Source organism: Leptospira ellinghausenii (assembly GCF_003114815.1).
GTDB classification, from domain to species: domain Bacteria; phylum Spirochaetota; class Leptospiria; order Leptospirales; family Leptospiraceae; genus Leptospira_A; species Leptospira_A ellinghausenii.
In genome coordinates, this window is sequence record NZ_BFAZ01000009.1 from 1,038,087 (window position 1) to 1,095,757 (window position 57,671).

General features: G+C 36.7%; 58 protein-coding genes (2 of these 58 cut by a window edge). 28 read left to right on the plus strand and 30 right to left on the minus strand.

The features are described 5' to 3' along the window. Together galK and DI076_RS13395 are read left to right on the plus strand one after the other, a co-directional pair. Nucleotides 1–1,050, plus strand: partial view of a galactokinase gene (gene galK, locus DI076_RS13390; RefSeq protein ID WP_108960302.1) — the 3' portion only. The gene continues 120 nt to the left of window position 1, outside the view; 1,050 of the gene's 1,170 nt are visible here — the last part of the coding sequence; its start codon lies off the left edge, out of view; the stop codon is at nt 1,048–1,050. Continuing rightward, nucleotides 1,047–1,439 (plus strand): STAS domain-containing protein, encoded by a 393-nt coding sequence (locus DI076_RS13395; protein WP_108960303.1) that lies wholly within the window; start codon nt 1,047–1,049, stop codon nt 1,437–1,439. The genes galK and DI076_RS13395 overlap by 4 nt, the downstream gene beginning before the upstream one ends. On the opposite strand, the gene mtnP is transcribed toward DI076_RS13395, so the two are convergent. Next, nucleotides 1,436–2,299 (minus strand): S-methyl-5'-thioadenosine phosphorylase, encoded by an 864-nt coding sequence (mtnP, locus tag DI076_RS13400; protein ID WP_108960304.1) that lies wholly within the window; start codon nt 2,297–2,299, stop codon nt 1,436–1,438. The two genes, DI076_RS13395 and mtnP, sit on opposite strands and share 4 nt — an antisense overlap. Nucleotides 2,300–2,391: 92 nt before the next feature. Between mtnP and DI076_RS13405 the strand changes: the two genes are divergently transcribed. The 3 genes from DI076_RS13405 to DI076_RS13415 are packed head-to-tail and all read left to right on the plus strand — an operon-like array spanning nt 2,392 to nt 5,913. Then, on the plus strand, nt 2,392–3,825 hold the full coding sequence (locus DI076_RS13405) for a DUF4139 domain-containing protein (protein ID WP_108960305.1): 1,434 nt from the start codon (nt 2,392–2,394) through the stop codon (nt 3,823–3,825). A gap of 2 nt (nt 3,826–3,827) precedes the next feature. After that, a complete protein-coding gene (locus DI076_RS13410; RefSeq protein WP_108960306.1) occupies nt 3,828–5,414 on the plus strand; it encodes a phytoene desaturase family protein in 1,587 nt (528 codons plus the stop codon). Nucleotides 5,415–5,451: 37 nt separating this feature from the next. Then, entirely contained in the window at nt 5,452–5,913 is a 462-nt protein-coding gene (locus tag DI076_RS13415) for a MarR family winged helix-turn-helix transcriptional regulator (protein ID WP_100716170.1), read from the plus strand. Nucleotide 5,914: 1 nt separating this feature from the next. Here DI076_RS13415 and DI076_RS13420 read toward each other — a convergent pair whose 3' ends face one another. Beyond that, nucleotides 5,915–7,183 (minus strand): formylglycine-generating enzyme family protein, encoded by a 1,269-nt coding sequence (locus tag DI076_RS13420; RefSeq protein WP_108960307.1) that lies wholly within the window; start codon nt 7,181–7,183, stop codon nt 5,915–5,917. A gap of 94 nt (nt 7,184–7,277) precedes the next feature. Between DI076_RS13420 and DI076_RS13425 the strand changes: the two genes are divergently transcribed. Beyond that, on the plus strand, nt 7,278–7,889 hold the full coding sequence (locus tag DI076_RS13425; protein ID WP_108960968.1) for a hypothetical protein: 612 nt from the start codon (nt 7,278–7,280) through the stop codon (nt 7,887–7,889). Nucleotides 7,890–7,892: 3 nt separating this feature from the next. On the opposite strand, the gene DI076_RS13430 is transcribed toward DI076_RS13425, so the two are convergent. Beyond that, on the minus strand, nt 7,893–8,549 hold the full coding sequence (locus tag DI076_RS13430) for a DUF8780 domain-containing protein (RefSeq protein ID WP_108960308.1): 657 nt from the start codon (nt 8,547–8,549) through the stop codon (nt 7,893–7,895). Between the two features lie 144 nt (nt 8,550–8,693). On the opposite strand from DI076_RS13430, the gene DI076_RS13435 reads away from it, so the two are divergent. After that, nucleotides 8,694–9,977 carry a homoserine dehydrogenase gene (locus DI076_RS13435; protein ID WP_108960309.1) on the plus strand — a complete coding sequence of 428 codons (1,284 nt, stop codon included), beginning with the start codon at nt 8,694–8,696 and terminating at the stop codon, nt 9,975–9,977. A 4-nt stretch (nt 9,978–9,981) separates the two neighbouring features. Next, nucleotides 9,982–10,353 (plus strand): STAS domain-containing protein, encoded by a 372-nt coding sequence (locus DI076_RS13440; RefSeq protein WP_108960310.1) that lies wholly within the window; start codon nt 9,982–9,984, stop codon nt 10,351–10,353. Here DI076_RS13440 and hflX read toward each other — a convergent pair. Beyond that, entirely contained in the window at nt 10,340–11,896 is a 1,557-nt protein-coding gene (gene hflX, locus DI076_RS13445) for a GTPase HflX (RefSeq protein WP_108960311.1), read from the minus strand. The genes DI076_RS13440 and hflX overlap by 14 nt on opposite strands. Before the next feature lie 143 nt (nt 11,897–12,039). Here hflX and DI076_RS13450 point away from each other — a divergent pair, with 143 nt between their 5' ends. Beyond that, complete coding sequence (locus DI076_RS13450) at nt 12,040–13,914, plus strand: HEAT repeat domain-containing protein (protein WP_108960312.1); 1,875 nt, start codon at nt 12,040–12,042, stop codon at nt 13,912–13,914. On the opposite strand, the gene DI076_RS13455 is transcribed toward DI076_RS13450, so the two are convergent. Genes DI076_RS13455 through DI076_RS13470 form a run of 4 tightly spaced genes read right to left on the minus strand, consistent with a single transcriptional unit; the run spans nt 13,901 to nt 17,983 of the window. After that, nucleotides 13,901–14,302 carry a response regulator gene (locus tag DI076_RS13455; protein ID WP_108960313.1) on the minus strand — a complete coding sequence of 134 codons (402 nt, stop codon included), beginning with the start codon at nt 14,300–14,302 and terminating at the stop codon, nt 13,901–13,903. The genes DI076_RS13450 and DI076_RS13455 overlap by 14 nt on opposite strands. Further along, the gene (locus tag DI076_RS13460; RefSeq protein ID WP_108960314.1) at nt 14,299–16,194 is read right to left on the minus strand and encodes an ABC transporter ATP-binding protein; all 1,896 of its coding nucleotides are present in this window, start codon (nt 16,192–16,194) and stop codon (nt 14,299–14,301) included. Before DI076_RS13460 ends, DI076_RS13455 begins: the two co-directional genes overlap by 4 nt. Then, the gene (locus DI076_RS13465) at nt 16,191–16,760 is read right to left on the minus strand and encodes an anthranilate synthase component II (RefSeq protein ID WP_108960315.1); all 570 of its coding nucleotides are present in this window, start codon (nt 16,758–16,760) and stop codon (nt 16,191–16,193) included. Before DI076_RS13465 ends, DI076_RS13460 begins: the two co-directional genes overlap by 4 nt. Before the next feature lie 56 nt (nt 16,761–16,816). After that, a complete protein-coding gene (locus DI076_RS13470) occupies nt 16,817–17,983 on the minus strand; it encodes an acyl-CoA dehydrogenase family protein (protein ID WP_108960316.1) in 1,167 nt (388 codons plus the stop codon). A gap of 123 nt (nt 17,984–18,106) precedes the next feature. On the opposite strand from DI076_RS13470, the gene DI076_RS13475 reads away from it, so the two are divergent. Then, on the plus strand, nt 18,107–18,850 hold the full coding sequence (locus DI076_RS13475) for a YebC/PmpR family DNA-binding transcriptional regulator (protein WP_108960317.1): 744 nt from the start codon (nt 18,107–18,109) through the stop codon (nt 18,848–18,850). An 85-nt stretch (nt 18,851–18,935) separates the two neighbouring features. On the opposite strand, the gene DI076_RS13480 is transcribed toward DI076_RS13475, so the two are convergent. Further along, nucleotides 18,936–19,181, minus strand: coding sequence for a GlsB/YeaQ/YmgE family stress response membrane protein (locus tag DI076_RS13480; protein WP_108960318.1), 246 nt, complete (start codon nt 19,179–19,181; stop codon nt 18,936–18,938). A gap of 88 nt (nt 19,182–19,269) precedes the next feature. Between DI076_RS13480 and DI076_RS13485 the strand changes: the two genes are divergently transcribed. The 4 genes from DI076_RS13485 to DI076_RS13500 all read left to right on the plus strand — a co-directional run bounded on the left by DI076_RS13485 (nt 19,270) and on the right by DI076_RS13500 (nt 24,502). Further along, nucleotides 19,270–20,619 (plus strand): EAL domain-containing protein, encoded by a 1,350-nt coding sequence (locus DI076_RS13485; RefSeq protein ID WP_108960319.1) that lies wholly within the window; start codon nt 19,270–19,272, stop codon nt 20,617–20,619. Nucleotides 20,620–20,626: 7 nt separating this feature from the next. Next, nucleotides 20,627–21,625: a response regulator gene (locus DI076_RS13490; protein ID WP_245918429.1), complete on the plus strand. Its 999-nt coding sequence runs from the start codon at nt 20,627–20,629 to the stop codon at nt 21,623–21,625. 36 nt (nt 21,626–21,661) lie between these two features. Beyond that, on the plus strand, nt 21,662–22,444 hold the full coding sequence (locus DI076_RS13495; protein ID WP_108960320.1) for an enoyl-CoA hydratase/isomerase family protein: 783 nt from the start codon (nt 21,662–21,664) through the stop codon (nt 22,442–22,444). A 93-nt stretch (nt 22,445–22,537) separates the two neighbouring features. Further along, the gene (locus DI076_RS13500) at nt 22,538–24,502 is read left to right on the plus strand and encodes a M23 family metallopeptidase (RefSeq protein ID WP_108960321.1); all 1,965 of its coding nucleotides are present in this window, start codon (nt 22,538–22,540) and stop codon (nt 24,500–24,502) included. On the opposite strand, the gene DI076_RS13505 is transcribed toward DI076_RS13500, so the two are convergent. Then, nucleotides 24,489–25,256, minus strand: coding sequence for a glucose 1-dehydrogenase (locus DI076_RS13505; RefSeq protein ID WP_108960322.1), 768 nt, complete (start codon nt 25,254–25,256; stop codon nt 24,489–24,491). The genes DI076_RS13500 and DI076_RS13505 overlap by 14 nt on opposite strands. A 108-nt stretch (nt 25,257–25,364) precedes the next feature. On the opposite strand from DI076_RS13505, the gene purB reads away from it, so the two are divergent. Then, nucleotides 25,365–26,669 carry an adenylosuccinate lyase gene (gene purB / locus DI076_RS13510; RefSeq protein WP_108960323.1) on the plus strand — a complete coding sequence of 435 codons (1,305 nt, stop codon included), beginning with the start codon at nt 25,365–25,367 and terminating at the stop codon, nt 26,667–26,669. Between the two features lie 6 nt (nt 26,670–26,675). Here the strand turns inward: purB and DI076_RS13515 are convergent, their stop codons facing one another. Beyond that, nucleotides 26,676–27,344 (minus strand): alpha/beta hydrolase, encoded by a 669-nt coding sequence (locus tag DI076_RS13515; RefSeq protein WP_245918430.1) that lies wholly within the window; start codon nt 27,342–27,344, stop codon nt 26,676–26,678. 14 nt (nt 27,345–27,358) lie between these two features. After that, nucleotides 27,359–28,180 carry a 4,5-DOPA-extradiol-dioxygenase gene (ygiD, locus tag DI076_RS13520; protein ID WP_108960325.1) on the minus strand — a complete coding sequence of 274 codons (822 nt, stop codon included), beginning with the start codon at nt 28,178–28,180 and terminating at the stop codon, nt 27,359–27,361. A 233-nt stretch (nt 28,181–28,413) separates the two neighbouring features. On the opposite strand from ygiD, the gene DI076_RS13525 reads away from it, so the two are divergent. Beyond that, nucleotides 28,414–28,815 carry an ester cyclase gene (locus tag DI076_RS13525; RefSeq protein ID WP_108960326.1) on the plus strand — a complete coding sequence of 134 codons (402 nt, stop codon included), beginning with the start codon at nt 28,414–28,416 and terminating at the stop codon, nt 28,813–28,815. An 86-nt stretch (nt 28,816–28,901) separates the two neighbouring features. After that, the gene (locus DI076_RS13530) at nt 28,902–29,396 is read left to right on the plus strand and encodes a VOC family protein (protein ID WP_108960327.1); all 495 of its coding nucleotides are present in this window, start codon (nt 28,902–28,904) and stop codon (nt 29,394–29,396) included. A 44-nt stretch (nt 29,397–29,440) separates the two neighbouring features. On the opposite strand, the gene DI076_RS13535 is transcribed toward DI076_RS13530, so the two are convergent. Then, entirely contained in the window at nt 29,441–30,463 is a 1,023-nt protein-coding gene (locus tag DI076_RS13535; protein ID WP_245918431.1) for a hypothetical protein, read from the minus strand. Between the two features lie 67 nt (nt 30,464–30,530). Beyond that, nucleotides 30,531–31,883, minus strand: a complete 1,353-nt coding sequence (add, locus tag DI076_RS13540) for an adenosine deaminase (RefSeq protein WP_108960328.1) — start codon at nt 31,881–31,883, stop codon at nt 30,531–30,533. A 156-nt stretch (nt 31,884–32,039) separates the two neighbouring features. Between add and DI076_RS13545 the strand changes: the two genes are divergently transcribed. Next, nucleotides 32,040–33,233, plus strand: a complete 1,194-nt coding sequence (locus tag DI076_RS13545; RefSeq protein ID WP_108960329.1) for a DegT/DnrJ/EryC1/StrS family aminotransferase — start codon at nt 32,040–32,042, stop codon at nt 33,231–33,233. 2 nt (nt 33,234–33,235) lie between these two features. Here the strand turns inward: DI076_RS13545 and DI076_RS13550 are convergent, their stop codons facing one another. From DI076_RS13550 to DI076_RS13560, 3 genes are all read right to left on the minus strand, one after another. Beyond that, nucleotides 33,236–33,883, minus strand: a complete 648-nt coding sequence (locus tag DI076_RS13550) for a hypothetical protein (RefSeq protein ID WP_245918432.1) — start codon at nt 33,881–33,883, stop codon at nt 33,236–33,238. A gap of 139 nt (nt 33,884–34,022) precedes the next feature. Continuing rightward, nucleotides 34,023–35,420 (minus strand): NHL repeat-containing protein, encoded by a 1,398-nt coding sequence (locus tag DI076_RS13555; protein ID WP_108960331.1) that lies wholly within the window; start codon nt 35,418–35,420, stop codon nt 34,023–34,025. Next, a complete protein-coding gene (locus DI076_RS13560) occupies nt 35,417–36,346 on the minus strand; it encodes a site-2 protease family protein (RefSeq protein ID WP_108960332.1) in 930 nt (309 codons plus the stop codon). Before DI076_RS13560 ends, DI076_RS13555 begins: the two co-directional genes overlap by 4 nt. Nucleotides 36,347–36,531: 185 nt before the next feature. Here DI076_RS13560 and cysE point away from each other — a divergent pair, with 185 nt between their 5' ends. Further along, entirely contained in the window at nt 36,532–37,248 is a 717-nt protein-coding gene (gene cysE / locus DI076_RS13565; protein ID WP_108960333.1) for a serine O-acetyltransferase, read from the plus strand. Here the strand turns inward: cysE and DI076_RS13570 are convergent. Continuing rightward, on the minus strand, nt 37,245–37,982 hold the full coding sequence (locus tag DI076_RS13570) for an SHOCT domain-containing protein (protein WP_108960972.1): 738 nt from the start codon (nt 37,980–37,982) through the stop codon (nt 37,245–37,247). The two genes, cysE and DI076_RS13570, sit on opposite strands and share 4 nt — an antisense overlap. 31 nt (nt 37,983–38,013) lie before the next feature. On the opposite strand from DI076_RS13570, the gene DI076_RS13575 reads away from it, so the two are divergent. After that, nucleotides 38,014–38,583: a peroxiredoxin family protein gene (locus DI076_RS13575; protein ID WP_245918433.1), complete on the plus strand. Its 570-nt coding sequence runs from the start codon at nt 38,014–38,016 to the stop codon at nt 38,581–38,583. Further along, on the plus strand, nt 38,558–39,781 hold the full coding sequence (locus DI076_RS13580; protein WP_108960334.1) for an LIC10025 family lipoprotein: 1,224 nt from the start codon (nt 38,558–38,560) through the stop codon (nt 39,779–39,781). Before DI076_RS13575 ends, DI076_RS13580 begins: the two co-directional genes overlap by 26 nt. Before the next feature lie 40 nt (nt 39,782–39,821). Here the strand turns inward: DI076_RS13580 and DI076_RS13585 are convergent, their stop codons facing one another. From DI076_RS13585 to DI076_RS13610, 6 genes are all read right to left on the minus strand, one after another. Further along, nucleotides 39,822–40,430 (minus strand): anthranilate synthase component II, encoded by a 609-nt coding sequence (locus DI076_RS13585; RefSeq protein WP_108960335.1) that lies wholly within the window; start codon nt 40,428–40,430, stop codon nt 39,822–39,824. Between the two features lie 9 nt (nt 40,431–40,439). Beyond that, a complete protein-coding gene (locus DI076_RS13590; protein WP_108960336.1) occupies nt 40,440–41,849 on the minus strand; it encodes an anthranilate synthase component I family protein in 1,410 nt (469 codons plus the stop codon). A gap of 113 nt (nt 41,850–41,962) precedes the next feature. Further along, nucleotides 41,963–42,535 (minus strand): superoxide dismutase, encoded by a 573-nt coding sequence (locus tag DI076_RS13595; protein WP_108960337.1) that lies wholly within the window; start codon nt 42,533–42,535, stop codon nt 41,963–41,965. Nucleotides 42,536–42,641: 106 nt separating this feature from the next. Then, on the minus strand, nt 42,642–43,484 hold the full coding sequence (locus DI076_RS13600; protein ID WP_100716144.1) for an inositol monophosphatase family protein: 843 nt from the start codon (nt 43,482–43,484) through the stop codon (nt 42,642–42,644). A 9-nt stretch (nt 43,485–43,493) separates the two neighbouring features. Continuing rightward, on the minus strand, nt 43,494–44,387 hold the full coding sequence (locus DI076_RS13605; RefSeq protein WP_108960338.1) for an LIC_10030 family protein: 894 nt from the start codon (nt 44,385–44,387) through the stop codon (nt 43,494–43,496). A gap of 21 nt (nt 44,388–44,408) precedes the next feature. Next, nucleotides 44,409–46,391, minus strand: coding sequence for a beta-galactosidase (locus DI076_RS13610; protein ID WP_108960339.1), 1,983 nt, complete (start codon nt 46,389–46,391; stop codon nt 44,409–44,411). Nucleotides 46,392–46,466: 75 nt separating this feature from the next. On the opposite strand from DI076_RS13610, the gene hslO reads away from it, so the two are divergent. Genes hslO through DI076_RS13630 form a run of 4 tightly spaced genes read left to right on the plus strand, consistent with a single transcriptional unit; the run spans nt 46,467 to nt 50,671 of the window. Continuing rightward, nucleotides 46,467–47,321, plus strand: a complete 855-nt coding sequence (hslO, locus tag DI076_RS13615; RefSeq protein ID WP_108960340.1) for an Hsp33 family molecular chaperone HslO — start codon at nt 46,467–46,469, stop codon at nt 47,319–47,321. Then, nucleotides 47,318–47,776 (plus strand): tRNA (adenosine(37)-N6)-threonylcarbamoyltransferase complex ATPase subunit type 1 TsaE, encoded by a 459-nt coding sequence (gene tsaE, locus DI076_RS13620; RefSeq protein ID WP_108960341.1) that lies wholly within the window; start codon nt 47,318–47,320, stop codon nt 47,774–47,776. Before hslO ends, tsaE begins: the two co-directional genes overlap by 4 nt. Beyond that, a complete protein-coding gene (gene tsaB, locus DI076_RS13625) occupies nt 47,773–48,474 on the plus strand; it encodes a tRNA (adenosine(37)-N6)-threonylcarbamoyltransferase complex dimerization subunit type 1 TsaB (protein WP_108960342.1) in 702 nt (233 codons plus the stop codon). The genes tsaE and tsaB overlap by 4 nt, the downstream gene beginning before the upstream one ends. Before the next feature lie 4 nt (nt 48,475–48,478). Next, a complete protein-coding gene (locus tag DI076_RS13630; protein ID WP_108960343.1) occupies nt 48,479–50,671 on the plus strand; it encodes a ribonuclease R family protein in 2,193 nt (730 codons plus the stop codon). Nucleotides 50,672–50,690: 19 nt separating this feature from the next. Here DI076_RS13630 and DI076_RS13635 read toward each other — a convergent pair whose 3' ends face one another. Beyond that, nucleotides 50,691–52,397 carry an alkaline phosphatase family protein gene (locus DI076_RS13635; protein WP_108960344.1) on the minus strand — a complete coding sequence of 569 codons (1,707 nt, stop codon included), beginning with the start codon at nt 52,395–52,397 and terminating at the stop codon, nt 50,691–50,693. 52 nt (nt 52,398–52,449) lie between these two features. On the opposite strand from DI076_RS13635, the gene DI076_RS13640 reads away from it, so the two are divergent. Further along, nucleotides 52,450–53,454 (plus strand): CapA family protein, encoded by a 1,005-nt coding sequence (locus DI076_RS13640; RefSeq protein ID WP_108960345.1) that lies wholly within the window; start codon nt 52,450–52,452, stop codon nt 53,452–53,454. On the opposite strand, the gene DI076_RS13645 is transcribed toward DI076_RS13640, so the two are convergent. Genes DI076_RS13645 through DI076_RS13655 form a run of 3 tightly spaced genes read right to left on the minus strand, consistent with a single transcriptional unit; the run spans nt 53,446 to nt 55,066 of the window. Then, nucleotides 53,446–54,078, minus strand: coding sequence for an L-threonylcarbamoyladenylate synthase (locus DI076_RS13645; protein WP_108960346.1), 633 nt, complete (start codon nt 54,076–54,078; stop codon nt 53,446–53,448). The genes DI076_RS13640 and DI076_RS13645 overlap by 9 nt on opposite strands. A gap of 11 nt (nt 54,079–54,089) precedes the next feature. After that, nucleotides 54,090–54,827: an SDR family NAD(P)-dependent oxidoreductase gene (locus DI076_RS13650; RefSeq protein ID WP_108960347.1), complete on the minus strand. Its 738-nt coding sequence runs from the start codon at nt 54,825–54,827 to the stop codon at nt 54,090–54,092. Further along, a complete protein-coding gene (locus DI076_RS13655; RefSeq protein ID WP_108960348.1) occupies nt 54,824–55,066 on the minus strand; it encodes a hypothetical protein in 243 nt (80 codons plus the stop codon). Before DI076_RS13655 ends, DI076_RS13650 begins: the two co-directional genes overlap by 4 nt. Nucleotides 55,067–55,105: 39 nt before the next feature. Here DI076_RS13655 and DI076_RS13660 point away from each other — a divergent pair, with 39 nt between their 5' ends. Continuing rightward, nucleotides 55,106–55,681 carry a Maf family protein gene (locus DI076_RS13660; RefSeq protein WP_108960349.1) on the plus strand — a complete coding sequence of 192 codons (576 nt, stop codon included), beginning with the start codon at nt 55,106–55,108 and terminating at the stop codon, nt 55,679–55,681. Here the strand turns inward: DI076_RS13660 and DI076_RS13665 are convergent. Further along, on the minus strand, nt 55,665–55,895 hold the full coding sequence (locus DI076_RS13665) for a hypothetical protein (RefSeq protein ID WP_100725605.1): 231 nt from the start codon (nt 55,893–55,895) through the stop codon (nt 55,665–55,667). The two genes, DI076_RS13660 and DI076_RS13665, sit on opposite strands and share 17 nt — an antisense overlap. 51 nt (nt 55,896–55,946) lie before the next feature. Between DI076_RS13665 and holA the strand changes: the two genes are divergently transcribed. Continuing rightward, nucleotides 55,947–57,056, plus strand: a complete 1,110-nt coding sequence (gene holA, locus DI076_RS13670) for a DNA polymerase III subunit delta (RefSeq protein WP_108960350.1) — start codon at nt 55,947–55,949, stop codon at nt 57,054–57,056. Here holA and DI076_RS13675 read toward each other — a convergent pair. After that, nucleotides 57,035–57,671: the 3' portion of a helix-turn-helix domain-containing protein gene (locus DI076_RS13675; RefSeq protein WP_108960351.1), read on the minus strand. It continues 251 nt past the right edge of the window; the window shows 637 of its 888 coding nt (coding positions 252–888); the start codon falls outside the window, past its right edge; it ends in the stop codon at nt 57,035–57,037. The genes holA and DI076_RS13675 overlap by 22 nt on opposite strands.

Genomic DNA, 57,671 nt, shown 5'->3' on the forward strand with positions numbered 1-57,671 from the left:
GATTACCTAGGTGGAATCGTTCTACCAGCAGCCATTGATTTTTCGGTCCAAGTATTTTTACGTCCAAATGAATCGAACCAGTTTCAATTTCATTCTATCACTTATAATGAAACGATTACCATCAAAAGACCTTTTTTATCCAATCAGAATGCACCATGGACTGATTATATTACAGGAGTGATTGTTGAGTTGGAAGCCGAAGGACATTCCATTCCAGGTTTTGATTTATTGGTTGATGGAAATATCCCGCAAGGGTCGGGACTTTCATCTTCAGCTGCTTTAGAAGTGGTAACAGGTTTTGCGATTTCAGAATCCTTTGGATTGGGAATCAAAAGAGAAAAAATCGCAATCATCGGACAAAAAGCTGAAAACAATTTTGTAGGCACCAAGTGCGGTATCATGGACCAATTCATCATTGCCGTGGGAAAACAAAATGATTGTATTTCCTTAAACACTGATAATCTAAATTATTCTTATCATCATTTTGAATTAGGTGAACATGAATTTTATCTGATCAATTCCAATGTAAAACATAACTTAAAAGACAGTGCATACAACCGAAGACGGTTAGAATGTGAATCGGCTTTGCAAAAAATTCAAACAAAGTTCCCAAATTTTAAACAATTGTATGATGTTACCTTAACAGATTCGGAATTAAAAAATTGTGACCTTACTCCAGATGAACTCAAACGAACAAGTCATGTCATTTCAGAACGAGAAAGAACAAATCAAGTCATCCAAGGATTGGAATCGAACCAATTTTTATCGGTGGGATCTGCGTTGTATGAAGCACACGAATCCTTATCTAAAAATTTTGAAGTCTCTTGTGAAGAAACTGACTTCATTGTATCCCAACTTAAAAATTTAGGAGTCATGGGCGCAAGGATGATTGGTGGAGGATTTGGCGGATGCGTACTCGTACTAGACAAAAAGGAACGTTTTGCCAAAATAAACGAAGAAATGAAAAAAAGTTATCAACAAAAATTTAACCTTGCGTTAGACTTCTACAAGTTTCAAATCTCGGATGGAGTGAAGGAAATTTCCATATGATTGATAATTGGGATGATTATACCGTAGAAAGTGGTGATTTCAAAATGGAAGTCCTACAACAAAAATTTGTCCCACTCCCAGACTCTGCCGTTTATTTTGAGTTATCTGGAGAAATAAATTTATACAATTCCCAAGTCATGAAAGAAAATCTAGAAATTCTCATTTCAAAAGGAATCAATCATATCTTTTTGAATTTTGAACTAGTTAGTTATATTGATAGTTCTGGCTTAGGTGTTTGTTTAGGAATTCATTCAAGACTCGTAAAACAAAAAGGATACATTCGCATCGTATCGCCATCTGAAAAGGTTCGGTATGTTTTAGAACTTACTAAATTAAAAAGCCTGCTCCAAATTTTTCCCACATTGGAGCAAGCTGTTGCACAAGTTTAGAAGTAACTTGGAAACAAAAATTTTAATTTTTTAATCTGTTCCGGATTTCGTTTTTCTGGAGCAGTAACCAAAGAAAACTTTGTACTTCCCACCAAGCTAGTATCATCCGACTTACCTAAATGGTCGATCAAAGTAGATAATAATTTTTTTGCAGTTTCCGCGTTGGTACTAAGATTCGCAAGAACCATTTCCAATGTTACATGTGCTTCATCTTCTTTCCAACAATCATAGTCAGTAGACATACAAACCATTTGGTAAAGTATCTCTGCTTCTCTCGCTAATTTTGCTTCAGGTAATACCGTCATGTTAATGATGTCAGCACCCCAAGATCGATACATATGAGATTCTGCACGAGTTGAAAATAAAGGTCCTTCCATACAGATTAATGTTTTGTTTGTATGAATTGGAAGATTAATCTGTTTTGCTGCTTCTTCTACTTTTTTTGCAAGCCCAGATGAAAACGGATCAGCAAAAGGAGCATGGGCGACCATACCATTTTCAAAAAAAGTTGCATGCCTTGCTTTTGTTCTGTCTATGATCTGGGAAGGGATTACAAAATCTCTTGGAGCGATTTCCTGTCTCAAACTCCCTACTGAACTAAATGCAATAATTTCCTCGACACCTAACTGTTTTAATGCGGCAATGTTTGCGCGCGCGGGAACTTCACTTGGATTTAAAAAATGACCTTTCCCATGTCTTGGTAAAAAGGCAATTTCCTTTCCTTTAAAACGACCTATTGTAATTGTATCTGAAGGTTTTCCCCACGGTGTATCAGGATGAATTTCCTTAAGAATTTCCATTCCATCGATTGAATAGAGTCCTGTTCCACCAATTACCCCGATTTTTACTACATTTGTCATATGAATCCTCTTAAAGTGCAGTTTTCCCCTAACGATTTTAGTTGCATTCGTTTTTTAAGTTTTCAGACTGTAGAATGCTCATGGGAGAGTACATGAAATCCAAAATCGTAACCATCACAAGTCTTACATTTCTATTATTTACCACAACCACCATCACCTCTGACAGTGCCTTTGATTTATCAACTGAATCTGATCGTAAGTCGGTGAGTGTAACCATTTATAATGGTGGGATCGGACTGGTAAGAGAAACAAGAGTTCTCAATCTTTCAAAAGGAATCAAAACATTACGATTCGAAGATGTGCCTTCCCAAATCATTCCACAAACTGTGAGAGTGAAAGGCGAAGATCCAAAAAAACTGACTGTCTTCGAACAAAACTATGAATATGATTTAATTTCCCCAGAAAGACTCATGGACAAATACATTGGAAAAGAGGTGACTCTTTACCAAGATGGAAAAGAAAAAACTACTTCTGTGAAGGCCAAACTCATTGCCAATAATGGGAGTCCGGTTTACCAAATCGGCAATGAAGTCTCTTTGGGATACAATGGCCGTGTCACTGTTCCAACCATTCCAGAAAACTTATTCGCTAAACCAACGTTAGTCTGGAAACTAAAAAATGAATCCGAAAAAGAACAATCAGTAGAAGTTTCCTATCAAACCAATGGACTTGGTTGGTCAGCGGACTACATTCTTGTTTTAGACAAAGAAGAAAATGAATGTGGACTTAATTCTTGGGTCACTCTCAATAATAACTCTGGTGCTGAATTTAAAAATGCAGTACTCCAACTAGTGGCAGGCAAAGTTAATTTAATTTCGAATAGACCAGCCTACACACCACAACCACGTTATGTAAAAAAAACAATGGCAAAAGAATATGATGAAATGGCTGATTCTGCTCCTGAATTTAACCAAGAAAATCTTTCTGAATACTATCTCTACACTCTAGACCAACCTACAACAATAGGATACAACCAAACCAAACAGGTTCAACTTTTCCAATCAGAAGGAATTGAAATCAAAAAGTATTTTGTTTTCGAAAATCTTCCTATGTATGAAGGAAATGAAAAAAATTTCAATAATGCAACGATTAAGTACATTTTTAAAAATGCTAAAAAAAATAACTTAGGAAGACCACTCCCACAAGGAACCATTCGTGTTTTTAAAGCTGATTCCAAAGGAAGACAACAATTACTTGGAGAAGACACAATTGACCATACACCTGAAAACGAAGATGTAAAAATCAAAACTGGCCAAGCATTTGATGTTGTTGCGAACGGAAAACGTCTTTCCTATGAAGTGTTCAAACTTTCTAGAGGGGATAAATCTTCTTATTCGGTTGAAATTCGAAATAGAAAAAAAGAAGCGATTGAAATTCGATTTTATGCAAGTTTATGGGGAGATTGGACCATTTCAAAATCTTCTCACAAATTCATAAAAGAATCCTCTACAAAATCCTATTCTGATGTACCACTCAAAGCAGGTGAAACAGTGACTTTGGATTATACTGTTGAGACAAAATACTAATCATGGAAACTAAATTCGATGTCATCATCATTGGATCTGGAATCGGCGGGTTAACCGCTGCTTCCATTTTGTCACAGGTCGCAAATAAAAAAGTTTTAGTCCTCGAACGTCATTTTAAGTTAGGTGGTTTTACGCATACCTTCAAACGATTAGGGAAGTTCGAATGGGATGTGGGAATCCATTACATTGGTGATTTGGCGGAAGGTTCTATGTTAAGAACCCTTTTTGACTCAGTCACAAAACGTGGAGTCCAATGGAAAAAAATGGAAGAACCTTTTGAGGTCTTTGACTACCCAAACTTCAGTTTTCCCGTGTACGGTGAAAAAGAAAGGTTTCGGAATGATCTCAAATCCAAATTCCCCAAAGAAGAAAAGGCAATCGACCAATACTTCAAGGATGTAGAAACCTTTACACAATGGTTTGGTAGGCACTTCACTCTCAAGGCTTTACCTGCTTTTTTTGAAAAGGCAGCCAAGTTACTTGGTTTGGATCATATCAAAACTCCTTACATCACAACGAAAGAATACATGGACTCTCATTTCCAAGATGAGAACCTGAGATCTCTACTCTGTTCCCAGTGGGGTGATTATGGCCTTCCCCCCAAAGATTCTTCTTTTGCCATCCATTCTATGATAGTGGCTCATTACTTCAATGGAGGATATTTTCCGATCGGTGGATCTTCCAAAATTGTAGATTCGATTGAACCCATTGTCGAAAAAAACGGTGGTGCGATGAAAATCCTCCACACTGTAAAAGAAATCATTTTGGATGGTGACAAAGCAATTGGAGTGAAGGTGGATGTACAAAAAGGTAAAACCATCACCGAACAAAGTTTTTTTGCTGATGAAATCATTTCGGATGCAGGTGCTTATACCACTTACAAAAAACTTTTACCAAAACAATATTCCGAGGCATTTGTATCACCTTTAGAATCTTTGAGTACCCAAGGTACTACATCCATTACGCTCTATATTGGTTTTAAGGAATCTCCGACAAAACTCGGATTTCATGGAGAGAACCATTGGATCTTTCCAACTGTGGATCATGACGAAAGTTATGCGAAACGAAATAATTTAATTCATGGAAAACCACCGATGATGTATTTATCATTTCCTTCGTTAAAAAATCCAGAAGCAGAGGGCCACACAGCCGAAGCGATTAGTTTTGCTGATTATACAAACTTCGCAAAATGGAAAGGAGAACCCTGGAAAAAACGAGGAGAAGACTACAACGAATTAAAGGGTACCATTACAGAAGGTATGTTGGCGTTTTTGGAAGAACGGTTTCCTGGTTTCCGGGACTTGATAGAATTTACGGAACTATCCACTCCCATCACAACGGAATACTTTACGGGCCACAAAGAAGGTTCCATTTATGGACTTTCCTGTACACCAGAACGCTTTCGCCAAGAATGGTTAGGAGTAAGGACAACTGTCAAAAACCTTTACTTAACAGGTGCAGATGCTTGTTCGCCAGGAGTGGCGGGTGCCCTTATGGGTGGTGTAGCAGCTTCGTCTGTAGTACTTGGTCTATCGGGCACTCTAAGGCTCATGAAGGAACTTTTCCAAAAGAGCCAAGAAACCGATTGACAATTGGTTTAAGATTTGATAGTTTGATATTAAACCAATGGGAACAAAATTCAAAGGCTCTAAAAAGGAAGTACAAGCACTCGATGCGTTTATCAAATTAAAACGTGCGTCCGAATCCTTGTCTTCCAGACTCATATCTGAATTCACCAAATGGAATATATCGGAAAGCCAATTTGGAGTTTTAGAGACTTTGTACCATTTAGGTCCCCTTTGCCAAAAAGACTTGGGGGATAAAATCCTGAAAAGTACGGGTAACATCACTCTTGTCATCGATAACTTAGAAAAAAGAAATTTGGTGGAACGAGTCCGTGGAGTGGAGGACAGAAGGTTTATTTCTGTCCACTTAACTGGTGAAGGAAAAAAACTAATCGAACAAATTTTCCCTGACCACGTAAAACGGATCACTACCGAATTTGCAGTGCTTTCTCCAGAAGAACAAGACGTCCTTGGTAAAATCTGCAAAAAACTCGGTAAAAAAAACGAGACTTGTCCAAAATAGTTTAGTCGCGATAATCCATCACCAATCGAAATCCTGCTCGCCTATCTTCGCTTAGGTTAGGAATCCCACCATAGGATCTTGCACTTGCCGTCGCATTTTTGGCAGAATCTGAGTAAGATCCACCTCTTACAACTTTGTAAATTTTTCCAAACGAAAAGTTTTTAATATGATGGCCTGGGTACAGTTGGTAATCACTCGATGTCCACTCTGCCGCATTCCCACACATTCCAAGTGCCCCGTAAGGACTTGCCCCTTCTGTAGAAAGTTCGTATACAGATTGAGTTTTTCCAATTTTTGATTCTCTCGTATTACAATACAAAGTATCATATTCATCACCAAATGGATATTTGGTGGCAGTGATTTGGTAACCTAACGTTTCATCCCGGTTTGTGTATTCTACAACCCCAGGTCCGCGTGCAGCCTTCTCCCATTCCCATTCTGTTGGGATTCGTTTTCCTGCCCATGCCGCATACCTTTCCACCTCACGGTAGGTGAGGTGAACTACAGGATGATCTCCTTCTCCCTCAGGATACCTTCCGGAAATCCAGTGTGGAGGTGATTTGGTATTCGTTTGTTTTAAGAAGAAATCGTATTCAGCATTAGTAACTTCATACTTATCAATATAAAAAGAGGGAATCTCTTTCAAACTAGAAGCTTTTGGTTCTAAAAAGTAAGGGTTAAAACTATCAGAGGAAGGGTCTGTCCCTTGTCCGTATAAAAACAAACCTCTGGAAACCAAAACCATTTCCTTACGATCTTTCGGATGAAAAACAGTTTTTCGAGGTGAGGTATACCTTCCTTTAAAAAAAGCATCTGGTTCTGTAAAAAAATCTTCTTCCACATAACTTGCGATATAAGCATCGGTTGTGATTTCTTTCATTTTTGATTTAAGATCTGGTTTATAATCACCAACTAACACAACTTCGATAAATTGATTGTTTTTACTGATATTTTTTTCTTCCCAAATGGTATCTCTTACAATGAGCAAACCTTGTTTGATTTGTGTGAGTTTTTGGTAGACTGGGAACTCTTTGGTTTCCGCAAAAAGTGCTTTTAATTCTGAAACTGAATACTTTGAAATCTTTTGGTTTCGATAAATGCGTACTTTGATCCAAAGTCTATTTTTATAAACGCCGGTCACTTCACCTTTCCAAAGTTGGACTTTCTTTTTTGTCGTTGCGAATGGTGATTCTTCCGACGTTTCCTCTTCTGAAACAAGGGGTGTGAAGAAAAACCCCAATACGAATAGAATCATTAGTAATTTTTTCATACTGTCTTTTATCATCATCGGCCGATTTCGCCGAAACCTTTTGATTGAAATTTCCTGTGCATGTATACAATCAGTGGGAAAAGGAAATGCAAAATTGATCGAGTTTCAATACAAACGGGAAAAAGAAAACATCCTCATTTCCTTAAAAACAGATTCCACACAGATTGGGACCTTTCATAGGATTGCGACTATCATTTATGCATTAAAAATGGACATCATTTCTGGTGAACTGAGCACAGTCATTGAACAAGGAAATGAATTTACGATCGATTCGTTTATTTTGCAAGCAGATGGTGGAGATACAACAAAAGTGGCATTCCAATTAGGAATGATGATGGATTCTGTTTTTTCCAAAAATGCAAAATTTGAAGAGATTCTCGAAAAACTGCAGATCCAAGAACCTGCTGTGGCAACTTTTTTTAAAGAGACTCCTGAATTCATCTTCAGTGATCTTCCAGATAAAAACCAAACTTGTTTGTATTTAGAAAGTAGTGCGGGAAGAGGTTTGTTGTATTATGTTTCGCGAATTCTGATGCAAAATCAGATCAACATCTTGAGTGCAACTATTGAAACCGATATGGAAACGGGGAGAGCGAAGGATAGTTTTTATTTAACAAATGGTTCGGGGCAGATGTTCGCCTCTTCTGACTTAGCTTTAAAAATCAGAAGAGAAATCCTTGCCCCGATCCAATCAAACTCTCGTTAGAGATTAGTTTTTACAAAGAACCTTAAGAGCAGTTGCTTTGTCTACTTTTGGCGCTTTTCCATTGGAAAAACGGTAAGCCAAACCAGACTTTTTGTCCACTTCGGTTTTTGTCCAAAATTTGTCTTCGCTAGTTTTGATCTCATTTGGTGCAGTTGCAGCAAATTTAACAAAATCTTCTTTGGAAGGAACCACTCCACCTACTGATTTACAATACGCAGCAGCTTCTGTGAATTTTTTGGAAGCAATTTTATCCACGAGAAAACCTGAGGAAGCCACTTCTTTAGGAGCCTCTTCTACTTTTTTCTCAGGTGCATCAGCCACAGGTTTTGTTTGAGCGTCAGCCGGTGCTTTTGGTGCTTCCGCTTGTGTAGTCGCTGTAGGAGCCTTTGGTTTTAGATATTTGACATACCCTAAGTATCCGATTGCGAGGATTCCCGCTAACACTAAAAATAGATACACTCCATTTCCAGATTCTTTCGTTCCATGAGAACTTTCTGAATGGGAAACAGGAGATTGAAGGGAAGCTTGTGCCGATTCGTCATTTCCGAAAAGCGAAGCGCTTTCATTTCTTGTAGATTGTTTCTTAACCGTATTTGTTTTCTTGGCCGCTTTTTTAACAGCCTTCTTCTTAGCGGCAGATGATGATTTTTTCGTTGCCATAATGATAATCCTTATTGCCGAGACAATTCTAATTATAGTTATCTCATAAAAACAGAAAAAGCTGAAGAACTTCTTCTCAATTTTGTTTTTTTTTAAAATTTTTTTAAGTGTGTTTCCGTTTCTCCTAAGAAATCGTGATCCTAGATGAAAGAAGTTCGCATTGGTCTATTGGGTGCCGGAGTTGTCGGCACAAGTCTACTCCAACTCTTGGACAAAAACCGAGAAAAAATCCAACGTCATTATGGAATCAACTTACAACTAACAAACATAGCAACCCGTAACCCGGCTAAACTCCAAGGTAAAACGAACATCCCCGTCACAGACGACGTACTTTCTGTTACAAAACGTTCGGATATTGATATGATTGTTGAATTGATAGGCGGTACCGACACTGCTTACCAAGCTGTACGTTCTGCCCTCGAAAATGGAAAAACAGTCATCACCGCAAACAAGGCATTGTTATCCGAAAAAGGACGCGAACTTTACCCGATTGCCGAGAAAGCCAGTGTTGAATTAGGGTATGAGGCTGCCGTTGCAGGATCCATTCCCATCATTCGTACATTACGCGATGGACTTTCTTCTTGTGAATTTGAAGTGATCTGTGGGATTCTCAATGGAACCACAAACTTTATTTTAACCAAAATGGAACAAGAGTCTTGGGACTATGCCACAGCTCTCAAAAAAGCACAGGAACTTGGATTTGCTGAAGCAGATCCAACTTTCGATGTGGAAGGGATCGATGCTGGTCATAAAATCAGCCTGCTCGCGAGCCTAGCATTCAGAGAGTACGTTTCCTTCCAAACTGTATCCGTGAAAGGGATTTCTGAATTACAATCCATGGATATCCAAGCAGCACTTTCCCTTGGATATAGGATTAAGCTACTGGGAATCTCTAAACGAAGTTCGGCGGGGATCTTAACAAAGGTTCACCCTACTCTTGTGCCACTCGACCATCCACTCGCAAATGTGATGAACGAATCCAATGCTGTGTTTTACAAAACAAAAGAAGCGGATTCTGGAATGATGACAGGTAAAGGTGCAGGTGGAATGCCAACTGCCAGTGCTGTACTCTCAGATATCATTTATTATGCCTCTCGTTTAGGAAGTAAAGATATCGCAAAAGAAAACAATCTTTTCCCTGAAGGAAAACGTTTCCCAGAACCTGAGAATTTAGTTCGATACTACCTACGTTTTTCTACTGTGGACAAACCAGGTGTACTTGCTGAAATTTCCCAAATTCTAGGCCGTCATAATATTTCAATTGCATCCGTCCAACAGAAAGAATCCTCTTCGGAACCTGTATCTGTGATCGTAGTCACACACGCAGCAACAGAAGGTGAATTTCAAAAATCGTTAACGGAAATTGATATGATGAAAGACATCATCAAACAAAAGACTGTTGCCATTCGATTGCTGGAGAACCTTTAAATCCATGACAAAGTTTACCTTCCCTTCCCTCATCATTGAAACGGAATCCATCCACATCAAAGGGGAAGTTGTGCAGGTAGTATCCTTTGTCGGCCAAATCACTAATACCAATGCTTATGAAATTAACCGAAGTATATCTTCTGTTTTTGAAGATGGGATTTACCAAATCATATTGGATCTAAGCAAGTTGGAATATATCAATAGCATTGGTGTAGCAACACTGATTAGTATTATTAAAACTGTAGAAACACAAAATGGGAAAATTAGAATTGGAGGTTTAAATCACTTTTTAGAAAACGTAATCCAACTAATGGATCTTCCCAAAAAAGTGCAAATTTATAATACCAAAAAAGATGCCATGCTCAATTGGGTGTAACTTCTAACTGTTTTTGTTCCTTCTTTTTCCAAATTTCATATTCGATCAAATCAAGGAGCTTAGAAAGCCCTTCCCTTGTAATGGAAGAAACCAACAAAGCACCATTTTTCTGTAAGTTGCCATATGTTTCTTCATCGAGTCCATCAGCTTTATTAAACACCACCATTCTAGGAATCTCATTCAATTGTAAAGAATTCAGGATGGTATCAACTGCATCCATTTGCTCGGAGTAATTTGGATTGGTCACATCCACCACATGTAATAATAAATCCGCATCACCCAATTCCTCTAAGGTAGCTTTAAAAGCTTGGGATAAATCGGGAGGTAGGTCATGGATAAATCCTACCGTATCGGAGATGATGATTTCTCTTTCTTCGGGAAACCGAATGCGTCTTGTCGTTGGGTCTAAGGTGGCAAATAATTTGTCTTCCGCAATCACTGTTGAATTCGTAAGAGCATTGAGAAGAGTTGATTTCCCTGCATTGGTGTAACCGACAATTCCTACGATCGGAATTTCATTTCGGGAACGCGATTTACGATTGAGTTCCCTTCTTCGTTTGAGGTCTTTTAGTTCATTTTCCAAACGATTGATTTTTTCTTCCACTCGTCTGTTTCCAATCTCTAGTTTTGTTTCCCCAGGTCCTCTACCACCGATACCACCCGTTAGGCGACTCATGTTATCATCCAATTCAGAGAGTCGATTTTTCAGATATTTGAGTTGGGCAAGTTCGACTTGTAACTTTCCATCGCGGGACTTTGCATTTTTGGAAAAAATATCTAAGATGAGTTGGGTTCGATCGATGATTTTTAAATCACTTGCATCAGAGATTTTTTTTGCCTGAGAAGGTGTGAGCTCCAAATCAAAAATCAAATGTTCTATGTCTTTGTGAACAGAAGTTAAAATGATCTCCTGGAGTTTTCCTTTTCCCACAACAGTTCTAGGATCGGGATCTCTCTTTTGCATGTACGTATCCACAACATGAATCCCTGCTGTACGACACAGTTCCTTTAATTCAGCCATGGAATGTTCAGGAGAACGTTTCATTTTTCGGACATCATAAACTCCCACAAGGAAAGCGCGGTTTTCTTTTTGTGATTCCTTCAGGTTAGATGTTTTTTTTGTAAATTCCGATTCGAGTGCTTCTACTTCGTCTGAATAACCGTACTTAATTTGTCCTGGGTATTGTTTAGGAGAAAGGATCCAAGGTTCTTTGGCATCGGGGTCTGGATTGATAAAGGCCGAAAAAAAGAATTTTGGAATTCCATCTTTATCCACGCATGCTGCGGTGATGGAATCAAAACGGTTGAGAACAAGGTCCATTAAATCTTCTTGGTTTAACGGCTGTTCCTTAAGATGTGTATGGAATAAACGAAGGCCACGTAAACGGGAATGAGCAACTCGGTAACGGTCTAAATGGGGAATTTCGATGGAGTGGTCGTTTCCAACAATCAAGTGAGTGACATAACCTGTCCTCTCAATGAGAAGGCCAATTTGCCTTCCGATTTCGACAGAAATCTCACCAACGAGCCTTGCGAGCTCCATAGAGATGATAGAATCCTCCCGAAGTCGCCTTTCGGAGAGAGATTTTAACTTTTTTAGCTGGTTTGGCTTAAGACCAGCGAGGTTGCCGCTAATTTTACTTATAGTACGTATCCGATATTCAAAGTATGGAAGTAGGCTATCATATGTTTCAAAAGGGTCAAGACATAATTTGGAAAGGCAGTTTGTGGGTGCTCTTACTCTTTTTCTTCAGTTGTTCGACGTCAAAACCCTTCCAATTAACAGATGTTTCTCCGAAGTATCGCGAATACCAAGGAAGTGATTTAGATCCACATAAAACAAAAGATGTTGTCATTCCTGTTACAAATAATAGAAAGTATGATTCATTTATTGAAGAAGCACATAGAACTATCGCATTATTAGAATTTGGTGAGAATGTTGCCTTACGTGCTGATAGCAAAAAAACAGTAGGGGAAGCAGTTGATAAAGAAATGCAAGCTGCTGCTTATTTGGAAGAAGATTTACCTAACGTGATCACTCGGTTACCTGAACTCATCCAAACAAACCAATCTTTAATTGATAGTACTCCAAATGATTTTGATGGACCAACAATTGGACGAGTTTCTCGAGAATTAGGAAATATATTAGAGTCATTACAACAATATAGTCCCAAAGCAATTGGGATTCAAAATGCAATCCGTAATCTAAGATCAGATTCCAATAATTATAACCAAGGAAGAGATATAGCTGAACCTGAAACCAAAACGGGAACAGAAGATCCAATCCTTATCAATAATGACACACAAACTTCCAAAAAACCAGAAAAGGTAGCTGTTAAAAAAGAAGATACTTCCAATAAAATTTCCATTAAACGATTGAATCGCAAATCCAAAATTACTGGAAAAGCGACGGAACAAATCAATGAAATGGTTAAGAAGGAAGAGGAAGAAGTCCTCTCTGATGAAGAGAAAAAAGACAAAGAATATACAGAACAAATTCGAAATGGACTTGTTCAAGTTTTCAGATGGGAATACTATCGTAAGCCTATAAATCTTGAAAAAATTCTCGCAACTCATCCTATACCAAGAGTTCGATCTGCGGCAGCCTTAGCCCTTGGCCGATTGAAAGCTGGTCGTGTTACCTTACAATCTGCGATAGATAAAGATGGTTACCAAGTTCGCCCTGCAGCTTACAAAGCTCTTTCTGACATTGGCGATAAACGTTCCTTAAGCTATTTTATTGCAGGTACAAAGGCAGAAGACCCTGAAGTAATAGCAGTCAGTTTTGAAGGACTTGGAAAAACAAAGGATCCTGCTGGCCGTGAATTAATTTTAACGCAAGGGATTGCATCTGAATATGTAGTTATTGTTTCTGGTGCCTTACGTGGACTCGCCTATCATAAACTAGATGCTGATGTTGAAATTTTTGCTAAATTTTTAAAATCACCGGAACAGGAAATCAAAGAAGCAGCAATTGAAGCCCTTGCCATTCATGGTAGCCGTGAGAGTTTACGAATCTTAGAACGAGTGGCCGCAGAAGAACCTACATTAACCATGATGGCGATCGATGAAATTAGCAAAAATCCTTCCCTTTCCGCGACATTTGCATTGATTCGTTTGAATGAATCTTTAACTGATGAAAAGTTCACAAAACGGATTGGGGAAGCACTACTTCGAAGAAAAGCATTTGGAAAGTATGCAATCTTTCTTGTAGAAGATGATTATCTAAGATCAGAACCTAACGAACGATCCGTTCCTTTATCTTATATTAAAAATAAAGAAATTGGTCTTATCCTATCAGAAACCAAAAAAGAATTCGCTGTTCGGATTGGTGAAGACATAGTCACAGATAAATACATCCAAATGAAAATGGAATCTACATTACCTGGAGCAAGGAATGCTTTTGTGACCGGTTGGGTATTTTATCCAAAAATTGATATCATCGAAGTGAAACAATTAGGCAGTGATGGAAATTCAGGGAAGTATTCTCAGCTAAAAAAAGGAAAACACAAAAACTTGTTTAATCCTATCGAGGAAATAAAAGTCCCTAGAAAGGAGTAGTTTTATCTTTTGAGAGAATGGTGGGAACCCATTCCACCGTTCCTTGTTTGAGTGGGACCTTTGGAATCATCCAATGTAACCCGCAAAACCAAGATAAAAAATAAGAAGAAAACGGCATTACTCCCCAGACGTCAAATCCAGTTGATGCGATAACCATAACTCCTTTGTATCCTGATTTGTAAATTTTACGCATCATCCACAATCCAGAAGTTTGAGTTTCCATTGTGACATCGGAGATGATCATATCGTAATCAGTGGACTTCATAAATAATTCCAAACCTTGTTTTGCATCAACAGCTCTGTCGGAAGTTATTTTTTTACCATCCAAATATAATTTAAGATTGTTCGCATAGCGGTCATTATCATCAACTATCAGAACTTTTTTCATATTTGGATCTCCGCATCCGCAAATTGACTATCATATAGTTTTTTATAAATACCATTTTGTTCGAGTAAAGAATCGTGATCACCTTGTTCCTTTATCTCACCTTCTTCGATGACAACTATGTTTTTGATTCGCCTTACGGTCGATAATCGATGTGCAATTATAAAAGTTGTACGATTTTGAAATAGTCTTTCGAGGGCTCGGCTCACCAAACGTTCCGATTCAGCATCAAGAGCACTCGTCGCTTCGTCTAAAATCATAATCTCGGCATTTCGTAATAATGCCCGAGCAATGACTAAACGTTGCCTTTGCCCACCACTTAAATCTAATCCACGTACACCAATCATGGTATCATATCCGTTTTCCATTTTGGTGATAAAATCATGTGCATTCGCCAAACGAGCAGCCCTTACCACTTCCTTTCGTGTGGCTGCACCTGTTCCATACGCGATGTTTTCAGCAATGGTTCCGTGAAAGAGGAAAATTTCTTGGGTCACAATTCCAATTTTTTTGCGAAGGGATTTGAGAGAGTATTGTTTGATATCAATTCCATCAATTTTGATCTGTCCTGCTGTTGGATCAAAAAAACGTGGAATTAAATCCATCATTGTGGATTTTCCAGAACCACTTGTTCCCACAAATGCATAAGTTTCGCCAAGTTTGATATCCAAATTGATTCCTTTGAGAACTTCTTGGTTGGTTCCAGGATATGAAAAATGGATATTTTCGAATTTGATTCCGTCTTTGATCTTTTCAAGAACTGTTTCATCACCATGTTCGATTACTTCTGGGTCCCGATCGATGATTTCAAAAATACGTTTTCCAGCAGAATTGGCTTGGGTGATTTTTCCTACCATTTGCGAAAGTTGAGTGAGTGGCCTCATTAAAAATAATAAAGTTAGGAGAAAGGCCATAAACTCACCTTGTGTGAATTTACCAGAATAGATAAATTTGGCACCTAACGCAAAATATCCGAGAACTACGATTGACGAAGTGAGTTCAACAAGGCTTGGTGCCATTTGTAAGTAAAATTGACCTTTAAATGTCCTTCTATAAACTTTAAAATTGATATTATCAAACTTTTTAAGGTCTTGTTTTTCTTGTCGAAAGGTACGAATGACTTTGATACCAGAAATAAACTCCTGGATATGCCCATTGAGATCTGCTATCTTCTCTTGGAATCTAGCTGTAGATGAAGAAATTTTTCTCGTAAACAAAGTAACTGGCAATATCACAACAGGAACTGTCAAACATGCCAGAATCAAAAGATCGGAATTCAGATAAATAAGAATGATTAGGTGTGTTAAAACATAAAAGAAATTGATTACCGCATCACGTAAGTTACTCGATATAACGGCTGCCACAATTTCTGCATCATTGATCACACGGCTCATGATAAGCCCAGTTTTTTCTTTGTAAAAATACGTGAGAGGTAACTTTTGTACCTTTTGGAATAACTCTTGCCGTATATCTCGAACAGCTTTGTAACCAGCTGTGGCAATACAATAAACAGATAATAAATAGGTTCCCAATTTCAATAGATACAGTGGAAACACTGCAATACAAACTGCCCAAACTACTTCCTTGGGTTCCATGTTTTCTGTATAAGCATTGATTTGGAGTTTGGCAGAGATGATCAAACGTTTGATTCTTTCCAATCCATCTAAACTATCTTCACCTAGTAAAACTTCCTGAACTAAAATAGTTTTTTCAGGTAAAGTTAAATCCAAATGAAATCGATTGTTTTTGTCACTACCGAGTGAATCAAAAAGAGGAATGAGTGCAGTTAGCGAAATTCCATTGAGTACGGCTGTTAAGAGAGCAAAGACAAGTCCCAAAACAAATCTTTGTTTATAATGAACGCTATAACTCAATAATCTAAAAAAATATTTCATGAATGAACTTCCTCATAGAAGTTACGAAGAACGGTTTCCCCATATTCAGTGAGGATGGATTCAGGATGGAACTGAACCCCGAAGACCTTTTTCCATTTTCTGTGACGAATTCCCATGATCACACCATCTTTCGATTCTGCTGTCACTTCCAATTCGTTTGGAAAATTCAGTTTTGAAACCGCCCAAGAATGGTAACGGTTAGCCAAAAAATGGTTTGGGATGTTTTTAAAAATACCCTCTCCAGTGTGTTCAATCGGAGAAGGTCGTCCATGGTAAATTTCTTTGGTTTGTTCTAATTTTGCCCCAAAGGTTTCCGCAATCGTTTGGTGGCCGAGACAAATTCCAAGAATCGGAACTTTCGGATACAAAGTAACAAAATGTGACATGAGTTTCCCAGAAGTTTTTGGTAAACCAGGTCCAGGTGAAAGGACAACAGCTTGGTATTTTTGCAGGGTATCCAAAGGTAAATTTTCGTCATTTCGCATTACAGTTGTTGGTGCGATTTTGTTTAAGTATTGGAATAATATATAAGTGAAGGAGTCGTAGTTATCGATGAGTAAAAACATATTAGGATAGGAACAGTGGAACTCTTTTCAAATTCCACTGGTCCCGATTCCAACTTTTAAGCGTTTGGAGTTTCGATCCCAACTCCATCGTTGAGGAATTTCGAAATGATCACTCTTTGGATTTGTGAAGTTCCTTCATAAATTTGGAAAATTTTTGCATCACGCATCAATTTTTCAACTGGGTATTCTTCGTTGAATCCGTATCCACCAAAAATTTGAACCGCATCAGTTGTGACACGCATTGCCATGTCGGCACAAAAAACTTTCGCAATGGAAGCTTGGTATGTGTTACGGAAACCATTGTCGATGAGCCATGCTGATTGCCAGCATAGTAGTCGTCCTGCTTCGATATCACGAGCCATTTCTGCGATCATAAAACTAACACCTTGGTTCACAGAAATTGGTTTCCCGAACGCATTACGAGTGTTTGCATAACGAATGGAATGATCAAGAGCTGCGCGAGCTACACCAACTGCTCCAATTGCTACTGCCGGGCGAGTTTGGTCAAATGCACCCATTGCAATTTTGAAACCTTCCCCTTCTTTACCGATCATATTTTCTTTTGGAACTTTAACATCCTCGAAAGTAACACCTCGAGTGTCGGAACAACGTTGTCCCATATTCTTTTCTTTTTTACCGATGATGATTCCAGGAGTTTTTGCATCTACAATGAAGCCTGTCATTCCTTTGTGCCCAGCGTTTGGATCTGTTTTCGCAAGGACAAAAAACCAATCTGCATGTCCTGCATTGGTGATCCACATTTTAGATCCGTTGATGATGTACTCATCTCCGACTCGTTTTGCAGTGGTACGAATTCCGGCAACGTCAGATCCTGCACCTGGCTCTGTTACAGCATACGCTGCGAGTGTAAAATTTTGAGTCATTGGTTGGATGAATTTTTTCATCACATAGTCATCTGCACCTAACAATACGGGAGCGAGTGCTAAGTTGTTTGCTAGGATCGCAGTTGCCATCCCAGAACATCCATAAAATAATTCTTCTGAGGCGATCAGTTCATCCAACACACCAAGTCCTGCTCCACCATATTCTGCAGGGATGTGCATGTTCATAAGACCCACATCAAATGCTTTCTTCAAAATCTCTTTTGGATACTCACCTGTGTGGTCATGGTGTTCCGCTTTAGGAATCATTTCATTTTTTGCGAAATCTCTGGCTAATTCGCGGAGGGCTTTTTGTTCATCGGTGATTGAAAAGTCGATCATGGGTTGCCTTATAGATGTTTTTTTACAGTACTTTGGAATTTTCTCTATGAGTCAAGAAACTAGGGCGACTTAAATCTGTTGAAAAATCTTTTGAATCCAAAATTCTAGCCATGGGAGACAACAATGTCAGGACACTCGAAATGGGCGACGATTCGGAGAAAAAAGGGAGCCATTGATGCCAAAAGAGGCGCCATCTTTACAAGGATAGCCAAAGAAATTTCTGTGGCAGCCAAAGAAGGTGGTGGTGACCAAGAAGGAAACCCAAGATTACGTTTAGCCGTCACTAAGGCAAAAGCTGCCAACATGCCTAAAGACAATATCGAACGTGCCATCAAAAAAGGTACGGGAGGCCTCGAGGGTATGGTATACGAAGAGTGTCTCTATGAATGTTATGCACCTGGTGGTGTTGCCATCATGGTCGATGTGCTTACCGATAAAAAGTCTCGTACAACTCCCGAAATTAAAAGTATTTTAACCAAACTTGGTGGATCCCTTGCCAATGCTGGTGCTGTGTCACGACTCTTCGAACGAAAAGGCCAACTCACTCTAAAAGCTGATCAAATATCGGAAGAAGCTTTGTTTGATTTAGCACTGGGTGCAGGGGCCGAAGACATCCAAGTGAATGACGGCATGTATGTGGTTCTCACATCACCAGCGGAATACGAAGCAGTGCAGTCAGCTCTTTCCTCCAAAGGATTGAATATGGAAGAGTCGGAAATCAAATACATTCCCATGACAACGGTTGAAGTGAACGATAAAGAGACTGCCGAAAAAGTCATGAAACTGATCGAAAACCTAGAAGGAAACGATGATGTCCAAGGAGTGAGCTCCAACTTTGAGTTAGGCGAGGGAGTCGAACTCGACTAATCAAAAAAAGCGAAGCAAAAGAGGGGACTTATGTCACCCTCTCTTTTCGCAAGATGATCAGATCTGAAAGATAGGCCTGAGAGTTCTATTTTCTTTTGATCATCCCTGCGATGATAATCAATAAAATGGCACCAACCACAGCGACTATGAGTTCCGCTATGAGTCCATAAGAACGAAATCCAAGAAGACCAAACACAATTCCACCTAAAAAGGAACCCACCACACCAATCACTAAATTGGCGATGATTCCAAAACCTTTTCCACGTAAGATTCGACCAGCAAGCCATCCAGCCGCTAGACCAATGAGTAAAAACCAAATAAAACTAAACATAAGTGACTATCCTTGTTGCCTTTTCTATTGAATTCTCATAAAATTACAAGACGTCGTGAAAGAATCAAATCATATACGAAGGTAACATTTGAAAAATCAACTTTTAACTGGTCCTTATTATTTTGGAATGAAAGACTTGGAAGTTTTTAAAAAACATTTCATCCAAGAAAATAAAGGGAAACCACTCTTTCTCATTCGGTTTGAAAATATCACAGGCATTGAACTTACTGATTTTTTAGATTTATTACGTACTGAATTTTACTCCTGTTTGGACTTAGAAGATATTTGTTTCGGATTCCATTACTTTGAAAAACAAAATATACTACTAATGGGAATTTCACCTCTTTTTGAATGGGACATTGAAAAGTTTCCTAATATCGAAAACTCTGTCGGTAAATTCCAACAACAATGTATACAAAACAAAATTGTTTCATTTCATTTTGGAGTTTCAAGAACTCAATCCAACTTTATTTCCGATAACGAAGAAATTTTTGCCGAACTTTTCAAATCTTCAGAAAAAAATCTGAATGATAACTTAGTCCGTTGGAGTTGGACTTACTACAACAAGGCAAACACTTATATCTCTGGATCTGTTCATGAAGCAATGATCCAACCGACAGTTATTTTTAATCCAAAAGACAAAACCTATTCTGTAAAAGGAGGGGAAGTTTTTTTAGGTGGTGGTGCTTATATTGGTTATAAAGATTTAATCAATGACATTCCCGCTGACCAAGACCTCAATCGGATTGAACTATTAATTTTAGAAAAACTGATCATTGCATGCGAAGGTGCACCTGGCCTTTTAAAATTTAATATCTCACCTCAATCTCTAATTGATACATTTTCGCAAAACGAACGTGTTGACCGACTTAAAAAATTAATATTAAGTAAGGATCTTTTTCCAGAAAATATTCGATTCGAACTCGTAGAAAAACCATACGACGAATCAAAATACCAATTAAAAGACGTCTGCCATGCGTTTTATTCTCATGGAATGAGTTTTGCTGCTGATGACTTTGGTGTAAAAAGTCAGTCTCATCAAATAGTATTAGATTTGGGAATTATGATCAAAGAATTTAAATTGGACCCAATTAGTTTTAAATTTAAAATTGAAGAAGACCAAATTAAATTTTTAGACAACTTAGCATTCATTGATTATTGCAAACGATTAGCTGACAACAGAGAAGCTGTCATAACAGCAGAAGCAGTAGAAGATTTTGATACGTTACGTTTTCTTATGGAACACCAAATTTATCAATTCCAAGCAAATATTTTATTTGGTAAAATGACAGTTTCTGATTACAAAAGAGATTTTGATTTACTCCATTCCATACACGAAGATGTTGTGAAAGAAGTATTGACAGACAAAATTTTATCGGAAAAACAAAAGAAAGTTGGTAACTTGTTTTTAGTCGCATCCGAAGAAGGACTCATTTAAAGTTTTTATGCATTTTATCATGGCAATTGAAAACGATCCAAATTCTTCCCAAGATTTGGAAAACATCTTTCTTGGATTAAGACAAAGAGTTGTCATTACAAAGTTTTCCCAAACTGTCCAAGAGTATGTAAAATCTTCAAATCCAGACATCATTCTCATGGGTTTGACCTTCAAAGATAAAAAAGAATTAGAATTCATCTTGGAATTACGGCGTGATGTTATCACTCATAACATTCCAATATTAGCAATGATCCCAAAGGAAGATACAAACTTCATTGCTAATCATAAAAAACTTGGATTTACTGACTTTATTGTAAAACCGTTAGCCAAACAATCTTTACTCGATAGAATCCATTCTCATATCGAAGAATATAAGTTTAGTGAATCTTCAAAAACTCGTGACAATGTATCCTTTGTAGTTGTTGACCGTGGACAGGATCGTGTTTTATTCCAATGCCGTGCGAATCTAAAAAGATATGTTTTTCCCGAATTTAAAAAAATATTCACACTCAATTTTTTAAAATCCATTCACACTGAAAGAATCTGTTTTGATGTTCGTGTAGTTCCTGAGCTTGGAAAAGAAGAAGTAGAAGTTTTTGAACGTGTAATTAAAATTTTTCAGAATCATGAGAAGGTAATCTTCATAGCAGGCCGACATATGGGAGCCTTCATTGAACATTCAACTGATGATGAAAAAATGTTGGTTTTTATGGCTCCAAACGAATTCGATGAATACGTTAAAATGGAAGAATTAAAAAAGGAAGAACTTCGTAAAAAAGAGAAAAAGGAAAAATTTACAAAAGACTCAAACAAAGGACCAAGTCAAAACAATCCTGTTCCTCCAACTAATTTAGGTGATGTGAAGATTGAAATTAACACCAATCCTGAAGCAAATCCAGCAACAAATTTGAACGAATCTAATCCTACAGAAAATCTTCAATCTCCAAAAGAAAAAGAAACTTCGGATCCAATTCCTGGGCCGGAACAAGCGGAAAATTCAAAATAGAACATTCAAAAAAAATCGTAATTTAAGAAGAGAAACATGAACTACAAACGAGAAGTAATCGATCTACCAAATGGCAAAGGAGAAATCATTCGTTTTCAAATGAATGAACAAAACTCTTTAACTGGCCAAAACATGCGTGATCTTGGTGAGATTTTAAAAGAAATCAAAGCAGATCCAACCAAACGAGGTGTGATTTTAGGAACAGACAATCCGAAGTTTTTTTGCAATGGATTAGATGCAGAAAATCTACTCTCAACACCTAGAAACAAACTGATTGATGAAGTTGGCGGCATTGTCATTTTATTTGGTGAGATGGTTCAATTTGATAAACCACTCATTACTGAAGTAACAGGTTATGCTATGGGTGGTGGTGCGGTGATTACAGTTGCATCAGACTTCAAATATATGTTAGATGGAAAATGTCGTATTGGATTTACAGAAGTGAATGTAGGTCTACCACTTCCAGCAAGTTTTATTGATCGAATCAAAATGTGTGTGGAACCAAGGTATTGGGCAGAAGTCTGTTTAGAAGGAACGATCTACAAAGCACCTGAAGCTAAAAAAATTGGTTTGATTGATGAGATTGCTTCTTCTCAAGAAGAAGTAAGAAAACTATCACTTAAAAAGTTAGAGGCACTTGCAAAAGTTCCTTCGTCTGCATACCGTGCGACAAAAAATACTCTCAACGCCGCTCTACTTCGAAATTTGGAACAGTATAAAATTGACACGACCAAATCTTTTGAACAACCAGGAGTTGTAGAAAATCTACTAGAAGCAATGACTGCATTAAAGGAAAAAAGAAGACCTGTTTTCCAATAATTAAAATTGATGGAAATAATGGGGAAGATTTCTAATCCCCTTATTTCTTATAAGTGTTTTCACCATAGATGCCGAAAATTATAGTGAAATCTGATGTTGCGTTCTTTCGTATTTGTCCTCATAACTAGTTTTTTTCCGATCTTAGCAATATCTTCTTCTGATTTCCCACCAGGATTTGTTTTAAAGAACCCTTATGTATGGCCAGTGAAAGGATATGATTCCATAACAGGTGCCTTTGGTGAATTTCGAACGGGACATTTTCATATGGGACAGGATTTTTCTACCGGTGGTAGGATTGGAGTTCCAATACTTGCTGTGGCAAAAGGAAAAGTCACGCGTGTACAAAGAAGATGGACTAGCATTGGTTATGCGCTATTTTTACAGCATGATGATGGAATGACATCACGTTATGGACACCTTCACAAATTTGCACCGAAGGTTGTAAAACAAATCTTAAAATCAAAACAATCAAAACGATTCAAAGATAGAACTGATTTTGACATAGCACTTCCAGAACCTGTTGAAGTAGAAGCAGGAGAAACCATTGCTTTTTCTGGTGATACAGGAGTTGGTCCACCTCACCTACATTTCGAATTATTCAAAGACAATGTGTATTACAATCCAATGCACTTTGGACTAGGTTACAATGCTGCAGAACCAATCGTGTTTAATACGTTAAGGATCACTCCCCAAACTCCACGAACTTTCATCAACGGTAGAAATGAAACGATAGAAATTCCTTTTTATGAAACGAGTGGAAACCGATTTGAATTGTCTGAATCACCAACACTTTTTATACAAGGGAAAGTAGGCATCCAAATTGCTATCCATCAAAAATCAAATAACAATCGACTTGGAATTTTCACCTTAGATATGTTAATTGGTGATAATATTTTACAAGGTTTTCAATTATCCAAAATTTTAAAAGAACATACAAGAAAGAATGTTTTATTATATGACAGCTCTGTCAGTAAACCTAATGGAAATCCATTTTCATATTATTTACATACAAGAGATGGAAATGATTTATTAGGAATGCGAAGTAATGGTCGAGAACAAGGGTTACTTGATAGCGAACAAATGAAAATGGGGGAACCTAAAGAAGTTACCATTCGAGCTACTGGTATGGGTGGACAAATGTCACTCGCTTCCTTTTATGTTTTGAAAGACCAGGGGGATTATAGCCACATCGTTACCAAAGAATGGAAATACAATGTGTATTATGATCGTTACACAACCTTTAAATCCAAAGATACAAAAGTCGAATTGTTTTTTCCAGTGAATGCTGTGTATTCCAAAGCATTTTTTGAAATTGAAGCGCAAGAACAGATCAAAATCAACACTCAAGGCCTTAATCAACTTTCCAGTGTTTATAAAATAGGTCCTGACTTTAAAGATTTTAATTTGGGATATGACCTTTATGTAAAGGTACCGAAAACAAAGGATATCAACTCGGCCGATTTATATGAAGTGTTATCGGATGGGAATGTAAAAAAAATAAATGGTTCTTCCTTTAGTTCTTGGGGACAATTTTTTAAAGTAAGACTCAGAAAAACGGGACTTTTTGTTGTTCTTTCAGACCAAACACCACCAAACATCTATTTACATGAATTGATGAACAAAACTGTTTATCCAAGAGAAGACTTTGCGTTGTATTTGAAAGCTGTGGATGTAGGATCTGGAATTATGCCAGATGGATTCGATATTACAGTTGATGGAATCCCAGGAAAGGCAGAATTTTTTCCTAAAGATGGAAGACTTGAAATTTTTGAACCAGAAAGTTTATACGAACCAGGTAAACATACTGTCCTTGCGAGTGTGAGGGATTTTGCAGGAAATTGGAGTTCAACTGTTAGGTTTGATTACGAAATCCAAACACCTCCAGTTGTAGAAGAGAAGAAAAAACCTATCACTGAACCCATTTCAGTAGAAACTTCAAAAGAGAAAAAATCTACAAAAGAGTCAAAACCAAAACAATCTTCGCCTAAGGTGCAAAAGGTGGCAAAACCAATCACTATCGCACCTAAGGCAAAGGATAAAAAGTCTACATCCCGATAGCAGCACCACCGTCAACTCGGAGGTATGTTCCTGTGATGTAAGATGCATCATTACTTAAGAAAAACTTCACAGCAGATGCGATCTCTTCCTGTTTTCCAGGACGTTTAAGAGGGATCACAGCAGGATCAGTTAACTTTTCTTGTACTTCTTTGGAAAGAGTTCCTGTCATTTCTGTTTGCACATAACCTGGGCATACAGCGTTTACAAGTACGTTTCTTCCAGAGAATTCACGTGCAGATACTTTTGTAAGAGCAATCACACCCGCTTTAGAAGTTGAGTAGTTTGCTTGGCCAGGTTGGCCAGTGAGTCCTGATACAGAAGAAATATTGACAATTCTTCCAGAATCAGACTTGAGAATGAGTTTACTAGCTGACTTAGTCATTAGAAAAACACCCTTACAATTTACATCCATTACAAAGTCATACTCTTGTTCTGACATACGAATGAGTAAGTTATCTTTTAATACACCAGCATTGTTTACAAGGAAATCGAGTTTTCCAAATACTTCTTTTGTTTTGCTAATAGCAGCATCACAATCTTCTGGTTTTGTTACGTTACAAGCAACACCGATCGCTTTCACACCGAATTTTGCTTCTACTTCTCTTGCAGCTTCTTCAATTTTTTCCTGATTCAAATCAACAAGCACCAAACTTGCACCATGCGATGCGATTCGGTTTGCGATTGCTCGACCCAAACCAATGGGAGAGGCAGCTCCCGTTACCAGTGCTACTTTTCCTTCGAATTCTTTGGACATATGCCCCCCTAGGATTTATTACTTGTTTCTAAACATGAAACTCGAACATCGTTCGGCAATCGTAAAATTCCCAGTTGAAAGAGAAGTTTGCACTGAAAGACTGCCCTTATGATCGATCGTTATAGCCATCCTGAAATTTCCGCCATTTGGGAATTAGAGAACAAATTTAAGATTTGGACAGATATTGAAATTTATGCCTGCGAAGCCCGTGCGAACCGAGGAGAAGTCCCAAAAGAAGACCTCGAAACGATTAAACAAAAAGCGAAATTCAATGTAGAAGAAATTCTAGAGATTGAATCCAAAGTCCATCACGATGTGATCGCATACTTAACCAATTTAAATTCTTATATAGGACCAGCAGGCCGTCATGTTCACTTTGGACTGACATCCAGTGACGTAGGTGACACTGCACTTTGTGTGCAAATGGTGCAAGCAATGGACCTACTCATCCAACGCACAGAAACTCTTCTCGAAACAACCAAACAAAAAGCAAAAGAGTACAAAGACCTTCCTTGTATCGGACGTTCTCATGGAATTCACGCAGAACCAATGACTCTTGGTCTTAAGTTTGCTCTCTTTTATGCGGAGATGACTCGTAACTTAGAACGTATGAAAGATGCCCGCGAACAAGTTGCAGTTGGTAAACTTTCAGGTGCAGTAGGAACTTACTCCAATATTGATTTAGAAATTGAAGAGTATGTATTAAACAAACTCGGACTAAAAGTGGATCCAATTGCCACTCAAGTAATCTCACGGGACCGACATGCATTTTATATGTCTGTTCTTGGAGTGGTTGCTGCGAGTTTGGATCGTATGGCAACTGAAATTCGTCTCTTACAAAAAACAGAAGGACGAGAAGTCGAAGAGCCGTTTGCCAAAGGCCAAAAAGGATCTTCCGCAATGCCTCACAAACGAAATCCTGTGGTCTGTGAACGTATTTCGGGAATTTCTCGGGTCATCCGTTCCAATGTAAACGTTGGATTACAAAACGTAGGACTTTGGCATGAACGTGATATTTCCCATTCTTCTGCAGAACGAATTGTCCTACCTGACTCCACGATCGCACTCGATTACATTTTGGAAAAAATGAACTTTGTTTTAAAGGGACTTCATGTCTATCCAGATGCCACAGAACGTACGTTAAACGTAACGCGTGGACTCATCTTTTCACAAAAAGTATTGTTATGGCTCATCGAAAAAGGTGGGATCACTCGTGAAGACGCTTACCTCATCGTACAGGAAAATGCCATGGCAGTGTGGGCAGACCAATCTAAAAATCTGCGTGACCTTTTGAAACAAGATCCGAGATGTTCTGCCATCCTAAAAGATAGCGACTTGGATGAGATTTTCCAAATCAAACCATATTTAGAACGTATCCCTCTCATTTTCAAACGTTTGGGAATTACAGATTAAATACGCTTACAATTCAACTGCCAACCATCCAACCAAGTCTTTTAACATTTCTTGGCTGATGGTATGGCCTTCTGGGTATTCCTTATACTTAGGACTCCTTCCCAACGATTCCAAACTTTCTTTTGAATTCCTTGCAGAAGCAACAGATATCACATTGTCATTGGTTCCATGGGCAATATAAATCTTTTGCGGATCGACTTCATCGTTTGCACTTGCTTTCGCATTTGTATTTAATTTTTGTTTTGTTTCCTCTAAGAGTCTTCCACTGAGGGCAATGATTCCTTTAAATTGGTTTGGGTGTTCCAATCCAACTGAATAGGACATCACTGCACCCTGGCTAAAACCACCAATCCATACATTCTTTTCATCAAATTGGAACTGACTCTTTGCATATTCTAAAAATTCCAAAATCTTTTGATGGCTCACTTCCTGTTGTCCAATATCAATTTTAGGACTGCCTGCTTGGAAGGAGATTTCATACCAGCCAAAACGGTCTCTCCCTAAAATAAGAGGCCCTCTGATTGAGATAACAAGTAATGATTCAGGTAAATAATCAGCTAATGAAAATAAATCTTTTTCATTGCTTCCCACTCCATGTAACAACAAAAGAAGAGGAGGGTTGGTTGTGGGACTTTTCGGATTTCGGACTAAATACTCGAGCGGAGGATTCATCATTTTAGATTTTCCTTTTAATTTAATTGCGGATTGGAATCCAATCGAACGGAAGTCATGGTCAATGCTCCAGCCACAGGTTTGTCATTAAAAAATGAAATCTGATCTGATGGAAACTGAGTTCCGATCGTATATAATAATGGAAGGTAGTGTTCAGTCGTAGGAATTGCCCATTCAAATTCTTTTCCTTTACTGCGAATGGAAAACAAGGATTGAGTATCACCTGATAGAATCCAATCTTTTACTTTTTGGTTCACTGAAAGTGCCCAATCAAAACCATATACCTCATTCAACCGGTCCCATGCCACCATACGGAGGTTATGCACAATATTCCCACTAGCAACGATGAGTATACCTTGTTCTCTCAGTGGAGAAAGTTCCTTAGCGATTTCAAAATGTTTTTCAATCGAAAGTTTGTAATCCATACTCAATTGTACGATGGGTACATTTGCCCTTGGATACATATGTTTTAATACACTCCATGTCCCATGATCCAAACCCCAATCATAATCCAGTTGGACTGATTGTGATTTGACAAGGGATTGGATTTCCTTTGCCAAACTGGGATTCCCAGGAGCAGGGTATTGTACTTCAAATAAGGCCTTAGGAAATCCACCAAAGTCATGTATGGTGGGTGGATGTTCCATCGCTGTGACAAAGGTTCCATCTGTGAGCCAGTGTGCAGAAATCACAAGAATCGCCTTTGGTTCCGGAAAGGTTTTTGAAACATTGCGAAGGCCTTCGACAAATTCGTTTTCTTCAATGGCATTCATTGGACTACCATGTCCTAAAAATAAGGACGGAAAGATCTCACTCTTTTGTATTTTGTCTGTATCCATGAAAATCTCCCTCTCTTCCGATTCGAAAACGAATGATTTGCTAAAAAAACTGAATCTTAATATTAGTTTAATATTAAACTATTTATCGTCAATCTATTTTGTCTCCGAAAAGTCACTTTTTTAATCGGTAAAAAAATTCTGATTTTCGAATCCGGAAAAAAGTGATTCATTATTCGATCAAAGAACAGTACACTTTGTTCTCATATTTAAATCATCACAGAGGAAAGAACCAAATGGAACCTAAAGAACAGATTGAAACAATCCTAAGGGAATTATTTTCCAATCATAAGACAAATAGAATCCCTGAGTTTTTTGCTTCCCACTACATTTCGCACACTTCAAAAAAGGACTACAAAGGTTTAAAAATTGTGAGCCAATGGATCCAAAACTTAAATCGATTTTTGTCGGACTTAAAACTTGTAAAGTTAGAATTCATCCATGAAACGAATGATCTTGTTGTATGGAAACGTACGATCAAAGGGAAAATCAAACCTTCCAAAAACAAAAAACTTCCAGTAGGAAAATTAATCAAATGGGAAGAGATGATCGTTTCTAAATTCAAAGGAAATCAAATTGTCGAAGAATGGATTTCCAGTGAATTTCTCGGTGCTTTGCTTCCGTTAGGAAAAAAATAATAGAACATTAAGTTATTTTAAATTCCAACTGAAACTTACCACCTAATTTCGAATTATTAGTATCAATTAAAATCTAGGAGATCTATATGGCAGCACCGAAAAAGAAAAAACTACTCACCAAATCGCAACCGAATGTTTCTCCATCAAAAACAAACCCCATCACACCTTTTCTGATGTTCAACGCAAACTTAGAAGAAGTTACTAAATTTTATACAGCCATCTTCAAACAATCTAAAGTGATTTCTGTAAATCCAATGCAGGCAGAGTTCATTTTAAACGGACAAAAATTTTCAGCCTACAATGGTGGTCCTGAATTCAAATTTTCATGGGGTGTTTCCTTTATGATCCACGTAGAAACTCAAAAAGAAGTCGATCATTATTGGAATGAACTTTCAAAAGGTGGGAAAGAACTCATGTGTGGATGGGTCGAAGATAAATATGGAATGGTATGGCAAGTCACGCCAAACATTTTATTAGAATTGATTTCGCATAAAGATCCAAAGAAAAGAGAGAAAGCAACTCAGGCGATGTTAAAGATGCAAAAAATTGACATTGCGAAGTTAAAAGAATCAGTTAAATAAATGGTTTTAATTCACTATATAAGATTTAATTTTTATCTAGTGAATTAAATTTCGATCGGTGTATAGAGGGACATTTCAAAACTTGTTAGGTCAACTGTATATTGATTTTGAGTATAAAAGGGTCCCCCAAATCCAATCCTCCAAGTAACAGGACCCAAAGGTAATTCATAAAAGAAATAATAACTTTTTGCATAGTTCGTTCTTGAATTAACTCTCCCTTTACTTATGGTTGATAACGCATAAATTTCCAATGGATTCAGTCTGCCATTTGACGCTGCTGCAAACATTAAATAACTAATTGGTTCGATGGATCCAGAACTTCCACCAGTTAACAAGGAATAAGCACCTAATAATTCTAAATTGTTTCCAGTAGATAGGTTGGTTAATAAATAGGCTTTGTATGGATCTCCATCGATATTACCTGTTGTTAGCAGTGAATATCTTCCTAAGTTATCAATTTTATTTGCAAATGTTGCTCCAGAGTTAAAAACAACAGCGTTTGTAAATAATCCAATGCCATCATTAAAATCTGCAGTTCCTTGTAAGTTAACACTACCAACACCAAATCCAAAACCTATCCTAAAATTATCATTCCCACCTTTTCCCAAATAGAAGACTGGAAGTAACATCGAATAGGTTCCCTTAACCTCTGTTTGCAAATCTATATTTTCTTTTCCGTTTTGGTTTTCAGCTGTTGGAGTTACTGTGATGATTTGACGGGTGTTTAAAAAGGAAACGTTTCTGTTTAAAATAAAAAAGCCCCAATACTCTCCTAATTGCCAATCCTTCGTTTTTAAATCATAATTAAATTTTGTATTTCTTTCGGCACTATTGGATTCTTCAGCCATGATTGCCTTTCCCTTAGGACCGACAATATCAACAGAAGTACTTATGAATTGAACACCAGGATAAAAAGAAAAATACCTCGCACCTTTTGGATCATGAAAAACACTGATGATCTCTCTTCGCTTAGGTAAGGTTGGCGAAGTTTGAGGTTCTGACTGACTTACATTTTCCTTTTGGATTTCTTGGGAAGATACTGGAAATGAAGAAAAGAAAATGATCAAACAGATTCCGATCATTATCTTTTTAATCAATGTCGAATTATAATTATACAATTCCAAACCCTCGTGGTTAAACTGAGATTGTTTGTTTATCAGAAATTAGATTGTATTTTACCTTAATTTGATTGATTTTTTCTTCCATCGATTTCCACAAAGTTTCCTTCTCCGGATGGAAAGTACAAAGTACACCTTGTCTTACCAAATCAATGATCTCATCAATAGAGAAATCTAAAAATCGATACAACTTAAAAAATTCATACGTTAAATTGACATTAAAAATATCTGGATCGTCAGTGTTGATACAAAGCATCAAACCTTGGTCATAATAATAACGAACTGGGTGATTTTGTTCCTTTCGCACATACTTTCCAGTAAAAACATTTGATGTGACACAGATTTCGATTGGTATTTTGTTCTCTTTCATGTAGCGAACAAGTTCAGGATCTTGGATGGCAGATGTTCCATGTCCAATACGTTCCGCTTTACATAGATTCACTGCATCCCATATAGCCCACGGACCATCATCTTCCCCTGAGTGTGCAACACATCGTAAACCAGACTCACGTGCAATTTTAAACACATCTGCATAATCTTTTGCCGGACCCATTAGTTCAGCTCCACCGAGTCCAATTCCAATCACTTCTTTGTGTTTCAAACCTAACACACGTTTTAGATTGTTCATTGCATTTTCAGGGCCAAATGATCTAGAAACGTCAACAAGTAACCGAATGGAGATTCCATCTTTCACTTCGATTTGGCGAATTCGATTGACCATCACTTCTACCATTTCGTCAAAATCCAATCCGTTTTGAATGAACTTAGATGGTGCAAAAAAAGCTTCGCAATATACAATGTTATTAGAACGAAGGTAGTCAGCTAAACTATCAATGAAGTATCCTAAATCGGATGCCTCTTTGACAGATCCTTGCACAAAAAAGAAAACTTGGATGAAACCATTGAGGTCTTTGAAATTGTATTTATCTTCAAATTCTTGGTCTGTGACTTCGATTCCATTTTTTTTGTATAAGAACTTAAGAGTTTCCTTATTCACACAAGCTTCTAAATGCAAATGGACTTCCGTTTTTGGAATTTCGCGAATGAAGTTGATGACATCCTGCTCGTTTGGATGTGAAACAGAAAGGTCACCAGCAAGGAGAGATTTTCTTTCTTTTAAAAGTGTTGTTTGTTCTGAACCATCCATCCCTTCTTTTGGCAGAAGCCATAGTGGTGGGTGAAGGACAGGTAACTCCATGAGCGACACTCTCTCGTTTAAGAGTGTGTTAATTTGTTTATCAAAAGTAAGTTGGATGGTTGGCGAATACGGCCTGTCAGCTGGTAATCGACTTTTAAGGCGGTTTAATTCCGCAATATCACGGTCAATGACAGCAATGCGGCTAAGGATTTCAGAAAAAGGAACTTCCATGTTCCAGGAAAGAATGCCGAATTTGATGAGTGCCTACAAGTAGATTTTTAAACCTTGGGTGAAAATCCCTATTTAGGTTTGAAAAATCCCGTCGATAGGAAGTTTGGGAGCGGAAAAGACTGGAAATTTTTTCCGAATTATGTCGTATAAATGAATATGCTCACATCTCGCAAAACCTTCCTACCGTTTGCACTTCCTTCCATTTCAGAAGATGCAATTGAAGAAGTGGCTCAGGTACTCCGATCAGGATGGGTTACATCCGGACCAAAAGTGAAACAATTCGAGATGGAGTTTGGTGATTTTGTCGGTAGCAAAGAAACTATCGCCGTAAATTCTGCAACGGCAGGACTTCATCTAGCACTCGAGGCAATTGGTCTCTCATCAAACGATGCTGCCATCACAAGTTCTGTAACCTTTACTGCCACTGCTGAAGTCATCTGTTACTTTGGAGCCGAACCCATTCTTACTGATATCGATCCCATTCATAACATAATGTCTCCTGAAACCTTAGAAACGACAATCAGTTCTAAGTGCAAATGGAATGGGAAAGAACTAACGAGTAAAAAAACCGGGAAACGAATCAAAGCAATCTTACCTGTACACTTAGCTGGTTATACATGTGATATGGAAGCCATTCTAGACATAGCTAAAAAATACAATCTCTATGTGATTGAAGATGCTGCACATGCCTTCCCAGCGGTTCATAAAAACAAAATGATTGGAACCTGGGGTGATTTTACTGTTTTTAGTTTTTATGCTACTAAGGGAATTACCACTGGCGAAGGTGGAATGATCACCACACATCATAAAGAGTTTGCCGACCGAATTCGCAGGATGCGTTTGCATGGAATCAACCGTGATGCATTTAATCGACCTGGTTGGTACTATGAAGTCGTTGATGCTGGATATAAATATAATATGACTGATATTGCAGCAGCACTTGGTGTCGTACAACTTAAGGAATCACATGGATTCTGGGAACGAAGGACTGAAATTGCAAAACACTATAATGTTGAATTTTCTGGATTAAAGGGAGTCAAACTTCCTAAAGAAGATGAAAATGGAATTCATAGTTGGCATCTGTACCGGATCGAAGTTGATCCGAAAATGGCAAAAATTGGCCGAGATACTTTAGTTGAAGAATTGAAGGAAAGAAATATCGGAACTAGTTTACATTTTATTCCTATCTTTGAACATCCTTATTATAAAAAGACATTTGGATTCCAAAGAAAAGAATATCCTAACGCATGTCAGATGTATGATAAATCAGTTTCATTACCATTATTTGCTGGAATGACAAAAACAGATGAAAAAGACGTAATTGATGCTGTAAAAGAATTATTATCCTAGCACTAATTTTTGGTTGGATTGTCTTTCAAACTGGTCCGGAGTTCATAAAACTCTGGATCATAAAGTTTGATCAAATCAACTAAACCCAATATAAATTCTGAATCCGTTCCATCCGCCTTTCTTCGAATCCAAAATCCTACAAGTTCTTTCACAATTTGAGAATCCATTTTTTCATCACCAGAAAAGATAGAAAACTTTGCCGCTTCTTCAGGATCCTCGTTATCAGTATAAGCTGGATACAAAAAAAGGATAAAACGATCTAAATAATAAGGATCTAACCTAGATTCTTCAACTAACATTAAATAACGATCTGATTCTTTTCTGAAGAATTTAGGATTTGAATCTAATTTTTGATACACAATGAAAAAATCACGCGCTGTTTGTTTGAACCAAATCTCATAAATTGGCTTTGTTAATTGTAAAAACTTAGGTTGGGTTTTCGCAGGTAAAAACAAATTCCTAATTTTTTTAGGAAATTCTGGATTGTAATGTCCAAATTGGTACTGATCATTGAGTTCCAAATAATACTTGGAATGAGGACCGTTTAAAAAAATTTGAATTCCTAAATATTCGGAAAGTTTTTTTAAACTGATTACTGTTTGTAGTTTGCAGAAAATTTTATGATAGGATAACTCTTTTTCACAATACAATCCAATCTTAGGAAATTGGATCCATGTTGTTTCAATCAGATCTTTGAATTTTTTCTCTTGAGAAGAGTCTACCTCCTTTACTAATAAAGGGATAGACGTTTTTAAAACCGAACATGAGAAAAAGAAAACTAAGACAAGTTTACTTAATTTTATAAGTAATTTCTGCAGGTAAATTCTCCCATTCCGAATTTGAATCTTTACGAAAGTACACTGGCGAGATTGAATTTTTCAGATTCAAACTTTGGTATAAGATTAAATCCGTTTCTTTTTTTTCAAAATATCGTTTATCTGTATTACTGCCCAATCCTAAATCAGCAATTGGAATCCATCCATAACCCAACAAAAACACTGACAATGAATCTTGAATGGATTTTGGTTTTCCTTTATCGAATCGAATCATACGAAATGACTGAACAGGAATACCATTTTCTTTCATTTTCTCTTTGAAATCATTTATACTAACACTTATTTGCCGAGTTTGGTAAATTAAATCTAAATAATCTCTTGGAAGCATTTTAATGTCTTCCTGCGGTTTTTCGTAAAATGGCGTAACATCACCTGGATATATAGCTTCTTTATCTAAATAATCATCTGTTACATAGTATTTAATAAATTGGTTTTTAGAAGAAAATTTATATTTTACGATCTGCTCACCTGGTAAATCTTCAATGGACAATTTTTTTAAATGAACTCTGTTTCTTTGAATGAAAGACGGTGCATACGATGGATCGGTGAACTTTACTCCCCTGATCCGTTGTTGTTCATTAGAAGGAGGGTGTAAAACTGCGATTTGGGCTTTCGATAACGATACTGAATCGAGTTTAAATTTTAATGTTACTTCTAAGTTAAATTCTTCTTCTCCCGAAGCAATGAAACGTTCTGTTTCAATGAAGGGAATATTCTTGATTTCTTTATTCTCACGATCCACAACCCAGAGTTTTGATCCACTGAGTAAAACACCTCTCACAGAACGTAAATTGGTTTTAATAGAACCAGTAATTTTTCCAGTTTTAGTATCATATCGATAAATACTGTTATCTGCTGAATCAGAGATCCATAACGAATCCCTACCATAACAAATATCTCTTGGTCGTGTGCGATCCGTAAAAAATCCACCTATTAATAGAGAAGTGGACTGGTCATAAATCTGCACCTTACCTGAATCTAAATCCAAAATATAATAATAATTTCCTACACTTGCAATTCCTGCTACATTTGCTAACGGAATCGAAATTTTATCCGTAATCCCACCTGAATTTGGATCTAATTTTAAAATCTGTTTTGGAGCTACGACTAATATTTTTCCTTCTCTAGAATCAAAACTGATTCCTCTTAAATTCGCCAAACCAAGATTATATATCTCTTGTTCACCTATTTCATTAATTTTAATGATTGCACGTCGATTCGTATCTATATACCAAAAATTAACTCCATCCCATGCTAAACCATATGCCTTATCAGAAAGTTTGTATTCTTTGCTTTCTTGTGAGAATAATGGTAATGTAAAAATGAATAATAAAATCCAAATACGTTTCAATCGCTTATACCTACTGTCTTAACTATCAGACGAAATAGATCATCGAGTAAAGTAGGATTATCATATTCAGAACCGATTATGATTGGTTTTGGGACGAAAATAATTAGGAAAGATACTAGTATCAAAATACCAAACAGGAATCGAGTTTTACCAATTCCATACATTGCATCTTTGATGAATGGATGTTCAACCTTTAACACATAATAGATCAAAAATCCCCAAACTAACCAGGTGAAATGAACCAAAGCAAATATCAAAAATAATCCAAATAGTATATGAATCCACTTTCGATATGATTCACCAAACATTGAATAAATGACATGTCCACCATCCAACTGTCCAAAGGGAAGCAAATTAATCGCAGTAACTAGGAGTCCTACCCATCCAGCTTTTGCCAAAGGATGAGCTTGGATATCCATAGTTGTAAAATCAATTGGTCCAAGGATCCATTGTGTTGAAAAATATGTAAATGCACTGTCACCAAAGAACAAAAAGCCTGACCTGTCAATATTGGAAGGTATCTCTACAACCTTTGATAAAGAAATACCAATGGTCCAAGCAACTAGAGAAAGAACCAAACTCACCGCTGGCCCTCCCACTCCAATATCAAACAAAACTTTTTTATTTGGGATTTGGTCATTGATTTTGATCACGGCACCCATTGTTCCAATCGGACCAAATGGTAACGGGATAAAATAAGGTAAACTAGCTCTAACGCCATAGTACCTTGCTGGTAAATAATGGCCCATTTCATGAGCTAATAGTATGAACAATAAAGACACTGAATAGGGCCAATTCTCAAAAAAATAGAGTTTATAATTCTCTAATGTTTGTGGAATCTCAGGATTCAAAAAAATATCAGAATAAGTTAAAGTGAGAAATGTAAGAAAAAATAATAGAATGTGAGTTGTTTTATTGGATTCCAAAGTCGAATCACCTAAAAATAAATTTATGAATCATTCAATCGAAAATTCTCAAAGAATCAATTAGATTCCGACAAAAAATGGACAAACAGAATTAGAAAGATGAAGGAAGTATCAGAAAAATATTGTTCCACTTTCTTTTAGGAAACTTAGAACTGTCTAAGGATTAGTCTTTCTCCAACAAATCGATGTTTGAAAATATAAGAATCATAAAAAAATTTGACCCTGCGGCAAAATCGTATCTGGAAATTGTTCTTTGTTACCCGGGTTTGCATGCACTTTGGTTACATAAACTAGCGCATCTTCTATATCGTCTGAGACTTCCTATCATTCCTAGACTCTTCAATTATTTTAGTCGTTTTCTCACTGGAATTGACATCCATCCAGGCGCAAAAATTGCACCCGGAGTTTTCATTGACCATGGAGCAGGTGTTGTCATTGGAGAAACAGCCATCATCGGATCTGGATCCTTGATTTTCCAAGGAGTGACTTTGGGAGGGACTGGTAAGGAAACAGGCAAACGGCATCCAACGATTGGGAAAAATGTAGTGATTGGGGCTGGTGCAAAAATTCTCGGAAACATCACCGTAGAAGACCATGTTCGTGTTGGTGCTGGTTCTGTTGTGATGCGTAATGTTCCTGCTGGATGTACTGTAGTTGGTATCCCAGGTAAAGTTGTAAAAGCTGGAGATGGCACTTCGGACAGTATGGAACAAATGTTAGAACACAATCAAATGCCTGATCCTATTGCAAAAGTTTTTTCTGTACTACTGGAGAAAGTGGAAACCCAACAACAATTGATAAACAAACTTTACGAGAAACAACAATTGTTAGAGAAATCCAACTCTAATCCCCCTGAAGATGATTTGTTTTTGCAAGAATTCATTCATGGAGATGGAATCTAGAATTCTTTTAACAATTCTGATTTTTTCTTTTGGTATTCTTCATCCGTTATCAATTTATTTTTCCTCATCTCTTCTAAAGTTTTCAATTTATCCGGAACGGATTTCCAATTTTCTTTAAGAATTGGAGTTACATCATCTTCTTTAGGATAACGATAAATAGGCGGATTTGGCATAATTTCCGAATTTTTATAAACGATCACATTTCCATAAATTTGATTTTTCAGTTGAGTTTGGTCCCGGTATAAACTTACGGATTCTTTATTTTTGAGCCATAATTCAGGTTTATAAATTGGTTTGATTGGTCTTGGTTGGAAAATCACCCAATCTTCAAAAGCATATTGAGTTGGGAAGGTGATATTGGTATTGATCTCTTGTAATAAAATCACAATTCCATTTTCTGTACCCATAATGTAAAAACTGGTTTTTAAAATTTTTACATTGGGAGACAATAGATCATCAATTTTGAAAATACATAAGTAGACTTTATTTTGGTCTTGCTCATTTATTTTTTGTACAAATCGTTCAATTTCTGATAAATAAGATTCAGGAACTAAGTGGTCCCAGTCTTCGTAAGCCAATACCCCTCTTTTGTATTGGATCGATGACAAAATTTTAGGTAGGTCTCTTAAATGGGCACTGCTTAGTTTTAATTGGCTCAATTGTGTTGGAAATAGTTGCCTCCAGTCCTCTTCCTCAACTTCAAAAAAGGCAATGGATGCTGTGGAATCAATCAATTTGATTTTTTGTTGGAATTGGGAGCAGGTAATGTTTAATAATAGTAAAAACAAAACAAAAGTTAATTTTGAACTTGCCGTTAATAGATTTATGAACGAAATTTTGAAAGTGCAAAAAAAATTGATCCTTCTATTTTTGCTCTTGTTCTTTCTTCCAATCAAAGCAGATTCCATTCCACAATTTCAAATGAAGGATCAATATGGGCAATCGTATTCTGATTCTTCAGTCAAAGGAAAACCCGTTGTTTTGATGGGATGTTTTTTACGTGATGTGGAAGTATGCAGAAAACAGGGCCGCAAACTCTACTGGAAAATGCAAAATTTATTATGGAAAGACAGTAACAAAGTCAATTTTTTGCTTTATTTGGACCTAAAGGAGTCAAACAAAATTGTTGAAGACTACATTGAAGAGTCTAAACACAAACAATATGAAAATATTTTGTTAGATAGGAAAGGACAACTTACAAATGGTTTGTCAAAGGGAGAGGTATACATTCGAATCTATAACAAATCAGGAAAACTCATCTCTTTCTCATACCAATCCCAAATTGAGGAAACACTGATTCAGGAAGTTTATGAAATTCTTAAAAAAGAAATTTAGTATCCAAACATTTTTCACATTTGTTTTCATTTGTATAAGTTCTCAAAATTGCCTTCATAAAAACCTCGACCAATACCAATTTTGGACTGGTTATGATCATTTACAAAAATCGATAAAATCCACTGCTAAAAATGAAATTCTTTTTGCAGCATTGGCGGGATCTTTATCAGACGATAATGAATCCCAACTATTAAAGAATTCCGATGGATTTCCTATGGTTACTCTTACGGGAAAAAAAGACCAAAATCAAAATTGGAATCTTAGATGGTATGAATTTGATTCTAAAAATTATGATTATTATGCCAATGTAACGTTCACACCAAAATCTTGGGCTGAAAAGGAAATATATGCTGTTGATCGAAAAATCATTCATAAACTGAATGGATACCAACCAAGAGACTTTTTCAAATGGCTGAATGAATTTGCTTTATTAGTGAGTGATCATAATGCATATCAGGAATTAAAATCAAATTCCAAAAATCTACAATTCCTCTGTAATGTTATGTATTGTCATACCACGGAGACTGCCGAGTGGCAAACTTTAGAATTTACATTGAATGAAACCACAAAATCTAAATTTCCAGGATTTTACCAACGAACAGGCAGCAGGTTAGAAAAAACAAAATTTAGTATCATGATTTGGGATAAAGGAAATCCATCCCATCGACTCAAAATAACAAACCAAGGAAAAACTTTAATTTTCCATTTTCCAGTGAACCCACCTAAAGATTATTTTCTTTCACCTCAAGAAATTCACTTTTCAGGTGATATTGAAATTCGTTCCTTTGGGATCACATTAAAAATTGATAATTTAGAATACAGACTCAAAACTATTTTTGAAAAGAATGCAGATACTCTACATGGAAATTTTTTAAAAATTGGAAAAAAAGAAATTAATGGTAACTTTTTTTACGTAATCCCACAAGGATTCGTTAATTTTTTTATCCCTGGAAACATGGATGAATACTTTGATGAATTCTTTACCTTACTCATACAAGGTACTCAAGGCAAAGGTGGATCACAACTACATGCCAAGTTTGAAAAAACGAAACAAGGTCAAATAAACACGATTACCACTTACAATGAAATTAAACGTAAGAAGTTTTCTTTGTTTGGAAATGATGATTCACAAAAAGCAAGTAATGACTTTGATTTTTTTACATCATGGGAAGAAGCAATGTTAGGTGATCTAAAATAAACAAAATTGAATTTTGACATGCAAGTTTCGTTTATGAATATCATTTACCATTTATAAAATTACGGAGTAATTCTTTTCCTTCTTCAGACCCAAAAGATTCGGGATGGAATTGAACTCCTTCTATTTTAAAAGTTTTGTGGCGTAATCCCATAATCTCACCCTTACCTTCGCCTGAAGAAACGCGAGCAGTCACTTCCAAATCATTTGGTAAAGAAGATTCTTTTGCCACTAGCGAGTGATAACGCATAATCTCAATATTTTGGGTAAGGCCAGAAAATACACCTTTACCATTATGTTCAATCGGTGATAATTTTCCATGCATTGCAACATTTGCACGTACCACTTCGCCACCAAACACTGTTGCCATGCCCTGCATACCCAAACAAATTCCTAGGATAGGAGTTGTTTTTCCTAACTCTTTTAAGAGTTCAGCACTCACTCCAAAATAGGCTGGGTCTGCTGGATGGCCTGGACCAGGAGATATGATAATCTTATCATAGTTTGCTTGTTTGATTTCAGAAAATGATTTTTCATCATTGCGAATCACATCCAATCGAAATGGAGTATCTCTTTCTTCTAAAATTTCGCCAATGATTTGGTATAAATTATAAGTAAAGGAATCGTAATTGTCTAAGATAAGAACTTTCATTTTGTTTCCCTACCCTTTTCCTTTTGCTTCTGTAACTATTGGATCTTTGTGTAAATCTAAGGCCTTACGAACGGATGCCATTTTATTAATGATCTCTTGGTATTCATCTTCCGGTTTGGAATCATACACAATACCACCTGAAGCTCTCACAAATCCTTTTCCATCATTTACAAAAAAACTTCTAATTGGAATGGCAAATGTACAATCACCATTGAACCCAAAACTTCCCACTGCTCCACCATAAGGTCCGCGAGGTGATTTTTCAATTCGTTCAATGATTTTCATGGATTCTATTTTGGGTGCACCTGATAAAGTCCCAGCTGGAAACGATGATGCAAGACCAGAGAACATATCTTCCTTAGAAGATAAAATACCGACTACTTCACTGGATATATGTTGTACATGTGAGAAACGTTTGATATCAAACCTTCTTCTCACTTTTACAGTTCCAAATTTTGCGACTCTGCCAATATCATTCCGATGGAGATCTATCAACATATTATGTTCTGCAATTTCCTTTGGATCCATTAAAAGTTTACGTGCAAGAATAGTATCTTCCTTTGCATCCTTTCCACGTTTGGTGGTACCTGCAAGAGGGAAAGATTCCATCTCACCTTGTCTCAAACGGAATAGTAATTCTGGACTTGCACCTAAAATCACTCGTTTACCAAACTTCACATAATACATATGAGGTGAAGGATTAATTTCTCGAAGGGTTTCGTAAATGGCTAGTGGATTACCTTCTACTGAATATGTTTCTTCAAAACCAATTTGGCATTGGAAAGTATTTCCTGCTTTGACTTCCTCTAATGCTTCTTCTACCATTTGTTTGTGTACATCTTTGGAAAGACCATCACTCAAAATGGAAACTTTTGCTTTTGGTTTTTTAGTAACCGGTTTTTCCAATGAGCCAAGAATTGACTTAACAAGGTCAATGCGATTGTTCCCATTATCGAAATAAATAAGTTCACCTGTAAATTTATCATAAATTAGACCATCTAGATACATCCCGAAAATCATAGCTGGAAAATCAGGATGTGGTTTTAAGTGTAATTTGGGTTCGAAGAATTGCATACTTTGGTAACCCAAGTATCCAACCAAACCTCCCGCATAACTAATACTTAATGAATTATAATCTGTAATGTTTCGAAGTGCAAAATAGGGATTTTCAACGTTGAATGGTTTCCCATCAATTTCGAGAATACCAGGTTCCCCTTTGATCAGATGAGAAGGATCAAATCCAATGACAGAATACCTTGAGTCGTACTGGTTATCTCCCGCTGATTCCAAAAGAAAACAATTCTCGTATTTCTCTTCAATTTCCCGAAAGAGTTCCCAAAACTCGATCCCTTCCGGTAAACTTAAAGAAGTGTAATTGGGTTTCTTAGGAATGGAGATTTTCGGAAGTGATTGGCTCATAGTGTACTCAATGTTTGTTACCAAGATTCATTTTGAATCAATTTTAGAAATAAAAAAGGCAGGAGCCGGATTCCGGAACCTGCCTTTTCTGACTTAGGATGAGAATCCTGAATTTATAGATTTTTGTTTGCGAAATCCCAGTTTACCAAATTCCAGAATGCTTCCACATATTTTGGACGAGCGTTACGGAAATCAATGTAGTATGCGTGTTCCCAAACGTCGATTGTAAGAAGTGCTTGCAGACCATCTTTGAGTGGGCTACCAGCATTGCTTGTATTCACGATTTCAAGACCATCGCCTTTTTTCACGAGCCATGTCCAACCAGAACCAAAGTTTGTCACAGCAGATTGTGTGAACTTTTCTTTGAATGCATCAAAAGATCCAAAGGATTTTGTGATGAGGTCTGCTACTGCCCCTTTGGGAGCTCCTCCACCGTTTGGAGAAAGAGAATGCCAGTAGAAAGTATGGTTCCAAACTTGCGCAGCATTGTTAAAAACACCACCTGTGGATTTTTTCACAATGTCTTCTAAACTTGCATTTTCGAATTCTGTACCTTTGATAAGGTTATTTAAATTGGTAATGTAAGTTTGGTGGTGTTTTCCATAATGAAACTCAAGAGTTTCTGCTGAAATATGGGGAGCGAGTGCATCCTTTGCATAAGGAAGTTCTGGGAGTTTATGTTCCATGGTGGTCTCCTGATGGATCTAAGTGTATTTGTATTTTGTCTCTAGTCTCATTCACAAAAGCAAATCGTAAACTAAAAAAGTAGAATGATTCTAATCATTCTCTCTATCAATTTCGACTGACGGTAGAACGAACTGTCTTCAATAAATTTAAAATTTCTGAGTGTAAAACACCATTGGAAGCTACTAACTCAGGAAGTCCTGTATAGTAATGAACTCCATTTAAGTCAGTCAATTTCCCACCTGCTTCCGATAAAATGACGGAGATGGCTGAAACGTCCCAATGTTTCACTGTTTTCTCCCAAATGGCATCCATAACCCCTTCTGCAATGAAACATACGTCCAAAACAAAGGAACCAGTTCGCCGAAAGGAACGTGCATAGGTCAAAAATCCTGATAAATCAGCCATAATCTCTTGGATCATATGGGCTCTTTTGGTCGGAAGGTTGGGAGAAAAAATAGCACGATTGAGTTCCGAAACACGTGATGTGACAATTGGTTCGCCATTTTTAAAGGCGCCTTCTCCCATCACAGCGGAATACACAGATTCTTGTGGTGGGACAATCACCACTCCACCAACCGGTGTGTCTCTATGTTCCAATCCAAATGAAATGGCATAAAGAGGAAGGCCTCTCACAAAATTCATGGAACCATCCACAGGATCGAGAACCCATTTAAACTCTCCACCATCAATGGGTGGTTTGTCTTCGCAAACAATTCCATCTTTAGGAAATGATTTCTGTAAAAATCGAATGAGAATATCACCTAACTTTCCGTCTGCGGCATCAATTCTTTCCTTTTCCTCTGCATCCGTATCGGAACGAATTGCAGAAACTTCTCTTTGGATTTTTTTTGCCTCATGGATGATACCCATAGCATTGGCTTTAACATACTCGATGCGTTTGATTGTCTCATCGACAGGAAAATTGATCGTTGGTGAAGAGATACCCATAGTAATTACTTATCCATTATCGGTTAAATTTTGATTCACTTTCCATAAAATATTCCCAGACTTAGAAACGGTTCTTTCAACTTCGAAGGAAGAAAGATATTCATGAAAAGATTTAAGTGTTTCTTCTGGAATGGTTTGGTTTGTATTTTCTAAGATTTGATAAAATTTCTTAAATTGGTAAATTGTTTTAGGAAGACTTGGATTCAAAAATCGTAACGAAAGAGAAAGGTAATCGATTCCTATGGGACTATAAATCCTACCCAATTTCCAAATGTCTGTCGTGATTCCTAACTCTTCTCTGATTTTTGACTCGGTATCAGAAAAATCGATTTCGTCGAAAATTTCAGAAAATTTTCGTATAGGTTTGTTTTCGTCTCTTTCAGATTCGACACGAAACTCTCCTCCTTGGAATCGTTTCGCTTCAAAATCAAGAACGTTTTCTCCCTCTTCCTTAAGCGTTTTAATCGGTATAACCTTAACTTGAAAATACAATCGATCTGTTACAATCGTTGGTGTCATATTTTGAGAACCAGGTCGTTTGATTTCCTCGGATTTAGCTCCACCCAAATACAACATATCAACAGAAAATACATATAAAAACTGGTAAGGTCCAAACATCATTGGCCTAACAAAAAATAATTTACCAGTTTCACGTTTTGGCCTGGGTTCTGGTAATAAACTTGTGCCTTCTACTGCTTCCGGTAAAAATTTAATAACAGTTTGAACAAAATCCTTAATATCACCAAACTCTGGTTCCGTGATTGATGTACCATGGATTGTAAAACGATCAGAAAATTGAATGTAAGGTGAATGTAAATTATCTACATAAACATCCCCAGATTTATTTTTTCCTGAAACATCTCCCAACATTCGATTGATGGATCTATAATCTTGTACTTTCATTTCTTGTTTTTAAATTTGATTTTATTTTTCAATTTTTTTGATTTTGTATCCAAAAGGTTTTAAGATTGATAGGCCAGCCAATTTGTATTGATTCGAATGGTTCATAGTAATTTCATAATTAAAACGTTTTCCCACTCGGATATGCCTTTCAATTGTAGATCCAAGTAATCCAAATCGAACTCCTGCATCTTTCAGAATCCGACGATAGAGAAGGACAAAACTTTCAGGAGTTAAGGAGGTTCCTACATAATAGACCTTTCCTTTTCCATATTGATTCACTGTGATCGCTGGTTTTCCAGAATAGAATTTCTTTTTATCACGGTAACGAGCTAAAACTTTTGCCGTTTTTGGTTCCAAGATTTCGCAAAATTTGGATCCTTTTAAAGGCCAAAATCCCATTCGAATTCCTACTTTAGAGGTGGCTGGGGCTTCAAATTGATATACTTCTACACCCGCCATCTCACGAAACACACCTGGAACTGGTTCTTCTACCATCCAGTGGTCTTTATCCTTAATCCCTGATCGATACCCTAAAACCAATGTTCCACCTTGATTCACATAGGATTTTAATTTCTCCACAATGTTAGGGTCGAACATTGTATAAAGAGGAAGTGTGAGAACTTTGTAATTTGACCAATCCATATCGGCATGAATTGGTAACGAATGGGCATTTACATTTAATACATTCGTGCCAGCAAACCATGTAGCAAGTTCGATATCGTATCCCACTTGAGCAAATGGAACTGGTGCAAACCGCAGGCCATCACTCAATGGTTGGTGTTTATAATTTCTTGAATTTTCTATATCATGAAGAATCGCCACCGAAGCTGGGTAAGGTGAATCGGAAACATCTTCTGCAAATTCTTTGATATCTTCTATGGTTTGTTTGAGTTCATAGTATTTGGAAGTTTTCCTTTTCCCATGATCTAAAATTCCATAACATAATTGTTCTTGTCCAAACCTTGCAGTGCGGTAACGAAAAAAATAAATCTGATTTGCACCATTGACAATTGCCTGTGTTAACCAAAGTCCAATTTGGCCAGGAGGAGGTAAATAACCTAACGTATCATGGCCTTGTACACCAGAGAATTGTTCCATCACTGTATATGGTTTGTTTTTAAGTCCTCGTGAATATTGTTGGGTGGCGGTGACCAATGGATGAGGGTATGGTTCTTGTTGGTTCCCCCAAACAGGATAATTGTCCCAAGACACATAATCTAGCTTTTTGAACATTTCATACATGTCTGTCACAGGTAAAAATGGTGACGGGTATAAATTGGTAGTGAGTGGTTTTCCTTTGCTGTATTTACGAAGGATCTCAGCTTGGAAATGGATATAGGATACCAATTCATCGGATTGGAATCGGTAGTAGTCTTGGATCATTGCAGGATTAAAATTACTCGCTACATGTGCGCCTGGGAGAGGGATTTGGTTCCAGTCTGAATAAATCACACCCCAAAAAACATTCCCCCAACGTTTGTTAAGCGAGTCCAAAGATTTATATTTTTGTTTTAACCAGACTCTGAAATTTTTTTCTGCAAGTTTTGAATAATCTACATCTGATCCTTCATGTCCAGGTTCATTATCAATTTGCCAACCAACAACTGCAGGATGGTTTCCAAAATGTTTAGCCATCGCGGTGACAATTCGTTCTGTCGCTTTTTTATAAGCAGGAGAGGAAAAACAAGCTTGGCGTCTTGTACCAATCCCGCGTATGATTCCATCTTTTGATACTTGTACAATTTCCGGAAATTTTTGGTACAACCACGGAGGAAATGTTGCTGTTGGTGTGCCTAAAATGGCAGTCATTCCATGGCTTTGAACTGTTTCTAAAACTGCATCAAACAAGGAAAAATCAAATTTACCTTCTTTGGGTTCCATGATTCCCCATGCAAATTCTGCGAGGCGAACCGATGAAAGACCCATTTCTTTCATGATTTTAAGGTCTTCATCCCAGTCCTTAGGGTTCCATTGTTCTGGGTAATAACAGGCTCCAAAGATCATATTTTTCCTTTTTGCGATTGCAGAATCTATCTTGTGACACAGACTGAATCAGAAAACACCCCTTTCAATCAAATAATGTCTGACCAAGTTATTTTAGGAATCTCCAATACTCATCATTACCGATTTACCATTGTAAATCTAACGGAAACTGCTAAGGAACCTATGTTCCTACATTCTCTTAACAAAGAAATGTCTGTTTTTTTATCCAAAACTATGATGGGAGCCCTATTCCTTGCGGAAATGACGAAGAACCAACAGAAAGTCAGCATCCAATGGAAAGATGAATCCAATAAACAAGCATTAGCTTATAGTGATCGTTATGGAAAAATGAAATCCGTTGCTTATTCAACTACCCATGCAGACGGGGACATTCGAAACGAATTTATCTTGGGCCAAGGGATCATGAAAGTCATCCGTTGGGATTATGAATCCGATACCTATCAATCCTACACCAATCTAATAGAAGATACATTTGAAGCAAACTTCATCAAATACCTCACGGAATCAGAACAGATCCGAGCTTTAGTAGGAATGGACGTAACTCCTTTTGATTTTCCAGGAAATGATTTTTCGGCAAAAGGGATTTTCTTTGAAGCATTGCCAGAGGCCACCGAAGAAAGTTTTGTTTTTTTAAGAAATAAAATTGATTCACTCATTACAAAAGAAGCGTTTTGGAATCTTGGGATTGATTCGATGTTAGAAGCGCTGGAGAAAGAAATTGGTTCGTCTTTGGTAGTTCTCAGCAAAGAAGCACCTGAATTCTTATGTGATTGTTCTAGGCATAAGGTAGCAGACATCATCGCCTCTTTAGGAGAACAGGAGGCAAATTCTATCATTGATGAAATGGGAAAAATCGAAATCACTTGTGAATTCTGTCGCACCGCCTATCAGTTTGATTCCTTTGATGTGGAGAAATTTTTTAAACAATGAAAGCGAATTTTCTCTCATTGAGAGAAACTGAGTTACAACCTGTTTTTTCTACTTTGGACACTATCGTCGATTCCTTTCTTTCAAAAGGAAAAAAACCAATCCTTCTATTTTCAGGTGAAATGGGTGCAGGTAAAACTACATTCATTAGGGAATGGTTTTCCCGTTATGGAACAAATAGTTCAATCAATTCTCCGACATTTTCACTTTATAATATTTATGATTCGCATAAGATGCGTTTGGTACATTTTGACTTATACAGAATCCATTCTATAGACGAATTAGAAAATTTGGGATTTGAAGAAATCTGGGGAAAAGAAGATCTATCAGCAATTGAATGGTGGCAAAAGGCCGAACCTCTTCTCCCAAAAGAAAATCGAATTTATATCACCATTACATCAGAGAACTTTGAAAATCGATCCTACACCATCGAATGGTCGGCTGAGGAAGTTGTATGAATCTTTTGTATTTTGATACAACTCAAGATTGGATTCATGTTTTAACTGGATCCATTAATGGTTTTTCAACAATGAAAGTTGAGGCACAAATCATAGAAACCTCACCAAAAGAAGCTTCGTATCGTTTGGTAGAAATGATCCAAAAGGTCCTTACTCAGTCCCAAATAAAAAAACCAGATGTCATTTTTGTTCCCCATGGTCCAGGATCCTTTACGGGAATACGAATCACGGTGACGACAGCAAGAGATTTAGGACAATTATGGGAAATTCCTGTGATGGGATTCGATACGGCTCATTTATACCTAATTGGATTACAAGAAAACAATTCTCAAATTGAATTTCAGATACCAAATCAAAATCCAAACCATAAATCGCTCATTTGTTTGGATGGAAAACAAGGAAAATATTATACAAAGTTTTATGATGGTATTACTTATACCGAAACAAAAGATCAAACTCCCGAGGAAATTAGACAATGGTTAGAAAGTCAGAAAATGACACCTAACAAATGGTACTACACGGGAATAATGCCTAGTTTTTATCCAACAGATGCTATAAAAATTGAAGCGACAAATCTGAATTTATCGTCTATACTGCAGTATAGTTTCGAACAAATGAAACAATCAAAACTTAACGATTATACTTATTTAACACTCCTTCCCAATTACATTCGTGGGACGTATGTAGATCAAAAATGAATTTATGGATACCTATAAAATACAAAGAAAAATCATCGAATATCTAGACCAAAAAGCTGGTAAAGATATCACAAGACAAGAGATCAAAAAGAAATTCACTGAATCGAGTGAATTCAAACGACCCGACCCAAATTCAAAAAAAGTAAAATCTTTTAAACGAAAAGAAAAAGTTCCAAGAAAGGAAATCGAATTTCTCATCGACCAACTTTGTAACCTTCTAGAGGAAGAGGGTTTACTCATCCCAAACAAAAAGTATTTCACTGTTGCGAATCCTTTTCGGCTTACTGGTCGAATTTCAATTTCAAGACGTGGTGATGGTTTTATTTCCTTACCTTCCAAAAATGAAATATTTGTACCAGGGCCATTAACGAATACAGCTATCACAGGTGACAAAGTAGAAGTAATCCCTCTTGGAGTTGGTAAAAAAGATCGTCTAGAAGCAGAAGTAACCAAAGTTCTTAAAAGAGGTCGTATCCTCTATAGAATGAAGGTCAAAGAAAAAACTAACAAATTTGTCTTTGGTAATTTCTTAGATATGTTAGGTGATGGAAAAGAGGGAGTTCTACATGTTAAGTCCATCCTAAAGGACAGTTTTGATGCCATCAATATCAATGACGTGTTGATCGTGAAGTTAAAAGAAGGTGCAGAACCGCAAGATAATCTTTACGATGTGAGTTTTATTCGTTTTGAATCGGATACGAAGGAAGATTCTGACTTACAAAGGATCTTAATGAAATACAATTATGATCCAGTTCATCCGGATTTTATTCCATTGGATTTTCCTGAGGAAGTATCAGAAAAAACAGTCTCCGATTGGAATAGCCGCACTGACCTCCGCGATTTATATGCCGTCACAATTGATGGAATCACAGCAAAGGATTTTGATGATGCTATCAGTTTTGTCGATGAAGGAAATCGACTTCGAGTTTGGATTCATATTGCTGATGTTTCCTATTATGTAGAGAAAGGATCAGCTTTAGACAAGGAAGCATATGAAAGAGCAACATCGGTTTATTTAGCTAACCGAGTGGTTCCTATGTTACCTCCAATTCTTTCAGAAGACCTATGTAGTCTCGTTGCTAATACCAATCGATTGGCTTTCACAGTCGAGATGGAAGCAAGTAAAACTGGTGAAATTTATAACGCAAAATTTTATAAATCCATCATCAAAGTGAAACAACGTTATACCTATGAGATGGCGGAAGAGGAGATAAAAGCCCAAGATCCAAATAATTGGATGTATCAGGTATCTTTATTCACTGATGCTCTCCGTAAACAACGAATGAAAACAGGAAGGATTGATTTAAATCTTCGCGAAACGACGATCACATGGAATGAACGAAAAGAACCGATCGGAATTGAGAATAGAGAGCGACTCACAAGTCATATTCTCATTGAAGAACTCATGTTATCAGCAAACTTAAAAGTAGATGAATTTTTGAGAAAAAAGAAAATCCCAACTCTTCATCGAATCCATGAACCAATGGATGAAGAAAAGCTTGAAACATTGAATCATTTTCTCCAACTCAATGGATACAATGTACAAATACATGATACGAGTTATGTTGAAATCATGAAGGCAGTGAAAGAGATCCAAGACAATTCCGTCGGAAAAATTTTCAATTATCTACTCCTTCGAAGTTTTATGCAGGCGTATTACGGTGCAGACCCACTTGGACATTGGGGATTAGGCTTTAAAGACTATTGCCATTTCACTTCTCCCATCAGACGTTATCCAGATTTAATCGTCCATCGAGTACTGCATGCAACATTACTCGAAGGGGAAAAAGAATATACAGACAATGAAATTGCTGTTATGGGACTTCACTGTTCTGAGGAAGAAAGACGTGCTGCTGATGCAGAGCGAGACATAGTTAAAATCAAATCATTTCGTTATTTAGAATCAACGGGAATCAAAGAATTTAAGGGTTTTATCGTTGGAATAAGACCTTCTCAAATCTTTGTCGAACTAGATATTTCAAACCTAGAAGGAGTTCTCGATAAATCAGAATTTACTGATGAGTTTGAAGTAGTGATCAAAAATGATTTTTCTTTCTATTCTAAAAAGTATTCAAAAATCTTTTTTATCGGAGATCCTGTGACTGTTAGTTTGGACCGAATTGATTTTGAGGAAATCAAAGTATTTTTAAAACTCAAAGACTTCAAAAAGGATGAACCTACCGTAAAGAAAAAGTAAATATGTTACCGAATGGATCCTAAAAGGAAACATTCGGTATCTCATTTCGTTTCCAAATTTTCCGAAAAAATTTCCTGTCCTTCACCTTGATTGATAAAATTCTATCAATAATCATATCTTCACTTATATTGTATTGTTTCATCAAATTTTTGTTTAATGATAATTGCGAATGTGTCACCCAATTGATAAGTGAAACTTTGTTTCTTTCTGATTCAGGAAGAAGTTCATTCACACTAGCAAAAAATGTTTCATGGGTTAAAAAGAGTCCCTTGGAAATCTCTGGCATTGGTGCTGCACCATGATCAGCTGTGATTAACATTACAAACTTGTCACCATAATGTTTTTTTAGAAAATCGAAGATAGTTTCAATTTCTTTATCCGTTGCTTGTAAAACTTGTTTTGCTTCTTGTGTTTCCCACCCATATAAGTGACCAACAGCATCCGTTGCTTTTAATGTTAAATATGCTAAGTCTGTGATTCCATCTATATGTTTGTTTTGTTTTAAAATCGTTTCCTCAATAGTATCTCGAAATAAAGCTCCATCCATTTTTACCTGGAATTCAGAAGCTTGGAAATGGTGAATTTTTGAAAGTAATTCAATTGGATTCTTAGCATCAAAATGTGTATTAATTGAAGATTTATTTGCTAAATAAAATGGGTACAGATTATATTTCTGTGAAGCCAAAGGTAGTTGGAACGCATTAGAATAAGTTGACCAGGCTAATTTTTTTGCATCTTGCCAATATACATAATCAGCATCTGGAGTGATCATTTGTTTTGCACTTTTACTTTGTTTGTATTCTTTTCCATGACCTGCCATACCAACAGCAGCACGATTTGCATAACACTGGCTGATGATAACAGGAATGTTATTTTGAGATAAATCCCACTCATCAGAAAAACTTGCAGATTGTAATTCGCTTACATCAAAGGTTTGATTCATTCCCTGGTAAACTTGTCGATGATTCACTTTGCCATCAACATAGGTATAAATTTCATTTGAGAAAATCTTTGCATCTTTGGGAAAAGTTCCTGTTCCGATCGCCATATGTCCCACCGCTGTATGGGATTCTAAATGAATAACTTTTCCCTTTTTAAAGTAAGCTGAATTTAATGACATAGTTTCCAAAAATGGATAAGCACCTTTGTGTGCCTTATAGAGTTGTCTACCACCCTGGTCTACAACAATCGTAACAATAATTTCTGGTTTTTCATTTGTCTTTTTGAAAATCTTATCAAATTTATTTATGGGCAGTTGGTTGATAAATTTATAATTTAAGATTTTTGCATAAATGGATGGAATGTGTTGTTGGAAAATTTCATCTGAATACTCTCCATTTTCAAACCATTTTGGTCCATACATCCAAATAGGAATTTCAGTATCATATGAGTATTGTGTATAGTGAGAAGTATAATTGACTTCCTTCGAAAAATGTTCATCCTCAGTATCTAAATTCCAATCAGAATTGAGTTGGTCCCATGATAGCTCATGTTCTGCTAAAATATTTTTGATTTCTTCTTTTGAATAATGTGAAAGAGTGATTGCGTCTCTTGCTTCCCTATCAAATATATTAAACGGATAAGGTGCAAGAATCAGATCGGTATCTGGTTGCATGGAAACAAAAGCTGCGCGTTTATAGTCCTGTTCCCATTTGCAACTAGATAGTATAAAATAAATTCCAATGGCAAATAAGATAAATAATTTTTCCTTCACACTATTATTCACAGTTTCATTCCTTTCTTGCTACACTCTTCCAGATTTTACGCCCATTCGGCAAGTGAGAATTAAATTTGTCGGTGATCTAATGTGCCATTCTTCTCAGATCACTTCTTATCTTGATGTGAAAACAAAAACATATGATTCCTTTAAAAGTTTCGAATATGTTGCAGAATCTTTACAAAATGCAAATCTAACATTAGGTAATCTAGAAACTACCATTACGGAAAAAACAAATGAATATTCAGGTTATCCAAGATTTGGAACTCCTGTTGGATATTTGAATGGCTTAAAGAATGCTGGTTTTGATATTTTATCAACTGCAAATAACCACTCTGCTGATAAAGGATCTTACGGAATCGACACCACAATCCAGAAAGTAACTGAGTATAATATGATTCCAATCGGTTCTTATGTTTCTCTAGAAGATTTCCAGAAACGAAAAGATTTGATTCAGGATGTTAATGGAATAAAAATTGCAATTTACAATTATACCTATTCTACAAATGGAATTCCTGTTCGTGATGGCCGTATTGTCCGTATCCTAAATGAAGATCAAATTCGAAATGATGTAAAGTTCGCAAAAAAACTAGGAGTTAATTTTATTATCTTATGGTATCATTACGGAAATGAATATGACGAATCTCCCAATCATTCTCAGCAAAAATGGGTGAATATTGGAATGGATGCTGGAGCCGATGTTATTATCGGTGGCCATCCTCATGTTGTGCAGAAAATAGATTTTTATCAAGATCCTAACACGAATGAAAATAAACTCATTGCCTATTCCTTAGGAAACTTCATTTCAGCGCAGAACAGGCAGTATACGGATGGAGGTATAATTTTATCATTTGTATTGGAAATTGGAGATCAAAATCAAAAAAGAATACTCAATCTCGAAAGTGAGCCTGTTTGGGTCAATCCACGAGATTATAAAATCATTCCGATAAACAAATACAGAAATTCTGAACTTCAAACAAAATTGCCAAAACATTTAGAGAAAAGGATGTATGATTTTGAATCACACATTCGCAAAATTCCTGGATTGGGAATCACTTCATTCTAAATTGTGAATTTCGTTTTCAATTTCTTCGAAGCCCTTACCTGCTCGAATCAATTCTATTGAATCATCATTAATTTGAATCATGGTAGATAATTCTGTTTTTACAATCCCTCCATCCACAATTCCATCTACGAGATTACCATAGATTGTATCTAAATCATCAATATCAATGATGAATTCATCATTACTAAAAGCTGAGGTGGAAGTAAGAGGTGAATCATGGATCTTTAAGAGCTCTTGTAAATAAATATGATCTGGAATTCGAATACCAATCTGTTTATCTTTGTGATGGGCAATTGATGGTTTTGGTAAGTTTTTATTTGCTTTTAATACGAATGTAAATGGACCAGGAGTCACACGTTTCATAAAGCGATAGGCAGAGTTTGGCAAATATTCTATAAAATGAGAAGCCATTGAAATATCTTTGCATAAGAGGGAAAGCGGTTTGTCTTTTGGCAATTTTTTGATCGAATATATTTTTTCTACTGCAGTCTTTGAATGAGCATCGGCTATGATCGCATAAACTGTATCAGTAGGGAAAATATAAATCGCTCCATCCTTTAACCTTTCTGAAATTTGTTTCAGTTTTCGAACTTCAGGATTTTCTGGATGGAGATAAATGATCATATTACTTTCTGCTATTGAGCAGTTAATCCACCATCAAGGACAATGCACTGTCCTGTCATATAGGAAGAAGAGTCTGAAGCTAGATAAATAGCAGCTCCCAAAATATCCTCAGGTTTACCTAGTCTACCCATTGGAATTCCAGCTAATACTTGTTTCATGATAAATTCTTTATCCTTAATCATATCGGTCATATCAGTATCGATTAGTCCAGGGCATATCACATTCACTCGGTATCCATTATTACACCATTCAATGGCAAGTGCTTTTGATAATGTGATAACAGCTCCTTTTGTTCCTGAATAAACAGAAGCAAGTTTACTTCCTACCATTCCTAAGACAGATGCAACATTTATGATATTTCCACCTTCTTTTTTATGATGTTTATAATAGGCTTGGCAATTTCGAAAAACACCAACATAGTTAGTTTGTACTATGTTTTGTAATTCATCTTCTTTAAATCCTGAAGCGGGTGTATTTGTTGCGATACCTGCATTATTGATTAAAGTATCTAATCGGCCATGTTTAGCTTTAATTTGACCTATCACTTCGTAAGCAGAACCTTCACTTCTTACATCCAAGACAACACCATGGATCCCTTCTTTTTCCATCCAATGGATTGATTCTGGTTTGGAACCTGCACCATAGACAATGGCTCCAGCATCACGAAACCCAAGTGCTAACGATTTACCGATACCTCGGCTTGCACCTGTAATTAAAATTGTTTTACCTTTTACATCAAATAAACTCATTTTACCTCATGATTGGAAGGATAACATTCGCTAGCTTGTGGCTTTGTATCTTCCATTAATTTTTTGTAGTCTAGTGTATTATCATCTTTTACTAAATCCCTTCGTATATAATGGGTTCCTTTTTCATAATAATCTGCAATGGGATTACAATCTTGAATGTCTTCTGAATAACCCCGTTTACAACCAACCACTAAAACGAATGCCCATATAAGAAGTGTAAAAAATCTTGGACTCACCATGGACTAAGTAAACAATATCCCTTAAGGAATAGCAAGAAATTGTTTGTTTTAAAATCAGCATCTCCCAGAAGAAAACAAATCCTGTCAGATTTGGGTTTTTTATTCCTCATCCAACCCGAACACATAGACGAATCTCAATATAAAAACGAAAATCCACTTGAATATTTAGAACGAATGGTTCACTCAAAACTGGGTGACCTATTTGAACCATACAACCTTTATTTGGCATGTGATACAATCGTTGTCCATAAAAACGAGATTCTCCACAAACCTGTGGATGAAGTAGATGCGTTTCGAATTCTTAAATACCTCTCAGGAAAAGAACATTCCGTATTTTCGGGTGCTGTTCTTAGAAATGGTTCTGGTTCTGATTTTTTTTACGAAGAGACATTAATCCAATTTAAGGATTGGAATGACTCGGAAATTCAAACTTATATTAAAGAATACAACCCATTTGATAAAGCTGGGTCTTACGGAATTCAGGACAAAAATGGACCCGTCAAAATGTGGAAAGGGTCTTATCTCAACGTGTTAGGATTTCCTTTCCGAAGTTTTTTGGCGCGCCACGAACTATGGATCCGTTCGTGGGAAGATGGGTTTATGCGTAAAGATTGACTAGGTTTCCAGGTTTGTAACTGGCTTTTGCTTCTGGAGTGGATTGGATTTCCTGAGCTTGATTTTTGGTTTCGGAACTAGGGAATTTTGGCTGGTAGGAACGCGATTGGATCGCTTCCACCTGTTCCACTGCTTGCGTATTGTATGTAGGAGAAACATACATATACGGTTCTCCTAATCCTGAAACTCTTGCCACATTACTTGAGATTTCCATACTATGATTATCGCCTTAGTCCTGTTGTTAGATTAGACCAGATTCAAGAAAATGGAAACAAAAAAATCCCAAGCAAGAGAATATAACTCCCTTTTCCAATTATTTAAGACTCCTGGAGCTCAAATTCCTCAATTCTTCGCTTATGCAGGCGAGGATTCTTATGAGTTTGAACTGATTGTGGATCACTACAGGGAAACTCTGCAAAAAACTTTGGGTGATTTTGAAGTCATTTTGATTGTATCTGAATCGGGTGAACAGGCCAAATTATTTGCTGAACTTTTCACACCCGATATGTTTTACCCAAGAAAGCTGATCATCATCAAAAACGCCACTGCACTCTTTAAACCGATATTAGAAACCAAAACAACCAATGAGTGGAAAGACTTTGCATCTGGTTTTCGAAAAAATATCACTTCGGTTTCCGATGAAATTTACACCCTTATCCATTATGATGGAAAGGATGTCCCTAAGAGTTTAATTGATTTGTTCCAAGGAACTTTAAGTTTTTTTAAAGCAAAAATCCTATACCCAAATGATTATCCAAAAATTTTTAAGGAAGTATGTGATCAAGAGCAGGTTCATTTTGAACAAAATGCAAGTGAGGAATTTATACATAGAATTCCGGCAAACGTTGGAGCTTACATCAAAAGTGTAAAAAAATTAAAACAGTATTTACATCGTTCAAAATTTACAATCGATGATGTGAACACAGTGTTATTCAGTCAAAATGAATTGAATACCAATGTATTAGTTGAGTCTTTGATCCAAAAACGGAAGGTCGATTTTTTTAAAGAGTTCACAAAATTCAGTGATCAAAATTCTGAAATATTAAACTTTTTAACAAGGCTTACATATAAGTTGGATGAAATCCGAAAAATTAAAGTGATTCGTTCAAGGCATAATGGTGAAGTACCAATTCCTATAATGGATGAACTTTTAAAAACTGCTAGTTTTTCGGAGGCGAGAAAAAATTTCGTAAGGCGTCAATTGGTAACAGACTCTGCTAATTTTACAGATAAATTATTAGACCAATTTTATGATATTGTAATTGAGATGAATATAAAATTTAAATCAGGTTTAAGAGATGAAGAAGGTAAAAACTACTTCATTCAAAAAATCATGCATTTGTTTTCTCTCCTTCAAGATAAATCTTCCAATTGAAATTCATGTAATTTTCGATACAAGTTACGCTCAGAAATTCCCAATAGTTTGGCAGCCTTTTCTCGGTTACCTTTTGTATAAATTAAGTTTGCCCTAATGATTTCCTTTTCATATTGCTCCAGACTGATGCCCGGTAAGATATTCAATTCAGATAATGAATTTTCAAAAAAGTGAGGTGGAATTTGTTTCCAATGAAGTTGTTTTCCAGAAGAAAAACCAACCAAAGCAAAAATGAGTTCCTTTAATTCCGTATAATTACGGCTAAAGATTTTGTTCTTGAAAAAAGTATAAAAATCTTCATCCAATGTTGAAATTTTCTTATTGAGACTTTGATTCGCTTCAGCCAAAAACTCATACACGAATAGTGGCAGTTCCGATATTCTTTTTTTTAAATTAGGCAATTCAAAACGAAATGATTTAAACTGTTCATAAAAATCGGAATGAATATTCTTTTGATTTAGGATTTCCATTTCTTCCGAATGAATTTCCCAATACAAATATACTTTTGATTTTTCGTTATATTTTTCTTCCTTCCACCACTGTTGTAACAATATAATCTCTTCTTTTTTGGCTTTTGTTATCCAATCTAGAATCACAGTTACACTTTGTTTCGAT

Excerpts from the sequence above, each read along its gene's own strand:
- DI076_RS13470 (WP_108960316.1), bottom strand. The coding sequence starts at position 17,983 with ATGATCGACTTTTCAATCACCGATGAACAAAAAGCCCTCCGCGAATTA.
- DI076_RS13440 (WP_108960310.1), top strand. The coding sequence starts at position 9,982 with ATGACAAAGTTTACCTTCCCTTCCCTCATCATTGAAACGGAATCCATC.
- DI076_RS13410 (WP_108960306.1), top strand. The coding sequence starts at position 3,828 with ATGGAAACTAAATTCGATGTCATCATCATTGGATCTGGAATCGGCGGG.
- DI076_RS13505 (WP_108960322.1), bottom strand. The coding sequence starts at position 25,256 with ATGTCCAAAGAATTCGAAGGAAAAGTAGCACTGGTAACGGGAGCTGCC.
- DI076_RS13500 (WP_108960321.1), top strand. The coding sequence starts at position 22,538 with ATGTTGCGTTCTTTCGTATTTGTCCTCATAACTAGTTTTTTTCCGATC.
- DI076_RS13430 (WP_108960308.1), bottom strand. The coding sequence starts at position 8,549 with ATGGCAACGAAAAAATCATCATCTGCCGCTAAGAAGAAGGCTGTTAAA.
- DI076_RS13530 (WP_108960327.1), top strand. The coding sequence starts at position 28,902 with ATGGCAGCACCGAAAAAGAAAAAACTACTCACCAAATCGCAACCGAAT.
- DI076_RS13465 (WP_108960315.1), bottom strand. The coding sequence starts at position 16,760 with ATGTTTTTACTCATCGATAACTACGACTCCTTCACTTATATATTATTC.
- DI076_RS13630 (WP_108960343.1), top strand. The coding sequence starts at position 48,479 with ATGGATACCTATAAAATACAAAGAAAAATCATCGAATATCTAGACCAA.
- holA (WP_108960350.1), top strand. The coding sequence starts at position 55,947 with ATGGAAACAAAAAAATCCCAAGCAAGAGAATATAACTCCCTTTTCCAA.
- DI076_RS13600 (WP_100716144.1), bottom strand. The coding sequence starts at position 43,484 with ATGGGTATCTCTTCACCAACGATCAATTTTCCTGTCGATGAGACAATC.
- DI076_RS13595 (WP_108960337.1), bottom strand. The coding sequence starts at position 42,535 with ATGGAACATAAACTCCCAGAACTTCCTTATGCAAAGGATGCACTCGCT.
- DI076_RS13580 (WP_108960334.1), top strand. The coding sequence starts at position 38,558 with ATGAAATTCTTAAAAAAGAAATTTAGTATCCAAACATTTTTCACATTT.
- DI076_RS13655 (WP_108960348.1), bottom strand. The coding sequence starts at position 55,066 with ATGGTGAGTCCAAGATTTTTTACACTTCTTATATGGGCATTCGTTTTA.
- DI076_RS13480 (WP_108960318.1), bottom strand. The coding sequence starts at position 19,181 with ATGTTTAGTTTTATTTGGTTTTTACTCATTGGTCTAGCGGCTGGATGG.
- hslO (WP_108960340.1), top strand. The coding sequence starts at position 46,467 with ATGTCTGACCAAGTTATTTTAGGAATCTCCAATACTCATCATTACCGA.
- DI076_RS13645 (WP_108960346.1), bottom strand. The coding sequence starts at position 54,078 with ATGATCATTTATCTCCATCCAGAAAATCCTGAAGTTCGAAAACTGAAA.
- hflX (WP_108960311.1), bottom strand. The coding sequence starts at position 11,896 with ATGGAGCTCGCAAGGCTCGTTGGTGAGATTTCTGTCGAAATCGGAAGG.
- DI076_RS13405 (WP_108960305.1), top strand. The coding sequence starts at position 2,392 with ATGAAATCCAAAATCGTAACCATCACAAGTCTTACATTTCTATTATTT.
- DI076_RS13575 (WP_245918433.1), top strand. The coding sequence starts at position 38,014 with ATGTTTAATAATAGTAAAAACAAAACAAAAGTTAATTTTGAACTTGCC.
- tsaB (WP_108960342.1), top strand. The coding sequence starts at position 47,773 with ATGAATCTTTTGTATTTTGATACAACTCAAGATTGGATTCATGTTTTA.
- DI076_RS13665 (WP_100725605.1), bottom strand. The coding sequence starts at position 55,895 with ATGGAAATCTCAAGTAATGTGGCAAGAGTTTCAGGATTAGGAGAACCG.
- DI076_RS13525 (WP_108960326.1), top strand. The coding sequence starts at position 28,414 with ATGGAACCTAAAGAACAGATTGAAACAATCCTAAGGGAATTATTTTCC.
- DI076_RS13590 (WP_108960336.1), bottom strand. The coding sequence starts at position 41,849 with ATGAGCCAATCACTTCCGAAAATCTCCATTCCTAAGAAACCCAATTAC.
- DI076_RS13515 (WP_245918430.1), bottom strand. The coding sequence starts at position 27,344 with ATGATGAATCCTCCGCTCGAGTATTTAGTCCGAAATCCGAAAAGTCCC.
- DI076_RS13605 (WP_108960338.1), bottom strand. The coding sequence starts at position 44,387 with ATGAAAGTACAAGATTATAGATCCATCAATCGAATGTTGGGAGATGTT.
- DI076_RS13460 (WP_108960314.1), bottom strand. The coding sequence starts at position 16,194 with ATGAAATATTTTTTTAGATTATTGAGTTATAGCGTTCATTATAAACAA.
- DI076_RS13475 (WP_108960317.1), top strand. The coding sequence starts at position 18,107 with ATGTCAGGACACTCGAAATGGGCGACGATTCGGAGAAAAAAGGGAGCC.
- DI076_RS13650 (WP_108960347.1), bottom strand. The coding sequence starts at position 54,827 with ATGAGTTTATTTGATGTAAAAGGTAAAACAATTTTAATTACAGGTGCA.
- DI076_RS13395 (WP_108960303.1), top strand. The coding sequence starts at position 1,047 with ATGATTGATAATTGGGATGATTATACCGTAGAAAGTGGTGATTTCAAA.
- DI076_RS13490 (WP_245918429.1), top strand. The coding sequence starts at position 20,627 with ATGCATTTTATCATGGCAATTGAAAACGATCCAAATTCTTCCCAAGAT.
- DI076_RS13610 (WP_108960339.1), bottom strand. The coding sequence starts at position 46,391 with ATGATCTTTGGAGCCTGTTATTACCCAGAACAATGGAACCCTAAGGAC.
- DI076_RS13585 (WP_108960335.1), bottom strand. The coding sequence starts at position 40,430 with ATGAAAGTTCTTATCTTAGACAATTACGATTCCTTTACTTATAATTTA.
- DI076_RS13435 (WP_108960309.1), top strand. The coding sequence starts at position 8,694 with ATGAAAGAAGTTCGCATTGGTCTATTGGGTGCCGGAGTTGTCGGCACA.
- DI076_RS13450 (WP_108960312.1), top strand. The coding sequence starts at position 12,040 with ATGTTTCAAAAGGGTCAAGACATAATTTGGAAAGGCAGTTTGTGGGTG.
- add (WP_108960328.1), bottom strand. The coding sequence starts at position 31,883 with ATGGAAGTTCCTTTTTCTGAAATCCTTAGCCGCATTGCTGTCATTGAC.
- DI076_RS13455 (WP_108960313.1), bottom strand. The coding sequence starts at position 14,302 with ATGAAAAAAGTTCTGATAGTTGATGATAATGACCGCTATGCGAACAAT.
- tsaE (WP_108960341.1), top strand. The coding sequence starts at position 47,318 with ATGAAAGCGAATTTTCTCTCATTGAGAGAAACTGAGTTACAACCTGTT.
- ygiD (WP_108960325.1), bottom strand. The coding sequence starts at position 28,180 with ATGGATACAGACAAAATACAAAAGAGTGAGATCTTTCCGTCCTTATTT.
- DI076_RS13420 (WP_108960307.1), bottom strand. The coding sequence starts at position 7,183 with ATGAAAAAATTACTAATGATTCTATTCGTATTGGGGTTTTTCTTCACA.
- DI076_RS13495 (WP_108960320.1), top strand. The coding sequence starts at position 21,662 with ATGAACTACAAACGAGAAGTAATCGATCTACCAAATGGCAAAGGAGAA.
- DI076_RS13545 (WP_108960329.1), top strand. The coding sequence starts at position 32,040 with ATGCTCACATCTCGCAAAACCTTCCTACCGTTTGCACTTCCTTCCATT.
- mtnP (WP_108960304.1), bottom strand. The coding sequence starts at position 2,299 with ATGACAAATGTAGTAAAAATCGGGGTAATTGGTGGAACAGGACTCTAT.
- DI076_RS13415 (WP_100716170.1), top strand. The coding sequence starts at position 5,452 with ATGGGAACAAAATTCAAAGGCTCTAAAAAGGAAGTACAAGCACTCGAT.
- cysE (WP_108960333.1), top strand. The coding sequence starts at position 36,532 with ATGTTTGAAAATATAAGAATCATAAAAAAATTTGACCCTGCGGCAAAA.
- purB (WP_108960323.1), top strand. The coding sequence starts at position 25,365 with ATGATCGATCGTTATAGCCATCCTGAAATTTCCGCCATTTGGGAATTA.